55 protein-coding genes, 2 tRNA genes and 1 pseudogene (1 of these 58 running past the window's edge) are annotated in these 57,671 nt (G+C 41.6%); 37 read left to right on the plus strand and 21 right to left on the minus strand.

Going from position 1 to position 57,671, the window contains the following annotated elements:
• A pseudogene (locus tag HCR01_RS24635) lies at positions 1-386 on the plus strand (photosystem II D2 protein (photosystem q(a) protein)); the annotation flags it as partial.
• Positions 370-1,761: a photosystem II reaction center protein CP43 gene (gene psbC, locus HCR01_RS24640; RefSeq protein ID WP_193198717.1), complete on the plus strand. Its 1,392-nt coding sequence runs from the start codon at positions 370-372 to the stop codon at positions 1,759-1,761. The pseudogene HCR01_RS24635 and the gene psbC, both read left to right, overlap by 17 nt.
• 123 nt (positions 1,762-1,884) lie before the next feature.
• On the opposite strand, the gene HCR01_RS24645 is transcribed toward psbC, so the two are convergent.
• Together HCR01_RS24645 and HCR01_RS24650 are read right to left on the minus strand one after the other, a co-directional pair.
• A complete protein-coding gene (locus HCR01_RS24645) occupies positions 1,885-2,739 on the minus strand; it encodes a DUF72 domain-containing protein (protein ID WP_193198718.1) in 855 nt (284 codons plus the stop codon).
• Between the two features lie 187 nt (positions 2,740-2,926).
• Positions 2,927-3,295, minus strand: a complete 369-nt coding sequence (locus HCR01_RS24650; protein WP_193198719.1) for a cyclic nucleotide-binding domain-containing protein — start codon at positions 3,293-3,295, stop codon at positions 2,927-2,929.
• 833 nt (positions 3,296-4,128) lie between these two features.
• On the opposite strand from HCR01_RS24650, the gene HCR01_RS24655 reads away from it, so the two are divergent.
• From HCR01_RS24655 to HCR01_RS24665, 3 genes are read left to right on the plus strand one after another with little or no spacing between them, the layout of a single operon-like run.
• Entirely contained in the window at positions 4,129-4,359 is a 231-nt protein-coding gene (locus HCR01_RS24655) for a hypothetical protein (RefSeq protein WP_193198720.1), read from the plus strand.
• Between the two features lie 2 nt (positions 4,360-4,361).
• On the plus strand, positions 4,362-4,592 hold the full coding sequence (locus HCR01_RS24660) for a hypothetical protein (RefSeq protein WP_193198721.1): 231 nt from the start codon (positions 4,362-4,364) through the stop codon (positions 4,590-4,592).
• A gap of 2 nt (positions 4,593-4,594) precedes the next feature.
• Entirely contained in the window at positions 4,595-4,837 is a 243-nt protein-coding gene (locus HCR01_RS24665) for a hypothetical protein (RefSeq protein ID WP_193198722.1), read from the plus strand.
• Positions 4,838-5,407: 570 nt separating this feature from the next.
• Here HCR01_RS24665 and HCR01_RS24670 read toward each other — a convergent pair.
• Positions 5,408-5,584 carry a hypothetical protein gene (locus tag HCR01_RS24670; RefSeq protein ID WP_193198723.1) on the minus strand — a complete coding sequence of 59 codons (177 nt, stop codon included), beginning with the start codon at positions 5,582-5,584 and terminating at the stop codon, positions 5,408-5,410.
• A gap of 193 nt (positions 5,585-5,777) precedes the next feature.
• Between HCR01_RS24670 and HCR01_RS24675 the strand changes: the two genes are divergently transcribed.
• Both HCR01_RS24675 and HCR01_RS24680 read left to right on the plus strand, forming a co-directional pair.
• The gene (locus HCR01_RS24675; protein WP_193198724.1) at positions 5,778-5,996 is read left to right on the plus strand and encodes a hypothetical protein; all 219 of its coding nucleotides are present in this window, start codon (positions 5,778-5,780) and stop codon (positions 5,994-5,996) included.
• 407 nt (positions 5,997-6,403) lie between these two features.
• Positions 6,404-6,598, plus strand: a complete 195-nt coding sequence (locus HCR01_RS24680; RefSeq protein WP_193198725.1) for a DUF2795 domain-containing protein — start codon at positions 6,404-6,406, stop codon at positions 6,596-6,598.
• Position 6,599: 1 nt separating this feature from the next.
• Here HCR01_RS24680 and moaC read toward each other — a convergent pair whose 3' ends face one another.
• Positions 6,600-7,109, minus strand: coding sequence for a cyclic pyranopterin monophosphate synthase MoaC (gene moaC / locus HCR01_RS24685; RefSeq protein WP_193198726.1), 510 nt, complete (start codon positions 7,107-7,109; stop codon positions 6,600-6,602).
• A gap of 34 nt (positions 7,110-7,143) precedes the next feature.
• Here moaC and HCR01_RS24690 point away from each other — a divergent pair.
• Positions 7,144-7,217, plus strand: a tRNA-Arg gene (locus HCR01_RS24690).
• 46 nt (positions 7,218-7,263) lie between these two features.
• Here HCR01_RS24690 and HCR01_RS24695 read toward each other — a convergent pair.
• From HCR01_RS24695 to HCR01_RS24705, 3 genes are all read right to left on the minus strand, one after another.
• Positions 7,264-8,493 (minus strand): MFS transporter, encoded by a 1,230-nt coding sequence (locus HCR01_RS24695; protein WP_193198727.1) that lies wholly within the window; start codon positions 8,491-8,493, stop codon positions 7,264-7,266.
• A 104-nt stretch (positions 8,494-8,597) separates the two neighbouring features.
• On the minus strand, positions 8,598-9,611 hold the full coding sequence (locus HCR01_RS24700) for a glycosyltransferase family 2 protein (protein WP_193198796.1): 1,014 nt from the start codon (positions 9,609-9,611) through the stop codon (positions 8,598-8,600).
• 115 nt (positions 9,612-9,726) lie between these two features.
• Positions 9,727-10,434: a C40 family peptidase gene (locus tag HCR01_RS24705; protein WP_193198797.1), complete on the minus strand. Its 708-nt coding sequence runs from the start codon at positions 10,432-10,434 to the stop codon at positions 9,727-9,729.
• Between the two features lie 9 nt (positions 10,435-10,443).
• On the opposite strand from HCR01_RS24705, the gene HCR01_RS24710 reads away from it, so the two are divergent.
• Complete coding sequence (locus HCR01_RS24710; protein WP_193198728.1) at positions 10,444-11,385, plus strand: serine hydrolase; 942 nt, start codon at positions 10,444-10,446, stop codon at positions 11,383-11,385.
• A gap of 465 nt (positions 11,386-11,850) precedes the next feature.
• Positions 11,851-12,669, plus strand: coding sequence for a hypothetical protein (locus HCR01_RS24715; RefSeq protein WP_193198729.1), 819 nt, complete (start codon positions 11,851-11,853; stop codon positions 12,667-12,669).
• Between the two features lie 373 nt (positions 12,670-13,042).
• Here HCR01_RS24715 and HCR01_RS39015 read toward each other — a convergent pair whose 3' ends face one another.
• From HCR01_RS39015 to pds, 6 genes are all read right to left on the minus strand, one after another.
• Positions 13,043-13,249, minus strand: coding sequence for a hypothetical protein (locus tag HCR01_RS39015; RefSeq protein ID WP_226889599.1), 207 nt, complete (start codon positions 13,247-13,249; stop codon positions 13,043-13,045).
• Between the two features lie 63 nt (positions 13,250-13,312).
• Positions 13,313-14,122, minus strand: a complete 810-nt coding sequence (locus HCR01_RS24720) for a hypothetical protein (RefSeq protein WP_226889600.1) — start codon at positions 14,120-14,122, stop codon at positions 13,313-13,315.
• Between the two features lie 391 nt (positions 14,123-14,513).
• Positions 14,514-15,842, minus strand: coding sequence for an ABC transporter substrate-binding protein (locus HCR01_RS24725; protein ID WP_193198730.1), 1,329 nt, complete (start codon positions 15,840-15,842; stop codon positions 14,514-14,516).
• Positions 15,843-16,186: 344 nt separating this feature from the next.
• Positions 16,187-16,278 (minus strand) — tRNA-Ser (locus HCR01_RS24730).
• A gap of 201 nt (positions 16,279-16,479) precedes the next feature.
• Entirely contained in the window at positions 16,480-17,412 is a 933-nt protein-coding gene (gene crtB / locus HCR01_RS24735; RefSeq protein WP_193198731.1) for a 15-cis-phytoene synthase CrtB, read from the minus strand.
• Entirely contained in the window at positions 17,396-18,841 is a 1,446-nt protein-coding gene (gene pds / locus HCR01_RS24740) for a 15-cis-phytoene desaturase (RefSeq protein WP_193198732.1), read from the minus strand. The genes crtB and pds overlap by 17 nt, the downstream gene beginning before the upstream one ends.
• A gap of 284 nt (positions 18,842-19,125) precedes the next feature.
• Between pds and nagZ the strand changes: the two genes are divergently transcribed.
• The 14 genes from nagZ (at position 19,126) to HCR01_RS24810 (ending at position 37,438) form a co-directional block, all read left to right on the plus strand.
• Complete coding sequence (nagZ, locus tag HCR01_RS24745) at positions 19,126-20,250, plus strand: beta-N-acetylhexosaminidase (RefSeq protein WP_193198733.1); 1,125 nt, start codon at positions 19,126-19,128, stop codon at positions 20,248-20,250.
• A gap of 942 nt (positions 20,251-21,192) precedes the next feature.
• Positions 21,193-23,214, plus strand: a complete 2,022-nt coding sequence (locus tag HCR01_RS24750) for a polysaccharide biosynthesis protein (RefSeq protein ID WP_193198734.1) — start codon at positions 21,193-21,195, stop codon at positions 23,212-23,214.
• A gap of 64 nt (positions 23,215-23,278) precedes the next feature.
• Positions 23,279-24,274 (plus strand): hypothetical protein, encoded by a 996-nt coding sequence (locus HCR01_RS24755; RefSeq protein ID WP_193198735.1) that lies wholly within the window; start codon positions 23,279-23,281, stop codon positions 24,272-24,274.
• A 4-nt stretch (positions 24,275-24,278) separates the two neighbouring features.
• Positions 24,279-25,547, plus strand: coding sequence for a lipopolysaccharide biosynthesis protein (locus tag HCR01_RS24760; RefSeq protein ID WP_193198736.1), 1,269 nt, complete (start codon positions 24,279-24,281; stop codon positions 25,545-25,547).
• A complete protein-coding gene (locus HCR01_RS24765) occupies positions 25,544-26,734 on the plus strand; it encodes a glycosyltransferase family 1 protein (RefSeq protein WP_193198737.1) in 1,191 nt (396 codons plus the stop codon). Before HCR01_RS24760 ends, HCR01_RS24765 begins: the two co-directional genes overlap by 4 nt.
• Positions 26,735-26,894: 160 nt before the next feature.
• Entirely contained in the window at positions 26,895-28,082 is a 1,188-nt protein-coding gene (locus HCR01_RS24770; RefSeq protein ID WP_193198738.1) for an O-antigen ligase family protein, read from the plus strand.
• Positions 28,083-28,225: 143 nt separating this feature from the next.
• Positions 28,226-29,464 carry a hypothetical protein gene (locus HCR01_RS24775; protein WP_193198739.1) on the plus strand — a complete coding sequence of 413 codons (1,239 nt, stop codon included), beginning with the start codon at positions 28,226-28,228 and terminating at the stop codon, positions 29,462-29,464.
• 52 nt (positions 29,465-29,516) lie between these two features.
• On the plus strand, positions 29,517-30,716 hold the full coding sequence (locus tag HCR01_RS24780) for a glycosyltransferase family 4 protein (RefSeq protein ID WP_193198740.1): 1,200 nt from the start codon (positions 29,517-29,519) through the stop codon (positions 30,714-30,716).
• Between the two features lie 88 nt (positions 30,717-30,804).
• Complete coding sequence (locus HCR01_RS24785) at positions 30,805-31,722, plus strand: hypothetical protein (protein WP_193198741.1); 918 nt, start codon at positions 30,805-30,807, stop codon at positions 31,720-31,722.
• Positions 31,723-31,735: 13 nt separating this feature from the next.
• Positions 31,736-32,932 carry a glycosyltransferase family 4 protein gene (locus tag HCR01_RS24790; RefSeq protein WP_226889601.1) on the plus strand — a complete coding sequence of 399 codons (1,197 nt, stop codon included), beginning with the start codon at positions 31,736-31,738 and terminating at the stop codon, positions 32,930-32,932.
• Positions 32,933-33,066: 134 nt separating this feature from the next.
• The gene (locus HCR01_RS24795) at positions 33,067-34,218 is read left to right on the plus strand and encodes a DegT/DnrJ/EryC1/StrS family aminotransferase (protein ID WP_193198742.1); all 1,152 of its coding nucleotides are present in this window, start codon (positions 33,067-33,069) and stop codon (positions 34,216-34,218) included.
• An 81-nt stretch (positions 34,219-34,299) separates the two neighbouring features.
• Positions 34,300-34,893, plus strand: coding sequence for a sugar transferase (locus tag HCR01_RS24800; protein ID WP_193198743.1), 594 nt, complete (start codon positions 34,300-34,302; stop codon positions 34,891-34,893).
• Between the two features lie 177 nt (positions 34,894-35,070).
• Entirely contained in the window at positions 35,071-37,275 is a 2,205-nt protein-coding gene (locus HCR01_RS24805; protein WP_193198744.1) for a GumC family protein, read from the plus strand.
• Entirely contained in the window at positions 37,262-37,438 is a 177-nt protein-coding gene (locus HCR01_RS24810; RefSeq protein ID WP_193198745.1) for a hypothetical protein, read from the plus strand. Before HCR01_RS24805 ends, HCR01_RS24810 begins: the two co-directional genes overlap by 14 nt.
• Positions 37,439-37,442: 4 nt before the next feature.
• Here the strand turns inward: HCR01_RS24810 and mutL are convergent, their stop codons facing one another.
• Positions 37,443-39,143, minus strand: coding sequence for a DNA mismatch repair endonuclease MutL (gene mutL / locus HCR01_RS24815; protein ID WP_193198746.1), 1,701 nt, complete (start codon positions 39,141-39,143; stop codon positions 37,443-37,445).
• A 211-nt stretch (positions 39,144-39,354) separates the two neighbouring features.
• Between mutL and HCR01_RS24820 the strand changes: the two genes are divergently transcribed.
• Positions 39,355-39,690 (plus strand): rhodanese-like domain-containing protein, encoded by a 336-nt coding sequence (locus HCR01_RS24820; RefSeq protein WP_193198747.1) that lies wholly within the window; start codon positions 39,355-39,357, stop codon positions 39,688-39,690.
• A 209-nt stretch (positions 39,691-39,899) separates the two neighbouring features.
• Here the strand turns inward: HCR01_RS24820 and HCR01_RS24825 are convergent, their stop codons facing one another.
• Positions 39,900-40,949 carry an adenosine deaminase gene (locus HCR01_RS24825; RefSeq protein WP_193198748.1) on the minus strand — a complete coding sequence of 350 codons (1,050 nt, stop codon included), beginning with the start codon at positions 40,947-40,949 and terminating at the stop codon, positions 39,900-39,902.
• Positions 40,950-41,124: 175 nt separating this feature from the next.
• Between HCR01_RS24825 and HCR01_RS24830 the strand changes: the two genes are divergently transcribed.
• The gene (locus HCR01_RS24830; protein WP_193198749.1) at positions 41,125-41,403 is read left to right on the plus strand and encodes a DUF1778 domain-containing protein; all 279 of its coding nucleotides are present in this window, start codon (positions 41,125-41,127) and stop codon (positions 41,401-41,403) included.
• A 4-nt stretch (positions 41,404-41,407) separates the two neighbouring features.
• Entirely contained in the window at positions 41,408-41,914 is a 507-nt protein-coding gene (locus tag HCR01_RS24835) for a GNAT family N-acetyltransferase (RefSeq protein ID WP_193198750.1), read from the plus strand.
• A gap of 60 nt (positions 41,915-41,974) precedes the next feature.
• Here HCR01_RS24835 and HCR01_RS24840 read toward each other — a convergent pair whose 3' ends face one another.
• Positions 41,975-42,643 (minus strand): TetR family transcriptional regulator, encoded by a 669-nt coding sequence (locus HCR01_RS24840; protein WP_193198751.1) that lies wholly within the window; start codon positions 42,641-42,643, stop codon positions 41,975-41,977.
• 256 nt (positions 42,644-42,899) lie between these two features.
• Between HCR01_RS24840 and HCR01_RS24845 the strand changes: the two genes are divergently transcribed.
• Together HCR01_RS24845 and HCR01_RS24850 are read left to right on the plus strand one after the other, a co-directional pair.
• Positions 42,900-43,853 carry a Rieske 2Fe-2S domain-containing protein gene (locus HCR01_RS24845; RefSeq protein WP_193198752.1) on the plus strand — a complete coding sequence of 318 codons (954 nt, stop codon included), beginning with the start codon at positions 42,900-42,902 and terminating at the stop codon, positions 43,851-43,853.
• Positions 43,854-43,890: 37 nt separating this feature from the next.
• Positions 43,891-44,466, plus strand: a complete 576-nt coding sequence (locus tag HCR01_RS24850; RefSeq protein ID WP_193198753.1) for a Uma2 family endonuclease — start codon at positions 43,891-43,893, stop codon at positions 44,464-44,466.
• Positions 44,467-44,532: 66 nt separating this feature from the next.
• Here HCR01_RS24850 and HCR01_RS24855 read toward each other — a convergent pair whose 3' ends face one another.
• The 3 genes from HCR01_RS24855 to HCR01_RS24865 all read right to left on the minus strand — a co-directional run bounded on the left by HCR01_RS24855 (position 44,533) and on the right by HCR01_RS24865 (position 47,636).
• Complete coding sequence (locus HCR01_RS24855; protein ID WP_193198754.1) at positions 44,533-45,765, minus strand: DUF445 domain-containing protein; 1,233 nt, start codon at positions 45,763-45,765, stop codon at positions 44,533-44,535.
• A 109-nt stretch (positions 45,766-45,874) separates the two neighbouring features.
• A complete protein-coding gene (gene ubiE / locus HCR01_RS24860) occupies positions 45,875-46,567 on the minus strand; it encodes a bifunctional demethylmenaquinone methyltransferase/2-methoxy-6-polyprenyl-1,4-benzoquinol methylase UbiE (RefSeq protein WP_193198755.1) in 693 nt (230 codons plus the stop codon).
• Positions 46,568-46,679: 112 nt separating this feature from the next.
• The gene (locus HCR01_RS24865; protein ID WP_193198756.1) at positions 46,680-47,636 is read right to left on the minus strand and encodes a response regulator; all 957 of its coding nucleotides are present in this window, start codon (positions 47,634-47,636) and stop codon (positions 46,680-46,682) included.
• 592 nt (positions 47,637-48,228) lie between these two features.
• Between HCR01_RS24865 and HCR01_RS24870 the strand changes: the two genes are divergently transcribed.
• The 3 genes from HCR01_RS24870 to HCR01_RS24880 all read left to right on the plus strand — a co-directional run bounded on the left by HCR01_RS24870 (position 48,229) and on the right by HCR01_RS24880 (position 51,249).
• Positions 48,229-49,314 carry a RuBisCO accumulation factor 1 gene (locus tag HCR01_RS24870; protein ID WP_193198757.1) on the plus strand — a complete coding sequence of 362 codons (1,086 nt, stop codon included), beginning with the start codon at positions 48,229-48,231 and terminating at the stop codon, positions 49,312-49,314.
• Positions 49,315-49,394: 80 nt separating this feature from the next.
• A complete protein-coding gene (locus HCR01_RS24875; RefSeq protein ID WP_193198758.1) occupies positions 49,395-49,853 on the plus strand; it encodes a MarR family winged helix-turn-helix transcriptional regulator in 459 nt (152 codons plus the stop codon).
• Between the two features lie 55 nt (positions 49,854-49,908).
• Positions 49,909-51,249, plus strand: a complete 1,341-nt coding sequence (locus HCR01_RS24880; protein WP_193198759.1) for an SCP2 sterol-binding domain-containing protein — start codon at positions 49,909-49,911, stop codon at positions 51,247-51,249.
• Here the strand turns inward: HCR01_RS24880 and HCR01_RS24885 are convergent.
• Positions 51,244-52,926 carry a glycosyltransferase family 39 protein gene (locus HCR01_RS24885; RefSeq protein WP_193198760.1) on the minus strand — a complete coding sequence of 561 codons (1,683 nt, stop codon included), beginning with the start codon at positions 52,924-52,926 and terminating at the stop codon, positions 51,244-51,246. The genes HCR01_RS24880 and HCR01_RS24885 overlap by 6 nt on opposite strands.
• A gap of 110 nt (positions 52,927-53,036) precedes the next feature.
• Between HCR01_RS24885 and HCR01_RS24890 the strand changes: the two genes are divergently transcribed.
• A complete protein-coding gene (locus HCR01_RS24890; protein ID WP_193198761.1) occupies positions 53,037-55,520 on the plus strand; it encodes an ATP-dependent helicase in 2,484 nt (827 codons plus the stop codon).
• Between the two features lie 128 nt (positions 55,521-55,648).
• A complete protein-coding gene (locus HCR01_RS24895; protein ID WP_193198762.1) occupies positions 55,649-56,380 on the plus strand; it encodes a hypothetical protein in 732 nt (243 codons plus the stop codon).
• A gap of 4 nt (positions 56,381-56,384) precedes the next feature.
• On the opposite strand, the gene HCR01_RS24900 is transcribed toward HCR01_RS24895, so the two are convergent.
• Positions 56,385-56,570: a GrpB family protein gene (locus HCR01_RS24900; RefSeq protein WP_226889603.1), complete on the minus strand. Its 186-nt coding sequence runs from the start codon at positions 56,568-56,570 to the stop codon at positions 56,385-56,387.
• 189 nt (positions 56,571-56,759) lie between these two features.
• On the opposite strand from HCR01_RS24900, the gene rpmI reads away from it, so the two are divergent.
• The 3 genes in view from rpmI to HCR01_RS24915 are tightly spaced (at most 21 nt apart) and all read left to right on the plus strand, a layout consistent with a single transcriptional unit that may run on beyond the window.
• The gene (rpmI, locus tag HCR01_RS24905) at positions 56,760-56,957 is read left to right on the plus strand and encodes a 50S ribosomal protein L35 (RefSeq protein ID WP_193198763.1); all 198 of its coding nucleotides are present in this window, start codon (positions 56,760-56,762) and stop codon (positions 56,955-56,957) included.
• 21 nt (positions 56,958-56,978) lie between these two features.
• Entirely contained in the window at positions 56,979-57,335 is a 357-nt protein-coding gene (rplT, locus tag HCR01_RS24910) for a 50S ribosomal protein L20 (RefSeq protein WP_193198764.1), read from the plus strand.
• A gap of 12 nt (positions 57,336-57,347) precedes the next feature.
• On the plus strand, positions 57,348-57,671 hold the start of the coding sequence (locus HCR01_RS24915) for a transporter substrate-binding domain-containing protein (protein WP_193198765.1). The gene runs 492 nt beyond the window's last position; only the first 324 of its 816 coding nucleotides appear in the window; the start codon lies at positions 57,348-57,350; the stop codon falls past the right edge of the window.

A 57,671-nucleotide genomic window follows, 5' to 3' on the forward strand; every position in this document is an offset into this window, starting at 1 on the left:
ATGGCGAAGGAGCAAACACCTTCCGCGCCTTCAACCCCACCCAATCAGAAGAAACCTACTCAATGGTGACGGCAAACCGTTTCTGGTCACAGATATTCGGGATTGCCTTCTCTAACAAGCGCTGGTTACACTTCTTCATGCTGTTTGTACCAGTTACAGGCTTGTGGATGAGCGCCGTCGGCATCGTCGGTTTGGCACTCAACCTCCGGGCTTATGACTTCGTTTCCCAAGAATTACGGGCAGCAGAAGACCCAGAGTTTGAAACTTTCTATACCAAAAACATTTTGCTGAATGAGGGCATCCGTGCTTGGATGGCTCCTCAAGATCAACCTCACGAACAATTTGTATTCCCTGAGGAGGTATTACCACGTGGTAACGCTCTCTAATAGACCAAATGTCTTAGGCGGTGCTGGACGCGACCAAGAATCAACTGGGTTTGCCTGGTGGTCTGGTAACGCGCGTTTGATCAACCTATCTGGCAAATTGCTAGGTGCTCACGTTGCTCATGCTGGTTTGATTGTGTTCTGGGCTGGAGCAATGACTTTGTTTGAAGTCGCTCACTTCATCCCTGAAAAGCCTATGTATGAGCAGGGCTTGATTTTGCTACCTCACCTTGCTACCTTAGGTTGGGGTGTTGGCCCTGGTGGTGAAGTCATCGATACCTTTCCCTACTTTGTTGTCGGTGTACTTCACTTGATTTCCTCAGCTGTGCTGGGTTTCGGCGGTATCTATCATGCCGTCCGTGGCCCAGAAACCTTAGAAGAATATTCTTCCTTCTTTGGTTATGACTGGAAAGACAAGAACAAGATGACCAACATCATCGGATTCCACCTGATCATCCTAGGATGCGGTGCGCTGCTGTTGGTGCTGAAAGCAATGTTCTTTGGTGGTGTCTATGACACCTGGGCCCCAGGTGGTGGTGATGTTCGTGTAATTACTAACCCCACACTGAACCCAGCAGTTATCTTTGGTTATCTGATCAAATCTCCCTTCGGTGGCGAAGGCTGGATTGTTAGCGTCGATAACTTAGAAGATGTCATCGGCGGTCACATCTGGGTTGCCTTTATCTGTATTGCTGGCGGTATTTACCACATTCTTACCAAGCCTTTTGCTTGGGCGCGTCGTGCTTTCATCTGGTCTGGTGAGGCTTACTTGTCCTACAGCTTAGGCGCTCTTTCCTTGATGGGCTTTATTGCCTCCATCATGGTTTGGTACAACAACACTGTTTACCCCAGCGAATTCTTTGGCCCTACGGGCCCTGAAGCTTCTCAAGCTCAAGCTCTCACCTTCTTGATTCGTGACCAACGCTTAGGTGCTAACGTTGGTTCTGCACAAGGCCCCACAGGTTTGGGTAAATATCTGATGCGCTCTCCCACTGGTGAAATTATCTTCGGTGGTGAAACCATGCGCTTCTGGGACTTCCGTGGCCCTTGGTTGGAGCCTCTGCGTGGCCCTAACGGTCTTGACCTAGAAAAAATCAAGAACGATATTCAGCCTTGGCAGGCTCGTCGTGCAGCTGAATACATGACCCATGCTCCTCTGGGTTCCTTGAACTCTGTAGGTGGCGTGGCTACCGAAATTAACTCCTTCAACTACGTATCTCCTCGCGCTTGGTTATCGTGTTCACACTTTGTACTGGGATTCTTCTTCTTAGTTGGTCACTTGTGGCACGCTGGTCGGGCTAGAGCAGCAGCCGGTGGTTTCGAGAGAGGTATTAACCGTGAAACTGAGCCAGTAATGTTTATGAACGACCTCGACTAGGTTGTAAACTTTGCTTCATCACTGACAATTAAATAGTTTAGATGCTCTTGTGTCAAAGCAAGAGCTTTTTTTATGACTTATAGGGAGTTGCGGTAATTTTGATTGCTTAGCAGCTAAGTATTATCACCATAAACTTAGCTGATTGGGGGGATGCTCAAGGCGATTCCAAGGCAGAGGTGGAACTGCTACATCGGTCTGTTCTAACAGCTGTTGGAAGTAACGCGCTGTGCTGGGCGATCGCTCCTCTATGGGACAATGAACAAAGAAATAAATTCGCACTCCCGTTTGCAACCACTGTCGAATCTGCGTGACCCATTCTTCCATAAAAGGTTGATTCACTGACAAATTCGGATGAGAAATAAACCGAATTAGGCTGAAAGGTGCTGTCACACTGAATTGTAATGGTAATTTGGGTTTGCGTCTTTCTGATTGTAGCTGGGGGTCATCATCTCCAGTGTAGATAGGGCGCGAGTCTAACAGCACTCGCCCTACCCCAAGCTTTTCCAAAAGCGCCGTCAAATTACTAGCATGGGGTTCATTGAACCAGTCAGGATGTCGAACTTCTAGCGCTAGAGGTGTGTCTGTACGCGGCCAAGCTTCTAGAAAGGTAGTCAAATCGTTGAGCAATCCAGGTGCATAACTAGGTGGTAATTGGGCAAATATCGGCCCAAGATGCTTTCCTAAAGGACGCATCCCCTCTAAAAATTTTAAAGCAGCAGGGATATACGCTTGCAGTAACCCTTGATGGGTAATATCTCGTGGCAATTTCAAGCAAAATTCAAAGCCTGGTGGTGTTTGAGCAGCCCAACGAGTAACAGTTTCTTGGTTAGGAACAGCATAAAAGGTAGTGTTACCCTCCACAGTGGTGAAGCGACGGCTGTAGAGATGCAGAAATTCAGTAGTACGAGTTCCTTGGGGATAGAGTTCACCCACCCAACCTTTATATGCCCAAACAGCACAACCAATAAAAAATTTCACAGCACCCGAAAGCCTTGAGTTTTCATATTCAATTTTACAGGCAGGTTCTAGCAATGGATGAAGCGGGCGATGCCTAACTTTAAAGAGTTCTGTCTATTGAAAAAGTATGAGCTAGAAAACAATGAAGACCAGCGTTGTTCTGGTCTTCATTGTTCTGATTAATCTTGGTTCTGCTGACTGAAGTACTCTAAAGCATATGCTCTACGCGACTCAAGCGTTCTGAGTAGCTTTTCATCACCTTTATAGAAAACACAGGTGTTTCTTGAACGGCAAAGAGAAACCCTTGCTCATCTAAGAAAGCAAGTTTGCAGTCTGTTTTGGCAATAGCTGTATAAGTTCTATTTTTTACTCCAACAAGTACCCCAACACCAAAAACTTCGCCTGTCTCAATTGTCTCTACAACCTTATCATTAACTAATATATCAACTTCTCCTTCCAGGATGCCGTACATGAAATCACCAGGCTGTCCTTCTTCAAAGATGATTTGACCTGCTGAAAATACTTTAGGGTTAGGTTGTTTTTGAAAGATACTGACTGTTACTACAGGGCTTAACATTTGAGCAATCCTAAAATTCTTGGTTTTTAGACGAAATCTTCATATAGGCAATACGAGAGCCGAGAAAAGTATACTACTTTCTGTTGATCAACCCTCATCCGAAAGATTCCTGATTATTGCCCTCAGTCAGTAGCCGCTCTCTAATACCAATTTCTCCAAAGCTAATAGCTAAAGTCTTCTTTATAAGACTAAGACTGAGAGAGGGTTTGAGTTCACGCTTGCATAGAGTTGGGCTATTAGCCTGCGATTTGAATCACTGGCGAGCTGTCGTGTTACAAAAATGTGGCTAATGGCAAAGACTCAAGCCTTGGGCTACTTTAACAAAGCTTGCCAAAGCAGGTTTTTAGTCATGAAGTCTGTTTTGGGAAACTTCATTTTTATAGCCGAGTCAGTATGCTGGTTCGACTTGTTTGCTCCTAGGGAACTCCAACAAATCAATTATCTAATCTTGTGGGATAGGGAGCGTTCGACTGAGCGCTCACGCCGAAGTCTTACCTGCCCAGTTTACAGGACGGGCGAAACGCCCATCCTACAAGAAATATTGGGATATTTTATTACTTGGAAGTCCCTTAGTGTTCCCGCTTTCTTAGTAACTGGCGTGCGACTTCAGTCGTCGGGTACTTTTGTAAAAAATTTATTAAAGTGTATTTTTTAGACAAAAGCTAAGGTAATAATTACTAGAAAAAATATTTTTTATCAAAGACAAAAATCATTTAATTATGTCTATAAAATATGGAATTTCATATGAAAACTTAATATACAAGTTCCTGATATTTTGACTAATAAAGTAGAATTTAAGAGTCAAATTGGCTAATGACTCCGAGAGTAAGGTAATGACTAACATATCAGTTTTTGATTTTAATCTTAGTAATGTAGAGACATTTCTGCATGACCTGGCTCCAGCGCAATCTAAGACTGTATTGGGTGGTTCCTTTGATGCTCGTGTATTGACTATTCATGACGGCATAAATCGTGTAGAGGATCAGATTTTTGGTTTCAACAGTGAGCACGATAACAACTATAGCTCGGTAGACAATTCAGATAAGGTTTCAATTTGGGCATAATCATGGCAAAAATACTAGTTTTTGACTTTCATTTTAGTGATGTAGAAATATTTCTGCATGAGCTGGCTTCAGCGCAAGCTGAGAATATATGGGGTGGTTCCTTTTTTGCTGAGATCATGTCAATTCATGACGGTATAAATCGTAAAGAATCTCAGTATTTTGGTGTAGGCGGCAACCACGACAATAACTATGGCTCGATAGACAATTCAGATCAAGTTTTCATTAAGGCATAATCATGGCAAAAATACTAGTTTTTGACTTTCATTTTAGTGATGTAGAAATATTTCTGCATGAGCTGGCTCCAGCGCAAGCTGAGACTGTATTAGGTGGTTATTTTTCTGCTAAGATCATGACCATTCATGACGGCATAAATCGTGTAGAAACTCAGACTTTTGGTTCATACAGTACCCACGATAATAACTATAACTCGATAGACAATTCCGACCAAGTTTACATTTGGGCTTATCCTTATTGGTAGCCGAAGAAAGGATGAAGGATGAAATACTCTCGACTTAATCGGATACAGAGCAACTGAATTTCTTGGTGTAAGGGTTAATACTAAATCCCAAATCCTAAATCTAAAATTAGTTAACGTGAGAAAACTCTGAGTGTCAGCTTTCGGTGCTTAGAACCTCAAAAACAGATTACCGTCAGACATCGCTTTAATAATTGAGGGCGAAGCAGATAATTTTTTCAGACCACTTGTTGGCAATTGCACTCCACTCAAGTAGCACAACTGTTCATAACCTGACCTAGAAATTAAGACAATGGCTAAAATAGTAATTTCCGACTTACATCATGTTGATGCAAAGCCATTTTTGCATAACAAAATTTCAGTACCAATAAATGCCACATTAGATAGTTGTTTTCCGTATGTGTGGGGTGGTAATTCAGAACTTGAGTTAACCACTGTTCATGATGGAATAAACAACACATCATCTACATCTAATGGGCCTTTTGGTATATATGACAACAATATGTTCACTCTTGACTTTTCCAGATTGACTATCAATTTGATACTCTGGATGGTCTAATTATTTGCCAATTACTAACTGGCTTTTACAGAAATGTGCAAATAGATATAACTATTTGCATATTCTTCTATGGCTGAAGCTAACTGGACTGTTCCTCGAATTACAAGTGATGAAGGAGCGGCTTTACGACCAATACAACGAGGTTGATGATGTCGTAAAACACCAAACACCTGTTCAAGATCATTCACCATATATTCTTTGTGTTCGCTAGTTTACTTGAATATCTGATCTTCTCTAGCAAGCTTTGCCGCTCTAGTTTTTTTTGTAATTCCGAAATTTCTTTCTTCCTCGGTTTCTTATAAGGTGTGGTAATTGTTAAATCTCCTATATAAGCTTTATCCCCAATAAATTTTTCCCACAGACTTTGTTTTAAGGACATGTCTAATGGATAGTTGGGTCAGCTCTCGCCTGAGGCTTAGATTTGAAACTGGACAGGGAAAGTTAGTAATTTACCGTCCAGATGGACAAAGATTTTTGAACTCGTTAGAACTCAATCAACGGGCAGAACGGGCTGAGTTATTGCTAGCACAAGAACGCCAACACGCAGACCAGTTAGCAGCATACTTACGTGGTATTGGCATTGACCCCGACAATCTCCCATAAGCGAATTTAACCCAGCTATTTGAACGTGCGCCTCCGTTGGAGACTCAGGTTGTTTTATGAAAAAAAGCCGGGTTTGTCATAAAAACAGAGGTTAACAATAGTTATATACCTTTTATTAAGTCATAGCTCAACTACAGTTAGCTCATTTAACTGACAGATTATCTGTCATGATAGATGCTTATTTTATGAAAAATTGTCAATTAATTCATGCCTTAGTTTTTCCTGAAAACTATTAACTATCCAGGTTACTCTTGGCAATAGAAAAACTATCAAAGGCAAACAATCGGTTCATCAATCGAGTGGATGACCTTTAATTCTTTATTAGTTAAAAATGATTCATCTTTTTGATAGAGGGAGCAAATACATCTGCTAGTGAATATGGAAAAGACCTTTATAGGTAGATGAACATGGCTAAAGCAAACCCAGTTGCAATACAAAAACACTTGAAAGGTGTTGACTATCCAGCTAATAAGCAAACATTGATTAAACACGCTAAAAAGCAAGGCGCTGATCAGGCAATTCTCTCTCTATTAGAGCAATTGCCAGAAGAAGAATACGAAAGCCCAACTGATCTTAACAAAGCAATAGGTGAGATCGAGTAAGTTATTGTTCTGGCGGGGAATAATCCCCTGATTTCCCGCCACTTTTACTAACCAAGTGAATTGATTCAATTTGAATCGACTTTTCTAAAGCTTTTGCCATATCGTATAGAGTCAGAGCTGCAATAGAAACAGCGGTTAAGGCTTCCATCTCCACACCAGTTTCGGCTTTGGTTTTGACTGTGGCGTAAATTTGATAACCAGGTAGTTGTGGATCGGGTTTAATATCGACTGCAATTTTTTGCAAAGGCAAAGGATGACACAGAGGAATCAAGGTAGCTGTCTGCTTAGCTGCCATAATCCCAGCTATCCTTGCAGTTGCTAACACGTCTCCCTTAGGAATATTTCCGGCTTGAATAGCGGCGAAGGTTGCTGCTAGCATTCGTACCTTGGCCACTGCTACTGCTTGGCGGATAGTAGGTGTTTTGGCAGATACATCAACCATCTGTGCTTGTCCTTGGCGATCTAGATGGGTTAAGCCAGCAGAATTAAACAGAAAACTTTCTTGCGTCATTTGGTTCAAACATGTTAATATAATCTCTTGGTAAGGGCGTGTAGCTCAGTGGACTAGAGCACGTGGCTACGGACCACGGTGTCGGGGGTTCGAATCCCTCCTCGCCCGTTTATTATAAAGATTGTAGAGATCCGTGTAAGCGCGTTTTTACAATCTAAATTTTTTTCAAGGCGTAAACATCTGGAGCGCGACCTAGAGCAAAGCGTAAAGAGTTTCGTAAGTCTTTGCTGGACTGGGTAAGGAAGATGATAAGTGCCAGAAAAGTTAAAACAGCACAGTAGCCAAACATATTGCGGTAGCCGACTTGCTCGGCGATAGAACCTAGAAGAGGCGCTGCGATCGCAATGCCAAGATCAAATCCAGCTATACATATAGCAAAAATTCGTCCCCGTTCTTGTGGTAGTGAGCGGTCTGCCATCATCGTGGTAATCATAGAGAACATTGTTCCACCACCACAGCCCTCAATGATCGCAGCGAATAAGAAAGCGATCGCACTGTTGGCTTGCCACAGTATTAGTGATGATAAACCATAACAAAATATACCAAAAGTAATAAATAAACCACGTCCTAAGCGATCGCTTGCTCGACCGGTAAACAGCCTGAGAATAAAACTAGAAAGCGCCGCAGCTGTAAAAAACAACCCAGCATTCAAATCCACACCAGTTGATTTGATAAACAACGACACAAAGGTATGCACAGCACCAATCACTAAACCAACCAGCAACATCACTACAGCTGGAACTCTCACTCGTGGACTGCCCAAAATTTGCCAAAATTTACTGTTATTGCTCTCAACTTGCCCTTTGTGTATTGGTGGATTGGGAATTTGTAAAGTACACAAAAAAGCGGCAAAACCTAATTCAGCGGAAACTAGAAATAAGGCTGCATAACCAGATGTAGCCTCTAAATACCCTCCCAAGGCAGGCCCAATTGCTAAACCAATGGGAGATGTCAAACTCATATAACTAATAATTTCACCACGACTCTCAGGGGGTGCTAAATCTGCAACCAAAGCACTGTACCCAGTGGTAAAAGCAGCGAGGCTAATACCATGAAAAATTCGCACTAGTATTAACAACGGAATCGATGTGAATGCCAAGTAACCAAAAGGTGCGATCGCAACTACTATCGTGCCAATCAACAAGACAATTTTTCGACTGCGTTCATCCGCTAATCTTCCCAGCATTGAGCGAAATAGCAATAAACCAATGGCAAAACTGCCCATGACAATGCCAATTTGCTGCTTACTTGCGCCTACATCTTGAATATAGAGCGGTAGAGTTGGTAAAAGCGAAGCCAAGCTAGACCAGAATAATAAACCTGCTGTAAATAAAATCAGCAGGTTGCGCCGCAGTTCGGCGTCAAAGGTATTAAATGCTTTCAAGGTAGATGCAATTTAATGAGTTTTTTGTCAAGGGTCAAGAGTCAAGAGTCATTTGTCCTTTTTTAATGCCCAATGCCCCATGCCCAATCATTCCTATTGTTACGTTAGTTAACATTTTTTGCTACCACCTCCCGCACACGATAGATGGGGCGTCCTTGAGACTCATGATAAGTACGCATGAGCAATTCTGCCAAAAGACCGAAGCAAAACAACTGCACTCCAGTTACTAGTAGGAGAACTGCCAAAATCAGCAAAGGGCGATTGCCAATCATCTGGCCTAAAACCAATTTAATGAAAGTCAGGTAAATTCCGATCAGTCCCCCTGAAAGCATTGAAATCAAGCCCAACAGCCCAAAAACGTGCATCGGGCGTGTAAGGAACTTTTTCATAAACAAAATGGTTAACAAATCCATTAACACCCTGAACGTCCGCGACAGTCCATACTTACTGCGACCAAAGCGACGGGCGTGGTGACGCACGGGCATTTCTGTAATTCTTGCCCCTTCAATGTATGCTAAAGCAGGTAAAAATCTGTGCAATTCCCCATAGAGGTGCATATCTGCCACGAGTTCTGCACGATAGGCTTTCAGCGAACAGCCATAGTCATGAATATTGACGCTAGTGGTACGCCGAATTAACCAGTTGGCAATTTTGGAAGGAAGTAACCGATTCACAGCACCATCTTGTCTTTTTTGTCGCCAACCACTCACCAAATCGTAACCCTCGTCTAGCTTTGCTAATAGCATGGGGATATCAGCAGGGTCATTTTGGAGGTCAGCATCCAAAGTGACGATCGCTTTGCCTAGTGCATAGTTAAACCCCGCCGACATAGCCGCAGTTTGACCGTAGTTGCGACGCAAAATTACCGCTTTTAAATCATTGCGTGTTTGCGCTTCCTTTTTGAGAAATTCCCCGGAACCATCTGTAGAACCATCATCCACACAAATGATTTCATAACTTAACTGACTAGCAGATAAGGTAGATGCGATCGCCTCTAACAAAAGCGGCAAACTTTCCACTTCGTCATGAACCGGCACTACCACCGACACATCTAGAGCAATTGCTGGAATCGCCCTATTGTCCTGATTAATCTCTTCAGAAATCAACCCACTTTTCATATTCTCAGCATCCTCAGCGTCTTGACCGAAGTTCTGATCGGACATCGAACTTCTGAGCGCCGGAAGTCGGCGCACCCTGCGAAAAGCAAGCTACAGAGTTCTCGGAAACCATAGATCAGACTTCTTTGTGTGGTTCGTAACTCTCAATAACTCTACCAGCACCTCGCAGCTGACGATAGTATGACTGACTCACCATATCTCCCTGTTCCGAAAGAATATCAATCCCAATTCCATTTCTTCCTTGATCTTTGCCAGAACTATGGATATAGTATCCATCCACCAAATAAAGTCCTACATGAGTTGCTTTTTGGGGAGTTCCAAAAAACACCAGATCACCTGGCTCTAATTGGGCAACAGTAATTGTCTGGGTAAAATCTTCTTGTTGATAGGCATCTCTAGGCAACCAAATACCTACTGAAGCAAACGCCGCCTGCATTAATCCAGAACAGTCGTAATTTGGCCCGACTGTACCACCCCAGAGGTAATAATTTGATTGTTGCATCGCTTTTTGAGTAAAATCGATGACTTCTGTTAGCAGTTTTTTAATCTCAGATTCCGAAAATGTTGCAGCCCGATAAGGTACAGTAACAGGTTGTAATAAACCCAAATCTGAAAAGGATACCCATCCCGGATAGTCATCCTCACTTAAATTCACTTCAACTGCTGAATCCTGTTGATTTGATGTTACCCGTAAATGTCGCCCAGATGCGGCTTGAGTCGCCAAGCGCGTACATTCAGGAGAATCATATAAGTTCAGGTCAGCTAGACACTGATATTCTGCTGATTTGGGATTTGGGATTTGGGATTTTAGATTAAAGGACATCATTCGAGAATGATTTTTTTTAGTAAAGACGAACAACTCGAAAATCTTGGTAATGGCATTTTAGAGGCAACTTGGGCAGCTTTTCCGGCGTTAGCCCGTAATCAAATTGCTCTGACTTGGATTGTTTACGATCCACCAGTATCAGTAAATACTGGTGGCGCTCTAACTCCTAACGCTTTTTGGAATCACTCAGTCCGTGGTTTCACTTATCGTGGTGTTGAGCGGATTTACCCTGCGAGTGTAGTCAAGCTGTTTTACCTAGTGGCGGTAAACGAATGGCTAGAGAAAGGCATGATCCAGCAAACTTCTAAGGAGTTGGAACGAGCCATGCAAGATATGATTGTAGACTCTAGTAATGATGCTACCAGCTTGGTTATAGATATTTTAAGTGGTACCACTTCTGGGCCAGAATTACCAACAGGCCCATTTGAAACTTGGAAATATCAACGTAATATTGTTAACCGCTATTACCAGTCTTTGGGATGGGAAGAAATGCAGACAATTAACGTCTGCCAAAAAACTTGGTGTGATGGGCCTTATGGTCGGGAGAGGGCATTTTATGGGGAGATGCTAGAAAATCGCAATATGGTGACAACAAACGCGATCGCCAGGTTGCTACATAGTATTGTTGGTGGAGTGGCAGTGTCTAGCGGGCGATCGCAAGCGATGATGGCTTTGCTCAAACGTAGTCTCAAACCTGATAATTTGCCCACTGACGTAGAAGAAGATCAGGTGACAGGCTTTTTGGGTGGTGGTCTTCCCCAAAGTGCCCAAATTTGGTCAAAGGCAGGTTGGACAAGTCAAGTTCGCCATGATGCAGCGTATATTGAGTTACTAGATCAACGCCCTTACCTCTTAGTGGTATTTACTGAAGGCAAAGCACACGCTAAGAGCCGCGCTATTTTGCCCTTAGTTTCTCAGCTAGTTACCGAAGCAATAGCTACTTTATGATCCTTTTTGAAATAGGAGTGGGGGCTAGGGGCCCCCTCTGGGGTTGGGCGCTGCGGGGAAAGTAACAACATAGTTATTTTTGTGCCTCTACTCTCCTCTTATGTACTCCAATTCTTAATTAGGTATTAAAAACAAGTCTAGAGATTTTGTAATTGTTGAAGAGTGAGAATATCTACGGCTACCATAATAAATGGTTACAGAATCTCTTGATTACCTTCTCAACAAATAGAGGCTTTGCTCTCAAGTATAAAAAACATGGGTTAATACAGAATAAAGATAGCTTTGTCATCTATCAAATGCAGGATATAGTATTTAATTTTTTGCGAATAAATCTTAAGTAGATAAGTTAAATTTAGGATGTAAAAATCAATTTTTTGGTGTTAAATTTTGAATATTGCCTAAATTTGTTGACTAAAATCAACAAAACCCTTTATTTATTGTGGCAATATTCTTTTAGGAGTGAATGTGAATACTATTCTTCGCAAAGGTGTTTTTTGGTTGCCAAGTTTAGCTGCGATCGCAGTCTTAGGTAATGGCTTATCAGCAGTTGCTCAAACAGTGGACATAACCGAGTCTTCCGCTGTCATGTCTCCCAACCAGTTAGATGCTGAACTAGAGACTAGCAACCAAAACCTCTCTACAGACACAACCAAAAAATCCTCAGTAACTAATTTTACCGAAGTGCAGCAGTTTCCCAATGCTGCCACACACCAAACTGCTAGTAGAATACTTACACCCGTTCCAGGGACAGTAACAGCTACATCTGTGGCGCTGACTTCTGAGTATGTAGAACCTATCTCTGAGCCTACTTCTCAACCATCTGATTCCAGAATGGCGCAATCAGATATTGATATAGGCAGACCTACCCGTGGCGGTAGAAGCTATATAGGTGTTGCTGGCAACATTGGTATCAGCGGTGGTACATCATCTTTGGGAGATGGCAACTTCGCGGTCATCAGCAAAGTTGGTCTGGCAAATGCCATATCAGTGCGACCATCGGCGATTTTTGGGGATAATACTACAGTTCTAATTCCCGTCACCTACGACTTTTCCTTGCAGCAAGCAGATCCATTTAGCGAACCGCTAGCGATCGCGCCTTATGTAGGAGTAGGTGCAGCCATTCAAACTGGCGATAACTCCCAAGTTGCCGTCTTAGTATCTGGTGGTATTGATGTGCCTTTAAACTCTCAATTTACGGCTACGGCTGCTGTGAATGCCGGATTTTTCGATGAAACTGATATTGGCTTGTTGTTAGGAGTTGGTTACAACTTCACTGGCTTCTAATTAAATTAACGTAAGTTCGATAAGCCTCTCCCTATCTTGAACTAAAGTTCAAGTTTGTCCCTGTCCGGTTCGGAAAGGGAAGGTTTTACGTATTCAAACCAGGGAGAGGTTTTTTATGGCTAATTTAGATGGAAACCTTATGACTCAATACTTGTCGGTTAAGGGTAAAAAGGGAAAGAAAAAACCTTTAATCTTTCAATGGCACTAATAAAAGGCAAAACACTTGTGGTTTAAGCCTGGTTGTTGCATAAATGCAAAGCGGCTTGCCGTTCGCGGTAGCGTCTCTGAAAGATAAGGCATCGCACACATTGAGCGATGCAGAACTATCAATAAAGAAAATTCAAAGGTGTTAATAACTAGTAATTTTTTGTCTTCAATACCGCAAAACCAATGCAATTCGCTGATGAATGAATAGTGCTTCATCGTCCACAATGGCAATTTTTCCTCCCTTAGCCAAGACAACTTCTATAATTTCATCAACGGCATCATCCATCACCTCTGTACCACCCGGTTGATCCACTAATTCAAACCTGCCGTCTTCAGTCAAGATTGCTGGGACATGGTAGTTTTTTTCAACCAAAAGCAATTTACCTCGACCTTCATGTGTTAATCGCCACGTTTCTCCAATCGTAGAAACGACACTTTAAGTACCCATCGCGTCATCCAATGCCTGGAGTGCATCAGCTTGTTGTGCCTCCCGAACGGACTGCACGATTGACCACACATGAGGGGTCAATTCATGAATCGTAGCTTTGTCAAAATTGCCGCTCAGGCTGCCTGCAATCGCTTGAGTATCTTGCGAAACCTCCTGGAAGAAAGATACTTGCCGATCAACCCCTCCCACAACCAATGGTAGTGACTCATTTTGATTCTGGTAGAGCGTCAATGCACTGTCTACCTGCTGAAAAAATCTGCGATGCCTGTCGTCTCGATAGCTAGAATCAGCATCAGATGGAAGCGGAGCCGTGGCTCCGGGCCCTGTCATTTGCATTGGGAAGTTTTCATCATGAACTTCCTCAAGGGTTTCTCCTGTTCCAGCTAATAAGCGCGTGGATGCCTGACTTAACAGCAAGACCCAATAACGCTGCGCCCGATGCATTCCATAGACTAAATCTCGTGTTGCGAAGGTTTGATCAATCACAACCCGCGCGGGTACAGGAAAAGGCAGGTAATAAAGCTTGGCAAAGTTATGGCTGATGTATAGCGCTAACCCATCCAGCGTGTGGGGGTAGTCAATTTCGCTCACGAGGGTTTCGAGCCGCTTCAATAATGGTTCTAACTCGCGGCTAGTAAATTCTGTGGCAAGCCGCTTTGTTGCCTCATCTACCAGATTTTTCACCCGAATCGGATCTTGTTTGTTGTCGGGTGATATCCGATGAGTTGGCAACAGGATGGAAAGCGCCGGAACATTGCTCAAAGATTGCAACTGCTTAAGATCCTGACGAGTAATCATGAATATTTCCTATCAATTTTTAGTGGCGACTAAACTGCTTTAAATGTTAAAGACAGAACCACTTGTGATTCCTCTACCTAAAAAAGGAGAGCGATTTTTTTCGGGGTAGATAGAAATTTCAATAACAAAATCTATTCCCTCTTTTGGTATTAAGTTGCACTCTAGCTTACCACCGTGTTTTTCAGTGATGGGTAGTAGTAAATATGTAATACGGAGATTTACTACTACCCTAAAATTTATTGTTCATAAGGCTATTCCAGAACGTCCGGGCAGAAGTGAAGGACGAGTCCTTTTACGTCGTCCAAAAGCTTACCCCTTGATGACTTCTAAAAAAAGCAAAAGAAAACAATTCTTTTGCTTTTTTACTATCTACTTTTAACTTTCTTAACCCCTACTTCTTGGGTGTAACTTTATCAATTGCCTTGATTTTGCCATCATCTCCTACCGTCCAGACATCGTAAACACCGATGACATCTCCGTTAGCATCAACATCTACATTACCGCTGGCTCCCTGGTAATTGATATCTTTACCCTCTCTAAGCAACTTCAGTCCCTCGCAGACATCAGTCACTTCTGTACCAGGGGCGTTGGCTACTTCACGTATTTTGTTAGAGATGCCAACACCTGTATTTTGCTTAGCCGCTTGGGCTGCCAGTACCAACAAAGCCGAGGCGTCCCAGGCTTGGGGAGCAAATTCACCTGGTGAACCACCTCTCTTAGATTGCCAGAGTTTTCTAAAAGCTTCTAAAGCTTTACCATCAGAACCGGGTACTGTGCCGATTACTCCAGTAGCAATATATCTGCCATCATTGCCTTTGCCAACTTGACCAGGAAATTCGTCTGACTTCATGCCGTCTGTCAGCATGACTTGCACTCCTTTACTCAGACCTTGCTGATATGCCGACTTTAGCAACAGGCTACCCGTTTCTACATAAAAAACGCCAAGGACTGCATCTGGTTTACCAGCAAAAGCAGCTGTAGCTTCAGTTTCAAAAGTAGTGGCTTTGGGGTCGTAACGGACAGGATTATTTTTATTAACTACGGTTCCCCCCAATTTTTCAAAAGCTTGGACAAATGCTTTTTCAAACCCCACGCCATAGTCGTTGTTAATGACAACAGTAGATACTCGCTTGTAACCTCTTTTATTGGCGAGTTCGGCTAAAGCTGGCCCTTGGTAGCTATCAGGGGGAACCGTGCGTGCCCAAAAGCCTTTGAAGTCACCTTTTTGCGCCTTTTCGGTAAATACAGGGCTGGTGCTACCAGGTGAAATCAGCATGACTTTATTTTGAGCAGCAATTGAGACAGCAGCGGTGGAAACACTACTAGCAAAAGAGCCAACAACACCTGCAACTTTATCTACAGTTGACAGTTTAGTCATGCCAGCAGCACCAGCTTTAGGGTCTGTTTGGTCGTCTACAGCAACAAGGCTAACAGGTTGGCCATTTACACCACCGCAAGTGTTAACGGTTTCAACTAACAAGGGAACAGAAAGTGACATCTGCTGTCCGATTGATGCCAAATCACCCGTTGTTGGCAGTAAGGAACCAATTTTTAGTCCTTGAGCACCACTGCTTGTGGTGGTTGAGTTTGCAGCTGGGGTGGCATTCCCCCCATTATTGGCTGTGTTATTGGTGTTACTAGGATTATCACAAGCTCCTAGGAAAAACCCAGTTGCTATGGTAGTTAAGCTTAAGGCTAAAGCAGTACTAATTCTTTGCATAAATTACTTTCACTCCTCTGAATAGTCAGGAGCCTGAAAGTAAGACTCAAGCTAGATTTTTAGGTTAGCTTGATCTTAACAGACTCCAAAGGATAAATAATATCATCCCCTTCAGGGAGTAGATATATTTATCCCTAGATTAGGATTTATTGAACAAGAGGCAGGGGAGCAGGGAGCAAGGGAGATAATTCAGATGGGGATTCGACCCTACCTGTTGCGCCAGCTTCTCGTGGGTAGCAACTGGCGTCATTGGTAAATCTTCCCTGTTCTCCATACTCAAAAACCACACCCATAAGGGCATGGTTTTTAATTTGTAATGTTATGGGTGTATTGAGTTTGGAAAACGGAGAGGGAGGGATTCGAACCCTCGGTACGGAGTTGCCTGCCGTACAACAGATTAGCAATCTGCCGCTTTCGACCACTCAGCCACCTCTCCACGGTCACGAATAAAGATGTTATCAGATTTTTATTCGTGAGTCAATAGTCATTTGTCGTCTGCATGTCATTAGTAGCGGGTGACGCTCCAGAGTGTTGTTAACGCTAGTTCATAATGGCAGGACACGCGCCTCCTGATACAGCGCTATGCGAATAGGACTGGAATTACTGGTTGACCTACAAAGGACAAATGACTAATTTTTTAAAGCACTTGCGATCGCAGCCACGCTACGGGCAAGGAACGTAACTTTTGCCACTGGGGTACATAAGCACGTCGAGTAAAAACATTATAATCGTTACGTTCAATTACGTTTAAAATTCCACTGTAATGCATTAGAGCAGCCCATACTGGCCAACGGGCATCAGCAGAGAGATAAGTAATACCCCTTTCTGCTTTAGTATAAAACTGTCTGGCCCGTGCGATTTGAAAACGCATTAGAGAGCGCCAGCGCTCATCCACTACTCCTTTGAACAAATCTTGTTCGGTGTAGTTGAATCGTGCCAAATCTTCTAGAGGAATATAAATTCGTCCACGCCGTGCATCTTCTCCTACATCTCTGAGGATGTTGGTTAGTTGCTTGGCAATTCCCAAGGCAATTTCTTCTTCAGTGGGAATATATGACTGCTGTTGAAAGTTCCACGGAACTGAATTTTTGCTGTTATCCAACCCCATGACTGCTGTTGACATCAAGCCTACAGTGCCAGCGACACGGTAACAGTAAAGGTATAACTCCTCAAACGTCTCATATCGACTGCGATATAAGTCCATACGCTGACCAGCAATCATATCCCGAAAAGGCTGGATATCCATCGGAAAGCGCTGGGTGGTATCTACCAAGGCTACGTCAAAATTATCCAATGGGCATCCAGCAAAAATTGATTCTAGCTGCTGCTCCCATAAGTCTAGGGTTTCTGGTGTAGTAATAGCAGATGCAGGTCCATCCACCAGTTCATCTAAACGGCGACACCAAGCGTAAATTGCCCAAATAGCGGGACGCTTTTCTTCGCTCAGCAGCAAAGTACTGAGGTAAAAAGTCGTCGAATACTTGGCTATGAGGTGACGACAAAGTTTGTAGGACTCGTCTACAGAGACCAGCGTTTTCATGCGCGCTTTGGAATCAGGCAGTTGCAGCATTCGTTGCAGGCGGTCGGGTTAGCGTTTGCAGGCTGGAAGAATTTGCCGCTGGGTTGGCTTCAGCTTCAGCGATCGCCTGCGCTGTCAGCTTACCAGAAAGTACGGCACCTTCCATACTTCCTAAGTAGCGTTGCATGGTGTAACTCCCTGCCAGATAGAAGTTGGCAATGGGCGTAATTTGTACAGGACGGTATTGTTGACGACCGGGGGTAGCTTTGTAAACTGAACGCGGTGTCTTCACCACATGATATTTCAGCAATTTTGCTGGATGATCTCCCCCAAAATGGTCTGGGAAAAGTTTTTCCAGTTCGGCAATTGTTGCGGCAATAATTTCTTCATCAGATTTGCTAATCCAATCTTTGGCTGGAGCTAAAACTAGTTCCAACATTGAGCGATGGGGGTTAGCGTACTCGCGGCAAGTATTGCTCATATCAGCATAAACGCTGAGGAGGGGCGATCGCGAAAACAGCAATTGGTCAATCTCTGTAAGTTTACGGTCAAACCACAGATGCAAGTTGATCACTGGCACCCCTTCTAAGCCATCCAGCTTTTGGAAATACTCCATCTGTTTCCAAGGCTTTGGTAACAACGTTTTCAGGATATCTACTGACATTGCCGAAACGTACAAGTCGGCAGTCTCAATGTAGTCTTGGCCGCCGTTTAATCCCCGGATTACAAAGTGCTTCACTCTCCCATCGTCATTCAGTACGATTTCTTTGAGAGGCGCATTCAGGCGAACTTCGCCACCACGTTCTGTGATGTAATCTACGATAGGGCTGCATAGCCGTTCGGTAGGAGAACCATCCAAAAATGCAATTTTGGAACCATATCGTTCTTGCAAAAAGCGATTTAGTGCAGTTAATAGAATTGTTGCAGAAACTTCATCAGGATTGATAAAGGTAAGCGCCTTACATGCCGCGATAAAAACGTCACTAGTTACCCGTTCGCCAACACCTTGCCTTTCCAACCACTCCAAGAAGCTGTACTTGTCCATATCCTCGACATACTTCTGACCTCGAACCACTGCTGGAAGTAGGCCAATGGCAAACCGAATCTTCTGCTCCCAACTCAACATGTCTTTGTTGCGAAGAATCGATGCAATCACGTTGAAAGGAGATGGAATATCTGGAACATCAAAACGTGAGAGTGTCCCTGGCTTCTCCGGTTGATTGAAAATCAGTGTATGCTCTTTCCACTGGAGTCGATCTTCAATGTTCAACTCCTTGAGCAACTGGAGCATATTGGGATATGCCCCAAAAAAGGCGTGTAACCCAGTTTCGTACCAGTCGCCGTCAGAGTCTTTCCACGCCGCAACAAGGCCGCCCAATACGTCCCGGCTTTCCAAGACAATGGGGGTGTGACCTGCGTCCGTGAGATATTTCGCGCAGGAAAGTCCTGCTAGTCCCGCTCCCGCGATCGCTACTCGCATTTAAACCTAATTTCTACATCGTTTTGCCGTTCTCATTATACGTTGCAATCCGTTACATCTAGTAGGTTTTGTGCGATCTCTTCCCCAAAAAACTTTCGCTAAAGGGAATTTTACCTACATGCACCTGCCAAAGCAAATTGCCAATACTATTGTTGGCAATAGGTTTGCAGCGCAGTGTGCTTCTTCTCATACAGATTCCCCATTCCCCATAAGGGTGTAGGATAAGGGCTAAGCTTTTCTAGGTTAAAAATCCCAGTTGTTTGTGACACAACAGGTAAAGAATTATGGCAGTATCGCAGACGTTCCAGCGCTTTGGACATCATCTAATTGTTGGTATTTCTGGTACTACATTAAGTGATGAGGATAAACGCGCACTCAGTGAATTGAAACCAGTTGGGGTGATTTTTTTTGGTAAGAACTTTTTGGATGCTACTCCCTACGAGGTTTGGCTAGAAAGTTTCAAGGAACTGAATAATCAAATACGACAATATACTGAACGCGACTCTATGTTGATGACCCTTGATCATGAAGGGGGTCGAGTTGTGCGTACACCACTACCAATCACACGATTTCCTCATGCCTTTATGTTGCGAACTTACAAGTCAGCGCTTGCGCTATCGCATTCGCGTGAAGTAGCAAAAGCAACAGCAGTTGAGTTAAAGTCACTGGGAATCAATTTATCCTTTGCGCCTGTAGCAGATATTTTTTCCCATCCCCAAAATCCTATTATTGGCCCTCGCGCCTTTGGGAATACTCCTGAAACTGCGGCTCAAGGTGCTTGTGACTACTTCCTCGGACTTCAAGAATCAGGAGTTTTGGGATGCGCCAAGCACTTTCCTGGACATGGAGACACTAGCAAAGATTCTCACATTGAGCTACCGATACTCAATTTGACTAGAGAAGACCTACGAATTCGAGAACTTATACCCTTCAAAGCACTCATCGAAGCGCAGGTTCCTTTGATTATGACAGCTCATATTTTATTCCCTAAGATAGATGCTGATGTGCCAGCAACACTCTCTCAACCGATCCTCAAGAGCATACTCCGAGAAGAACTTGGTTTTCAGGGAGTTATAGTATCTGATGACTTGGATATGAAAGCTGTTTCAGATATGTTTGCCAAGAGTGGTACTGTAGCGCAAGCATTTAGTGCTGGCTGCGACTTATTTATTGTTTCCCGTAATATAAATTCATCATCTATTGAACGTACTTATAAAATAGCTGAAGATTTTGCCAACTCCCTCAGTAATGGTAGCCTTGATCAATCAATAGTAGAGGCAGCTAAGGAAAGAATTGACAAACTACTGGCGGTAACACCGCAATATGTTGTTCATACTCTGGATAAAGATATATTAATTCAACATGCAAAGTTGGCGATCGCTTGTTGCTTCCAAAACGTTAGTTTGTAAATTATGCCTGGTGACTGGAATCGCAGCTAAAGAAACAAAGACCGCCTAGGCTTTTCTGGGAGATTTAGATCTTCTGATTTATTAGACCTCTTGCAAAAGCCCGAAAATTATTAGTGTCATTCTGACCAGAATGTAGTGGAGGAAGGAATCTCACTCATAATTTTCGCTCCGCTCAACATGACAATTTAAGCATTTATACAAGAGGTCTATTTTTTTTATAAGTCAGGTCTACTGTTGTGAGTTATTCACTTGATTGCTAAAACCTTTAAATTTACTATTGTTTTTCCACACCTTGCTCACCTATTTATGTTCTGCTGACCAGCTTTTGCTCAGATCAGTAAGAATAAACATAGCTTAATGAAACTGTTGCTACAGAAGTTTTTCTCAGCTCAGAGAAAAATAATGCCAATTTGGCGTGACATATGCAACGACAAACTGATATTTCTTTTACATAGCGGTTGCGTATAGCTTTAACCAAATTATTGGCTGAGCGCCAAATAATTTTAGGCATGGGTAACTTTTGATTCTTTATTATCAACTATGCCTATTAATAGACTAGGCAACTGTAGTATTTAGGTAATTTACAGCGGTTTCTAGAGTTACTTAAACAAAATATCTACATAAATCCTCTAGAAAGTGAGCACTCAATAGAATCCAGGCATCCCAACATCATTATTTAGGTTAATTGATGATATTAGACTTCTTGGAAAAATCCAAAAATCAGGAATGTCATCCTGTTCGCCTTGGTTCCCGCATGGTACGGAACGCAGTGAAGAGTACCTACGCCTTGGTTCCGCAGAAAAGAATCTCACTCCTATGTTTCGCTCCGCTCAACATGACAACTTAAGCATTTATGCAAGATGTCTATTGAACATCTTCTGAGTTAGATATTTATACACAAAGAAGATGATTTTGTAAATTGCTCTGGAGGTTTTTGCAAGTATGAATTTATTATTCAGAATCTTCCACCAGTTAATTAACAGTTCATTAAACAATTTGCTGAAGCTGAGAAATACGCACTTATTAATTTTCGATATCATTGTTTTTTCAATTACTCCCTTGTTAGCTCTGCTTTTGCGTTTAGACGGCTATTTAGATAAAGCACATATATCAGAACTGGGAATTGCAACAATACTGTTTTTAGCAGTCAAATTAACTGTATTTTGGAGTTTTGGTTTTTATAGACGTTACTGGCGCTATGCCAGTATTGAGGAACTGACATATATAACCATGTTGATGGTGGGTGCAGTAATTGTCCAAACAATGTCATTTGATATTCTTCATGACACACAGCCTTTTATTATAAATAATCTGCCGCGATCGCTGCCATTTATTGATGGGTTATTGTCGTGTATTTTCATTGGAGCATTGCGTTTTAGTGTTCGGATTGTGGAAAGATTTAGTCAACGACAAACAGTATTTAACCCACGAGAGCGGGTACTGATTATTGGTGCTGGTAGTGCCGGAGTTTCCCTTGTACAAGATATGCAACGCAATCCCCAACTGGGTTTTCAGGCTATTGCCTTCATTGACGATGATCCTCGAAAGTTAAATGCACATATTAGCGGCATTCCAGTAGTTGGCGATCGCCATCAAATTTCTGATACTTTGAAATCTCTCCAAATCCATAAAGTTATCATTGCCATGCCTACTGTTGCTGGAAAAGTCATTCGGGAAATTGTAGATATTTGCAAAGCTACTGGAATCCAGACTAGTACCTTACCTGGAATACATGAAATCCTCAATGAGCGTGTGCGAGTAGATAGTATTCGGGATGTCAGGATTGAGGATTTACTCAGACGAGAACCCGTACAGACAGATATTGAGCGAGTGTCTAAATTTATCAAGGGTAAGACAGTATTAATCACAGGCTCAGGTGGATCAATTGGTAGTGAACTTTGCCGACAAATTTTCAAATGCCAGCCTAGCAGAATGATACTTATTGGACATGGAGAAAATTCTGTATTCAACATCCAACAAGAATTAGACCAACTTATTCAAGTACTTAAAAATGATGGCAAATCGCCAATAAATACCCCTCATATTTACACTTTTATTGCTGATCTTCGATTTCGATATCGATTAGAACATGCTTTTGAGCGATTCCAACCTGATGTAATTTTCCACGCTGCGGCTCACAAGCATGTCCCCTTGATGGAATTAAATCCGCCAGAAGCAATTACTAACAATGTAATCGGGACAAAAAATTTACTAGAAGTGGCGCTGAAATATGATGTGAAACATTTTGTGATGATCTCCACAGATAAAGCAGTTAATCCCACAAATGTTATGGGAGCTAGTAAAAGAGTTGCTGAAATGTTGGTACTGCAAGCTGCAAGGGAAAGTGGAAAGCATTATGTTACCGTGCGTTTTGGCAATGTTTTGGGTAGTCGTGGTAGTGTAGTTCCCACTTTTAAAAAACAAATTGCTACAGGTGGCCCAGTAACCGTTACCCATCCCGATATCTGTCGTTATTTCATGACCATTCCAGAAGCAGTTCAACTTGTTTTACAGGCTGGGGTACTTGGTCGTGGTGGTGAAGTTTTAATGCTGAATATGGGTGAACCTGTCAAAATTGTTGATTTAGCTAAGGAACTGATTCGCCTTTCAGGGTATGAGGTAAACAAAGACATTGACATTGTGTTTACAGGATTACGACCAGGGGAAAAGTTATTTGAAGAACTATTTATTAAAGGAGAGGAATATGAACCAACTCAGCACAAGAAACTATTTGTTGTTAAAAATGCCAGTCGGATTATTCCCAAAAATCTAAATTTAGGTGTGGAAAGATTGTGTATAGCAGCAGCTAAAAATGATGTTAATTCTATCCTGTTTTTGCTTGAGCAATTGATATCAGGATACAAACCAAAATACTTGGAAAATAATCTATCAATAGGCAATTCAAGAAATAGTGCTCTATTCAAAAACTCCAATGGAAATACGCTGACGAAAGCAGAACCATGAGGTACTGGATCAACTAGAGAATTTGAGCTTTGTCTTGATGTAGTGTTCATCCAACAACTCCAATATGAAAGTAATTCATAATCGTCACAGCTTAGTACATGGCTTAGATAGCAGATCTGTTGTAAATTCAAGCTACTTTTCTTCTTTGAAAAAAATGGCAAGAACTTTTGTCAGAAGAAGATGTGAATGGTCAATTGGAATTTACACAGGCAAATCACTTTTTGATTTCAGTTCAACAGAAAATATCAAAAATCCAGTTTTGACTGCAAAAGATGTAACAGATGTAACAGCCGACTTTGTTGCCGACCCGTTTATGGTTCGTCATAACGACATTTGGTATATGTTTTTTGAAGTACTGAATAGTCTTAATGATAGAGGAGAAATAGGACTAGCAACTAGCAATGATGGATTCAATTGGGATTACAAAAAAATAGTAATTAAAGAACCGTTCCACTTGTCTTATCCTTATGTGTTCAAATTCCAAAATGAATATTACATAATTCCAGAAAGTTATGAAGCTAATTCTATTCGCTTATACAAAGCAGTTGACTTTCCTACTAAATGGACATTTGTAAAAACTTTAATAGATGGTAGAGATTATGTAGATAGTTCTATTTTTAATTTCAATGACAGGTGGTGGATATTTACATCGTCGTCACAAAGCAATATTCTCCGTCTCTATTATGCTGATGACCTGATGGGGCATTGGATTGAACATCCTCAAAGCCCTATTATCGAAGACAATCTAAACATAGCAAGACCAGGAGGAAGAGTAGTAGTATATGATGGTCAAATTTTCCGATATACCCAGGATGATGAGCATTTGTATGGTAATCAAGTGCGAGCGTTTGAAATAACCCATCTAACAACAACAACTTATGAAGAAAAAGAAGTTAGAGAAAATCCTATTTTAAAACCTAGCGGCTTTGGTTGGAATAAAAGCGGTATGCATAATATCGATCCTCACCAGATTACAAAAGATAAATGGATAGCCTGTGTGGATGGATATCATATAGTTTTTGTGTTTGGTGTAGATCTGCAAAAGTTAATATCACTTTGACCAGATGCAACAAAAAAAGATACTAACACTACGCCACAATTTCTCCTGGACTTTCACTGGCAATTTTGTTTATGCAGTTTGCCAGTGGGGAATATTGGTAATGTTAGCTAAACTCGGTAATCCAGAGATAGTAGGTCAGTTTACTTTGGGACTGGCAGTCACAGCACCCGTAATTATGTTGACAAATCTCCAACTACGAATTGTTCAAGCAACAGACGCTAAAAAACAATATCGTTTTAGCGATTACTTGGGGCTGAGGCTGATTTCGACAATGTTGGCACTTCTGGTCATTGCAGTCATTAGTCTGTCAGGAGGATATCGCTGGGAAATATCCTTAGTTATCTTTTTGATTGGTCTGGCAAAAGCATTTGAGTCTATTAGCGATGTATTTTATGGGCTAATTCAGCAGCATGAGCGCATGGATCGGATTGCGACATCATTGATGATTAAAGGGCCTCTAGCACTGCTATTACTGGGCATTGGAGTACATATATCCGGCCGTATTTTGTGGGGTGTAGTTGGGTTAATTTTTGCTTGGGCTGTGGTGTTGTTTGGCTACGACATTCGTAGTGGAATCTTAATGCTAAAGCAGAGGTCACAATTGCAACCTCGTTGGCGTTGGAAAACTTTAGCGCATCTGATATGGCTCTGTTTGCCTTTAGGGCTTGTGATGATGTTAATTTCACTTAATAGCAATATTCCTCGCTATTTTATTGAGCGATATTTAGGTGAGCGAGAACTGGGTATTTTTGCAGCCATAGCCTATCTAATGGTGGCAGGAGGCATGGTAGTAAATGCCCTAGGGGAGTCAGCTATTCCTCGCTTGGCCAAATATTATGCAGAGGGCGATCGCATAGCTTTCCGCACGCTCCTACTCAAGCTGGTAGGAATTGCTACTCTATTGGGCGGAGCAGGTGTTTTAGTGGCTGTGGTGGCTGGGCGGCAGATTCTAACTATCCTGTATCGGCCTGAATATGCCGAGCACACAAATTTGTTTATCTGGCTAATGGTTGCGGCTGGGATTAACTACGTATCGTCCTTCCTCGGCTATGGAATGACGGCAGCCCGGTACTTCCGCATTCAAATGCCTTTGTCCGCCGTTGTGGCAAGTATCTCAGCCATAGCTTGTTTATGGTTCCTGCCCAAGTGGGGATTGTTAGGAGCTGCGATCGCGCTATTGATTGCGGCAATTATCCAAGCAGGTTTAAGTTTGGCAGTTATTCTCCATGCACTGCATAAGCCACACAGATATATAGAAGGAGTAAAATCATGACGTTATGTAACAAGCCTTCTATCCGCATTCTGCAAGTTGTTGGTGGGATGAACCGGGCTGGAACAGAAACTTGGCTAATGCATATCCTTCGCCAGATTAATCGCGATCGCTTCCAGATAGATTTTCTAGTTCATACAACTGAACCCTGCCATTACGATCACGAAATTCGTACTCTTGGTAGCAAGATTATTGTCTGTCCTCATCCACACTCCCAACCTTGGAAGTATGGCCACAACTTTAAACAGATTCTAAAAAAGCATAAACCTTATGACGTTATTCACAGTCATGGCCATCACTTTAGTGGTTACGTTCTCCGTTTGGCCCATCAGATAGGTGTTCCCGTCCGTATTGCCCACAGTCATTTTGATAGCTCCTCGGTTGAAGCTAAAACTAGTTTGAAGCGTAAATTGTATCTGGGTTTGATGAAAAGATGGATTTCCCAGTATGCCACTGTTGGGTTGGGATGTAGTCGAAATGCAGCAGCAGATTTATTTGGGATGAAGTGGGAAAACGATTCCCGGTGGCAATTACTTTATTGTGGTATTGACCTAGCTCCATTCCGAAATACATTTGACTCTGACGCTGTGCGTGCTGAATTGGGTATACCTGCGGATGCCTTTGTTCTGGGTCATGTAGGTAGATTTGATGCGGCAAAGAATCATTTGTTTCTTCTGGACATAGCATCAGAAATTGCCAAGCGAGAACCGAAAATGCGCCTCTTGTTGGTTGGTGACGGCAAGCTACGCCCAGAGATCGAGCAAAAAGTTGTTCAGATAGGCTTGGCCGACCATGTAATTTTCGCAGGTGTCCGTTCTGATGTTCCCCGATTGATGCTAGGTGCTATGGATTTATTGATTTTCCCATCTCTTTATGAAGGATTGGGCTTAGTGTTAGTTGAAGCACAAGCCGCGGGACTATCTTGTATTCTTTCTAATGTTATTCCTCAAGAAGCAGATGTAGTAAAACCTTTGATGCATCGGATATCGTTATTGAAACCAGCTTCTACTTGGGCCGATGCAGTTATGGAAACTAAGCAAGATACAGCAAAAATCAACCAATTAGAAGCGTTTAAAACTGTAGAAAATAGTCTATTTAATATTCAAAGAGGAGCTAGAGAATTGGAACTTTTATATATGGAGCAACTAAATTACCTTTCTGTTCTACAGAAAAGTCTAATAGTCACTTGATAAAGTAAATAATTAATAGACTTAAGCTATTGCACTATAGACTTGAAAACCTTATTGATTTTAGTAAAATTTGTCTTAGAACTTAGATATTACAAAGCATAAAAACGTTGTAAATTTTCATTCAAATAATCAAATCTAAGTTATTAGTATGCAAAATTCCATGAAACTTGAATTTAAAAAGCAACAAATTCTTACATTAATAATTCTAGCCGTCTTATTCGGCTCATCATCTATTACTAACTTAGGGAGTTCTGAAATTCCCCTAGATTCAGCCATCGAAAAACTGCGCTATGTTCTAATTCTTACAGCATTAATGACTCTTCTACTATTATCCCGCTTTGATATATGGGGGTTCCCGAAGAAACAACTGCCTCTAATTATAGTCTGGATTTTACTAGGTTTTATATCAGTAATATCTGGAGTTGTTAACGATGATTTAGTCTCTGTTAGAGATGGACTCTGGTTTATGATTATAAGCCCAATGATTTTCTTTTATAGCTTACCTAAGTTGATGAAACAATATGCAAATTTTCTGCTTGCTACGTCACTTTTTTTGGGTCTTCTTCCTTATATAGTTATGTCTTTATTGCTACATCCAATCAATCAATTTCAAGGTCATTCAGATGCAAGTTATGCAGGCGTCTTTCCTAATCCCAATGATTTAGGATTTACAAGTGTGACAATGGCATCTGGACTTTTTATTATTTTGATTGGTAGTTTGTCTGCTAAAAAGAGATTATGGTATATTTTACCGATTATTTTATGTTTAATTTTTCTCTTTGTAATTATTATTTTAGCTAATGCACGTACATCCTTAATTGCCTTTTTTGGTATGTTATCTATATTTATGTGGAGGTTATTTCAAAAATCTGGATTTTTGATTAAATTTGTTAATAGTATTGCCCTAAGCATCAGCGCCATCTTATTATTAGCAGATGAACAGTTTTATTTATTCTTCTTGAATAACCTTAATCAATTACAAGATAAAGATGGTTTGAGTGGTAGAGAATATATTTGGAATAAGACATTTGAAGATGTAAAGTTATTGGGTAATGGTGCAGACTACTTTGAATTAAATTTTGGTTTAGGAGGCCATAATACGATTATCAATACCCTTGGAACAATCGGTATTATTGCGGCATTTTTGATGTTATTTCTAGCATCTCTTAGTATCTTCTATGCTTATTTATATTTCAAAACTCATTCAAAGACAGACCACTATGCTATTGCACCTCTAGTAATTACAATATGTTTCTGGATTACATCTATGGGTGAGGGTATGTTTAGTGCTTTAGGTACAGCAATGACTGTTGCTTATTTTCTGTGTATTGGAATTATTGTGGCATAACTAAATCCAAAAAAAGAAATAGAAAAATATTATACTCATGCCATAATTTCATTTATTAATAAAAAGTAAGACACCTAATTTTGCTCACTTTTAGATATTAAAAGGCTAGAAAGCAAGTAAATCAATTTTTGTTAAGGAGAGAAATGCTTAAAGAATATATTTTTAAATGGAGACGAACAATATTATTATTTATATTACCCATGTTACTTATTCTCTGTTTCTCTGCTTACGGTAACAAAATTTATCAACTTCACAACTTGGTTGATAATCAAGTGACTAGTACAATTGCTAATAGCACTATTAAAAATAACAGTAACAGCACGATTAGAATTAAAGGCAAGCCATTCTTCCCGTTTGGTTTCTACCATGAATCATATAATTTGACTTTTCAACAGTTAATACAAGCAGTTCGTGATCTTGCTGCTGCGGGATTTAACACCATTTTTGCCTCTTGTGACAACCTTGATAATTATGGTGTATTTCTTGATGAAGCCGAGCGAGTTGGTGTTTTTGTTATCACAAGCTTTAATGTTGATGACCCTCTTGCAGTTGTCAAGAAATTCAAGGATAAACCAGCTGTTCTGGGCTGGGGAATTGCCGATGATGTTGGTGATCACGAAACCCGAAATGAAATATTAGCTTTTCACAAACAAATTAAAGCTATTGATCCTAAACATTTTACCTACATTAGTATCAGTGGTTGGTCGAGAAAATGGTTAGGCCATTCTAATATTGCGGATTTAATTGGCGGTCAATCTTACCCTATTAGCTATCCTTTCAACAACAAACCTAAAGGTTTAGCAAATGATTTAAGTACAGTACATCATGTCTTCAATATTGGTCGCTTTGAAGCAAATAAATATAATCGTCCAGTCATTGCAAACTTGCAGACTTTCCGTTGGGAAGAAGGACGCTGGCCAACTGCTAATGAAGTGTATAACATGACATATCAGGCACTTTTAGCTGGTGTTAAAGGTATTCTTTTCTACACTTATGAAGGCTATAAGGATAACAGCATAAGACAAAAACCGGATGTATGGAGTCGTGTAAAGTCTATAGTGCCCGAAATAAACAGGCTCACCCCAGTATTGTTAGAAGGCACTTTGACGAAGCTCGATACTAAATTTGATGATGTGCTTGCCGGACAGTGGATATACGGCAACAGTGTTTATTTAGTTGTTTTGAATACATCACAAACAGAAACAAGACAAGTTGTGATCACAATCCCGACTCCAGCAAAAGGTTCAGCGCAACCACTATTCTCAGGGCGTCCATCAGGGATGCGTTTTCAAGATGGTAAATTAAGAGGTTTTATAAAGCCTGAAGATGTTCATATCTATCAATTATCTCAGTCAAGAGTTCTGAGTACAACGAAGGAATGATATAGATGATCTGATTTTCTCAACAAATGCTTAACTAGGTTAAACCAAACAAATGAACGTATTAGTTACAAACTCTGCTCACTTTGTGATCACTAGCGATGGCACTCTATGGACTGCGGATGCTGCAACTCGTTATAGTATCTGGACTAGATATTTAGATGTATTCAATGAAGTTCATTTGTTGGTGCGTGTTAAATTCTGTGGCGAACCTCCTAAAGCATGGGTTAAGGCTTCAGGTTATGGAGTCAAACCTATTCCAATACCCGACTTTGTAGGGCCATCATGGGAGTATGTGAAAAACTACGTGAGTATAAAAAGAGCTATAAGCAAGGCAATAGCAAATGCTGAGGCTATACAGTTGCACGTACCATGCATAATTGCTGGCGAAGCCTGGAACTCTATGCCATCACGAAGACCATACTTTGTTGAAGTGATTGCTGACCCCTACGATGATTATGCTCCAGGATCTATCAAGCATCCCTTGCAACCCTTGTTTCGTTGGTGGTTTACCCGCCAATTACAACGGCAGTGCCAGCAAGCTTCTGCGGCTCTTTATGTCACAAAACAAGCACTACAACGACGTTATCCTTGCCCAAAATACTCTGTAGGCGTATCTGATGTAGAGCTTCTAGAAGGTACGTTAGTATCCAAACCCCGCCCGATTCAACAAGAAAAACGCACATTTAAGCTAATCATAGTAGGTTCACTGGCTCAACTCTACAAAGCGCCAGATGTATTGATTGAAGCTGTTTCTATCTGCGTCAAAGAAGGATTAGATCTGAAGTTAATTTTTGTCGGAGATGGTCGGTATCGAGCAGAGTTAGAGGCAAAATCTGTGGCACTGGGCTTAGGCGATCGCGTCTTGTTTCGTGGACAGTTACCAACCAGCGAAGCTGTGCGTGAGCAATTAGATCAGTGCGACCTTTTCCTTTTGCCTTCTCGCATGGAAGGCTTGCCCAGAGCGATGGTTGAGGCAATGGCGCGATCGCTACCTTGTATTGGCTCAACAGTGGGCGGTATCCCCGAATTGCTACCTGCTGAAGATATGGTGACAGCAGGAGATGCAGTTGCTTTAGCACATAAGATTCGAGAAGTTGTCACCAACCCAGAACGCATGGCTTTAATGTCTGCTCGTAATCTAAATAAGGCAAAAGAGTACAAAAGAGAAGTTCTCAAAGAGCAGCAGGTTGCTTTTTATCGCTATGCGCGAGAAAACACCCAAGAGTGGTTAAAGGCAGCGAAGTTATTTTAATTTATCAAGTAGCAATTTAAGTTGCTACTTCACTCTTGAATTAGCATTGGCGTATTATCTGTACTAAAAAATCAGAAGCGAATTCAATATGCTAAATATCAATCTATTTCCTGTTATTAAGAATCAAATTAAAAAGATTATTGGAAAAAAGAATGATTGGGCAATTGGAATTTATCAAGGAAATTCTTTGGTTGACTGGGAAGCTCTTAACAATATTTGCAATCCGGTTTTGACTGTTAAGGATGTCAGTGATGTGTCAGCAGAGTTTATTGCCGATCCTTTTATGATTTTGGCGAATGGTACTTGGTATATGTTTTTTGAAGTACTGAATAAGGCTAATGGGCTAGGTGAAATTGGTTTAGCAACTAGCCAAGATGTGCTCAATTGGAATTATCAAAAAATCATCTTGCGGGAAGATTTTCACTTGTCTTACCCTTATGTATTTTATTGGCTCAACGATTATTACATGATTCCAGAAAGCTCACAAGCAAATGCTATTCGCTTATATAAAGCAGTTGATTTCCCCAGGCAATGGTGTTTTGTGAAAAATCTAATTGAGGGTAGAGATTATGTAGATACTTCTATTTTTTACTTTGATAATAAGTGGTGGCTATTTACATCATCAACAGCAAGTAATATTCTGCGACTCTATTATGCTGATGAAATCATGAGTTATTGGGTTGAGCATCCTCAAAGTCCTGTAATTGAGGACGATGCAAAAATAGCCAGACCAGGAGGGAGAGTTATCGTAAATAATGGCACGGTTTTTAGATATGCCCAAGATGACCAGTACTTATACGGTACAAAAGTTCGGGCATTTGAAATCATTGTGCTGACAACAACAGCTTATAAAGAAAAACCAATTGCAGAAAATCCCATTCTTCAAGCAAGTGGCTCCGGCTGGAATAAAACAGGAATGCATCATATTGATGCTCACAAGATTGATGAAAATAAATGGATAGCCTGTGTGGATGGATATCAAATGTCATTAGGAGCTTGGACATAGGAAGTGTATTGACATGACTCAATATCCGAAAATGACGCTAGTGCATATCTCAACCGTGGCTGAAACATTAGAATTTATCAACGGTCAGTCTAGTTACATGAAGGAACGAGGTTTTGAAATTCACGCGATCGCTTCTCCTAGTGAGTTGCTGACTCAATTTGGCGATCGCGAGCAAATTACCGTTCATTCTGTCAATATGCCCAGACAGATTACTCCATTAAAGGATCTGTATGCCTTATTTCACCTCTGGCGGCATTTACGCCAAATTCGTCCCGACATTATTCATGCTTATAGTCCTAAAGGAGGACTCTTAGGTATGATCAGTGCTTGGCTAGCAGGAGTTCCTGTCCGCGTATATCACATATATGGTTTACCATTAATGACCGCCGTTGGCTACAAACGCTTGTTGCTTTGTTTGAGTGAAAAGGTTTCCTGTTTGCTTGCCAACCAAGTATTGTGTGTCAGCCATTCAATTCGCAAAGTAGCAATTTCTGAAAATCTTTGCCCAGAAGCGAAGGTCAAAGTGCTGCTTAAAGGTGGGGTTACGGGTGTGGATGCTGCCAATCAGTTCAATAAAGCAAATTTGGCTGCAAATGTCCGCCTAAAAACGCGCAAACAATTTAATATTCCTACCGATGCTTTAGTAATAGGCTTTGTGGGGCGGATCGTTCGTGATAAGGGTTTAGCAGAACTGGTATCAGCGTGGAAAATTTTGTCCTCTGAGTTTCCCAATTTGCATTTGCTTGTTGTCGGCCCTTTTGAACCACAAGATCCAGTATCAGAAGATGTGGAATATACGCTCAGAAATGATGCCCGCATCCATTTGACAGGAAGGCGATCGCACATATCCCCCTTATATGCGGCAATGGATATTTTGGCTCTGCCATCTTATCGGGAGGGTTTGAGTACTGTAATTTTAGAAGCGGCAGCAATGCAATTGCCAGTAGTAGCTACGCGCATTCCGGGTTGCATAGACGCAATCCAAGAAGGTGTCACAGGCATATTGGTGTCACCGTATAATGCACAGGCATTAACAGATGCAATTCGCACATATTTGCAGGATTCAAAATTGCGTCACAGTCACGGGCAGGCAGGGCGCGAGCTAATTTTACAAGACTTTATTCCAGAAGCAATGTGCAAAGCGATATATCAAGAATATGTTCGGCTGCTAACAGAAAAAAGATTATTATCTCCTAATCATTTGGGCTAGGTGAATAGAAAGTAGTACTTGATTGTGTAGTGATCAAACACGTAGGAAAAAATTACACACTCCTAGAGTCTTATTAAAGTAGCTAATAAATAGGTTGACTGTTTAAGTTCTTAGTTGTTTATAGGTATATCATTATGGAAAACTTTCTGCCTTTTGCCTTGCCCGATATTGGAGAGGAAGAAATTGCTGAAGTAGTCCATTCTCTGAGGTCTGGTTGGCTAACTACCGGAGCAAAAACGAAGCGATTTGAACAGGATTTTGCCGAATTTATTGGGCATGGTGTAGAAGCGATCGCAGTGAATTCTGCCACATCAGGGTTACATCTAGCTCTGGAGGCTTTAGGGATTAGCCCTGGCGATGAGGTCATTACTACAGTTCACACGTTCACTGCTACGGCGGAAGTGATTCGCTATTTAGGGGCAAATCCAGTCTTTGTCGATATTGATCCACTCACTCTGAACATCGACCCGACAAAAATAGAGGCAGCAATTACCCCTCGAACGAAAGCTATCATGCCCGTCCATTTTGGAGGACTGGCCTGTGATATGGAACCAATTCTGGCGATCGCTCAAAAGTATGGCTTGAAAGTTGTAGAAGATGCTGCCCATGCTATCCCAACAACCTATCAGAGTAAGTTGATTGGTAGTCTGGATAGTGATGTGACAGTCTATAGTTTTTATGCAACTAAGACTATTGCAACTGGCGAAGGTGGGATGCTCGTTACCCGCAATCCTGAAGTTGCTAAGCGGTGTCGGATCATGCGGTTACATGGTATCAGTCAAGATGCTTTTGATCGTTACACTTCAACTAAACCTTCTTGGCACTATCAGGTAGTTGCACCAGGCTTCAAATACAACATGACCGATCTGGCGGCTTCTTTAGGAATTCATCAATTGAAGAAAGCTTGGATATTCCAGAAAAAACGGGCAGCGATCGCCAATCTATATGATGCAGAGCTAGCAAACTTACCTTTACATCTACCAGCAAAACCTGCTGAGGGTGATATTCACTCTTGGCATCTTTATGTAATTCGCTTAGACGACTCTGTAGAAGTGAGCCGCAACACCTTCATTGAACAACTAACTGCAAAAGGAATTGGTTGTAGCGTCCACTATATTCCTCTACACTTGCATCCCTACTGGCGCGATACTTATAACCTTTGCTCAGAGGATTTTCCCTGTGCATCCTATGCTTACAAACGCATAGTGAGCCTACCAATTTACACAAAAATGACCGAAGCTGATCAAACTCGCGTTATTCAAGTTGTGAAAAAAACTTTAACTTGATCCTCTTTTTCTTGCCATCAGTAAACATTTAATTGCTTTAGAGATTACCTAATTGGATTTTTCACGGACTATTACCTGATTATGACTAAACGAATGTTTGACTTATTTTTTGCCCTAATTGGTATTGCAATCCTACTGCCTCTATTTTTCATTATTGCAATATGGATTAAGCTGGATTCTCCAGGCCCCGTGTTTTTTCGGCAAATTCGGATTGGACGCTACGGGCGTGAATTTAGTATCTACAAGTTCCGCACTATGGTGACTAAAGCCGAGAGTATAGGAAGACAAATTACAGTTGCTAACGATATACGGATTACGCGAAGTGGTCGCTTCTTGAGGAAGTATAAGCTAGACGAATTACCCCAATTATTCAATGTTGTAAAAGGGGAAATGAGTTTTGTTGGCCCTCGTCCTGAAGTACCAAAGTATGTTGCACTTTATACACCAGAACAGCGTCGAGTATTAGAAGTACTTCCGGGCATAACTGATCTAGCTTCAATCAAATTCCGAAATGAAAGTGAGCTTTTAAAACAGACTGCAAATCCAGAAAATGTTTATGTTAGAGAAATAATGCCTCAAAAATTAGAGTTAAATATGCAATATATTGCTCAAATCAGCTTACGCTTCGATATACTCATTATTGTTAGAACACTGCTGCGAGTGATAGCAACATAAAACTTAAATCATCAGTTTGATAGGCTAGGTCTGATATTTTAGATCATTCTCAACAAGCTCAGATAAACCGGGTTTTAAAATGATAAATCTTTAATATTCTCAACAAAGTCTGTTTGTGACTTTGATAAAATCATTCTCTGCATTTAATTACAAAATATAAAGTTTAAAAAGTTATTTATGGAATATCCTGAATCATCTCCAAAGATTGGCAAATATTGGCAAATAATGAACCGTCGTTGGCTGCCTGCTATATGTGTTTTTGCCCCAGTTTTTTTGACTTTGTTATTGACTTTATCTTTTTTGAAAAAACCTACTTATTTAGCAGAAGCAAAGCTAAAGTTTCAAAGGATAAATACCACTTCAACTCTAACGGGTGTAGGAACAGAAATAAGTAAATTGGAACCATTAGTGCAGGATCAGAAAACTAATCCTCTCTATACAGAGGCAGAAGTGATCCGTTCTATGCCAATTGTCAGAACAACTATAAATCGACTGAATCTGAAAAACAAGAAAGGTAATTTACTCACAACTAAGGAGTTTCTCAAAAATCTAATTATAAAAGATGTTAAGGGATCTGATATCCTGCAAATTTCTTACAAAGATACCAATCGAGAAACATCTGCAAAAGTTGTTAATACTCTTGTAGAAATTTATTTAGTACAAAATGTATCTTTTCTCAGAAATGAAGCATCTGCTGCCCGCAAGTTTATCGAAAAACAACTTCCAGATGCGGAATTAATTGTTCGAAAAGCAGAAGCAGAACTAGCAAGGTTTAAAGAAAAGTACCAAGTTGTTTCTTTACAAGAAGAAGTAACTAAGGCTGTGGAAATCATTGCAGAATTGCAAAAACAACTTGGCGAAACTCAATCTAGACTTGCTGATGTCAATGCACAGTCTAAAGAAATCCGTGAGTTATTAGGTATGAACTCCCAGCAGGCGTTGATGATGACTTCCCTCAGTCAGATTTCAGGAGTGCAAGATATTGTTAAAGAAACCCAACAGATAGAATCGCAATTGGCAGCTAGGCGTACTGTTTTGCAGGACAACCATCCGCAAATTAGAAACTTAGAGGACAAATTAAATTCTTTAAATATGCTGTTGCAACAACGCATTGCAATGGTTGCAGGAACAAATAAACCACAACTAAACAAAAACTTTCAACTAGGACAGTTGCAACAGCAGCTCTCTACAAGACTTGTGGAATTAGAGTCAAACCGTTTGGGTTTTGAAAACCAGGCTGCTACCTTATCTAGGTTACAAATTTCTTATAAGCAACGCTTGAACAATCTGCCGAGATTGGAACAACAACAGCGCCAGTTAGAACGTAAAGTCCAGGGTGCTCAATCTACCTACTCACTTCTGCTACAAAAGCTGCAAGAAAGCCGGATTGCTGAGAATCAAAGTGTAGGTAATGCAAGTATTATATCCGAAGCTGAAGTTCCCCAAGAACCTAGTTCTTCTCCCATGATTTCGTATTTGGGTGCAGGCATATTGGCTAGTATGGCTACTTTGGCAGCTGTGTATTTTTTGGAAGTAAGAGATAAATCTATTAAGACCGTTGATGAGGCAAAATCATTACTGGGATTGACTTTATTAGGAGTAATTCCTTTCACTAGTAAGTCGAAAAAAATCATTCGTGGGCATGAAGAACCGGAGTCGTATAGTCAAAGAATTGTTGTTAGAGATACTCCTCGCTCCCCAATGAGTGAAGCTTACCGAATGCTCAAGGCGAATCTGAAGTTTATAAGTGCCGATAAAGAACTAAAAGTTATTGTTGTCACCAGTTCTGTACCCTCAGAAGGTAAATCAACGGTAGCTGCCAATTTAGCTGTAGCAATGGCTCAGAGTGAGCGTAAAGTCTTACTAATAGATGGAGATTTGCACCGTCCAGTTCAGCATAAAATCTGGGAACTGACTAATAATGAAGGTCTAAGCAATTTGATTGTTGAGCAGGCTGAAATCAGAATAGCTATTAAAAAAGTTATGGATAACTTGGATGTCCTGACTTCTGGAGTAGTACCTCCTAGTCCAGCATCCCTGCTCGACTCCAAACGAATGGCTACATTGATGAAAACTCTTGCTGCCAAATACGACTTTGTGATTATTGATGCTCCCTCATTAAACGTTGCTGCTGATGCTGCTACTTTGGGGCAAATGGCTGATGGTGTTTTATTTGTAGTTCGGCCAGGGGTAGTTGATTCGGTGAATGCAGTTTTTGCTAAAGAACTTTTGGAAAAATCTGGTCAGAATGTGCTGGGACAGGTAGTAAATGGTGTGATTCCTAAAAATGAACCCCATAGCTACTATTACTTTAGTGAGGATGCCGATCTAAAAGTAACCCAGGAATCCTCAAAAATTTTCAGCAATAATGCAGTACGCTAAACATCGAATCCAAGTTGACAAAGATACAGGTAAATATTCTCAAGTGTTGGTAGAAGCAAAGCAGCTAGAACTTGATTATCGCTGTTTAATAGACAAGCTATATTTACTAAAAATCAGCGATCGCAAGTTGCAAATTAGCTTAAGCAAACATCTCTCGATTTGAAATATCATACCCCATGACTTTTACCAATTACCCAATTACGCCGGAAAAAACGGGCTAAAGCCGACTCTTCGAGCGATAAATAAATAGGGCGTCCGTGGGGACAGGTGCGGGGGTTGCGAGTGCTTTGCCATTCATCTAAAAGTGTCTGCATTTCTTGCAAGTTCATGGGTGTACCATTACGAATCGCACTGCGACAAGCAACAGCTACTTGGGCGGTTTGTAAGTCGCCTCCCCAACTGAGTTCTAAAATTGCTTCTGCACAATCTTCTCGCTGCTGCAAAAGTGTGGGTAAGGTGCGGACTGCCCAAAGTTGTTCGCCAAATGGTTCAATATCTAAACCGATGCGTTGTAGTTGTGAGACTTGTGCTGGCGACAATTGATAAAGAATAATTGGCGGTTCTGTAGGAACAAGTTGCCAATTATCGCATAATTGCTCATACAAAACTCGCTCATGGGCGATGTGTTGTTCCACTAACCACATACCACCAGAATGTTCCGCCACAATATAGGTGTTGCTAACTTGAGCGACGGCTTTTAAAGAGTGCTGAGTATCATTGCCTTCGTTTGGGTTTTTAGGATTGAAATTGTAACCGCCTTTTGCTTCTGCGGCTTTGAGTAATTTACCAACTCGTGTTGTGTGAACAGCTTCTCTGAGATTTGCAGAACTAATGCGGAGTGCTTGGTTAATTGCTTGAGTAATTTGCTCTTGCCAATAACTCAGTTCGTTGAGGTAAATTTCGGTTTTTGCTGGATTGCGGTTCCAGTTGATTTGCTCAGGAGAAATGGCAAGATGCAGAAAACAGATGGGATAGCGATCGCGTGGTAATGTTCTGTGAAAGGCCGATAAAATCGTTTGCTCTAGTTCCGGCGATTTTACCATCCGTCCGTTGATAGCTACTCGTACCCAATCTGGACGATGGCGATGGCAGCGGTCTGGTAATCCTACCACCAATGAGAGTGCTGAGTGCTGAGTGCTGAGTTCTGAGTTCTGAGTCTGGAGTGCTGAGTTGGGAGTGTTGGGAACTTCGAGTTTCACCTCTTGCAAATCACCCTGTCGGACTTGGGGTAAAATCTGCGGTAGTAGTTTTCCTGTTGTGGTCGCGGGACAAATAGTGAACCATTGACGGTCATTTTGACAAACTTGCCAAGTAACGTGAGGATGGCACAGAGCGATTTGGTGAATTGTTGCTTGCACAGCTTTCATTTGCTGTGCTGCTGATGGCAATCCCTGACGACGAGATGAGCTACCGAAGAGATTAGAAACTATAACAACTGTACCAGGAGCGATCGCAGTTGCTTCTACTTGAACAACTTTCCCGCTATCGCTGTAGATAACCCGCCATCCTAAGTTACCACCTGTGGGACGACTTAAAATCTCTAAATCTGCTAGCGTTGTCAAACTATGCAACGCCTCACCTCGAAATCCTAAACTGTTAATTTTCCACAAATCTGCACTAGAGCGAATTTTGCTGGTGCTGTGAGCTGTGGCTGCTTGTTGCAAGTCATCTAGGTTCATTCCACAACCATTATCTGCGACGTGGATTCGCCACTGTTGTGGCCATAGAGAAACCACAATTCGCGTTGCACCTGCATCAAGGGAATTTTCTACCAATTCCCTCACCACAGAAGCGAAAGAGTCGATTACCTCTCCAGCTGTAATGAGATATACGACTTCTGTTGGTAAAGCCTGAATAGTAGATGCCATAAATAATAGTTTATAGCTTCTGGGGGCAGAGGCAGTGGGGAAGTATTTTTGAATTCTATCTCCCTGTCCTCCCAATAGGTTTCGGTTAAGGCAAAAGGGAAAGGCTGAAATTTATCCCTTACCTTGAGAAATTTTTATTAATTGTAAAGAAAACTCGATTAAAAGTGGATGTTTGATAAATTGCTTGTGAGGTTATAAGCGGGAAAAGCTTATGAGTAATAATTTAGTAGCTGATGTTCATGATCTCAAGACCCGTTTGGAATGGGGTCAACCAGGTTTTACAATTGTTGATGTGCGCGATCGCCACACCTACAATCACGGTCATATCACTGGGGCAATTCCTATCCCATTAGATGACTTGGCATCCAGAGCAAAATCTTCTTTGCATACAAAACGCCATATCTACATTTATGGCGAAAATGATGAGCAATCAGCCAAAGCTGCACAAGTATTAAGAGCATCTGGGTTTGTTGAAGTAGCTGAAATTCAAGGTGGTCTTTCTGCTTGGAAGACTGCTGGTGGTGCTACAGAAGGCGTTGGCGCATAAACTCAAGCCAGAGATATCAATCCAAATCTATTTGTTCCATAATTAATGGTTTTGTGTACTGCACACTGTGCAGTACAATTTTTTCTTGAGCATCACAGAAAGCCACTTACTGCAACATTAATTAACATTAAATCATTTACTTTTTAACCGAACTCAGCACTTTTTATTAAACTAAGTACGTTAAATAGTAAAAGTCTTTAAAGTAGTCGTCAATTAATATCGCCCATGACCAAAACTTTAGAAATTTCAGGTTTTAGCAACCCACTTAACATCGATGCGGGACGTTGACTGTAAGGCCAAGCAAAAGCATGACGAAAAGCTGCATCTTGACAAGCTTGCAGCTGTTCAAAGTTAATAATGTCGTAAGTCAAGAGATTTTCATACTCAAATGGCAAACGCACATTGTGCAAACCGGCGTTATCTGTACAAATAGCGATGTCTACCCCAGCATCAAAACAACGGTCAAAAACTAATTTGAGTTGACGTATATCTTGCAAAGTACCAGTTTTAATGTAAGTTGTAGGACAAACTTCTAAACACTGTCCGCGTCTAGCTACATCCTTAAGTAACTCTGGATATAGTAAGGGAATTTGGATACCGTGACCAATCCGCATCAGATAGGGTAATAGTTGTGGGTAACAGCCAGCGCTAGTTTCATAGAGGTGTCCGGTGGTGTTAATGCCCTGCGATCGCGCATAATTATATAGACTAATCCATTCTTCTAGGCGATCGGCGTAGTAGCTATCACCACCCGCTACATCTACCGCACAAACATACTGTTTGTTTTGCACTGCTAAATCAACAATCGCCTTATTCACTTCATAAGGTAGGCGCGAGTGCATACAAAGAATTTGGCTAGTGACAATCGGATATTCTGGCGGATGACTAGCTTTCCCTACTACTTCCACAATTTCTGCCATTTTGTCAATTCTTTCCGATTGACTCAGATGCTCAGGTGTCCGTAAATATGGGGTGTAGCGTAGTTCCAGATAAGCCAAATTCTCAAAAATATAAGCACCCCGCACCAAGCGATAGATAAAGTAAGGCAAAGTTTCCACAGTTTGCACACTTTCTACTAGGGTGTGCAATTCCAGGTATTCATCTAGAGTATTGCGTGGTCGTGTGTAAAAATCTTCAAATTCTGAATAGTCAGCAAAGCGAGAAATCAACTCAGAAGAATGTCGCTCGAAATATCGCCATAAAACACGGGGTACAACCGAACCACCCAAGTGTCGATGTAATTCAGCATATAAAGCCATAGTGTTATTTTTAGGGAAAAATATCAATAATTGTAACAAAAGCACAAAGGAAAAAAATTTATGTCTAAAGAAAGATTGTGTAAAAATACGGCTTATTACACCTGTTGACCTACTTATTGTCAGGACAATGTGTGTATGCTAACTTTGGTTTAGAGAGAATAGCCTAATTAAAAGTATGAGTCACCTAACCGAATCCAGGACTGAACGAATTGATATCCGTACTAGCTCTAGCGTTAAAAAGCTTTTACAGCAAGCAGCAGCAGCAAGTCATAAAAATGTTAGTGAATTTCTGCTTGAACATGGCTTGCAAGCTGCACAAGACACTTTAACAAATCGAAAGCTTTTTGCGCTAAACGATGAGCAATGGCAAGCTTTTCAAGACGCTCTTGATGCTCCATGTGTTGAAAAACCACGTTTACGTCGTTTGTTAACTGAGCCTAGCGTATTTGAGTAGTCTTGTGGCATCTAACAATTTATATATCACTAAATTATCAAAATCCCACGATCTAAAAAACTTTGATTGTGGGAATTCCGATTTAAACAATCATTTAAACAAATATGCTTTAAAAAATCAGCAATCTGATAGTTCAACAACCTATGTCGCTTGCTTAGGAAGTGATGTAATTGGTTATTACACTATCATCGTAGCGTCTGTTATTCATGAGAATGCACCGCCTCGTATATCTAAAGGTTTACCAAAATATCCTATCCCTGTAGCTTTATTAGCTCGGTTAGCGGTAAGCAAAGAATTTCAAAACAAAGGTATAGGGAGAGGCTTACTAAAAAACTGCTTAATTCGCATAAACCAAGCAGCTGATCTGATTGGTATTCGTGCATTATTAGTTCACGCGAAAGATGAGAAAGCGCGTGGCTGGTATCAACAATTTGATTTTGAACCTAGCCCAACAGATCCATTACATTTATTTCTGATGCTAAAAGATATTCGCGCTATGCTAGAAAGTTAAAAAGATTAACATTTTGTCTATATACCGATAGGAACATTGCACAAAAAATTATAGTTATCCTCATTCCTCACTTTTAACTTTGATTGCTTGCACGCCAGCCAAAATAAAATTAACCGCTTCGTGGGTATGCTGCTCAATCATTTCTGGACTCAGTAGTTGTAAATCGGGTCTAGTATGCTTGATGTTTTCGTAAGCATTGAAGTATAAGTTACAAACTCCAACAATATGCAGGGTGGTAATAAATGGATCGATTTGACGGAAACAACCCTCTGTCATCCCCCGTTCTAAAATCCTGATGAGATACCCGAAATTTTCTTGCCAATTACCCTGTTTGAAATACTTTCCCTGATTTTGGTTTGCTTCTTGGAACCACAGCATCCCTCTGTGTGGGTGAGCAGCTTCGTAAGCGATCGCTTCTTTGACAACCACCTTCAAGGCTTCCTCTGGTGGTAACTGATCCAGATTTAGCTGCTGGAACCCTTCATGCATTTCCACAGCAGGACGTTGCAAAACAGCTTTATATAGCCCTTCCTTGCTCTCGAAGTAGTAATAAATCATCGCTGTGGTTACACCTGCACTTTTGGCGATCGCTTCTGTCCGCGCCCCACTAAGTCCATATCTGGCGAACTCTGATTCCGCTGCATCGAGAATTTGCTTTTTCGTCGCCTCTGCATCGCGCACCTGACGCGGTTTTTTAGATGAGATTTTTGATTGCGTTGAACGACCCACGTTTTTCTATCATACTAACGAAAACATCTTAACTAAAAAATTGGTTAGTAGTTGACATAAAGCATGAGATTGATTAAATTAATAACTAACTAAAAGATTAGTTAAATAGCTTTTACATAAATCAATAATGCAATGTCTAAAGTCAGCCGAGCCGGAGCTAGGTAGCTTTGCTTATTCGATCTATATGAAATATGAAACCTATCCTCAACTTTGAGATATCTCATAAATCAAATAATTTAGACCCCTTGGAGGAAAAATGGAACCAATTTTACCTGGTGCACCTTGGTTAATTGCTCACAAGTCGATGCTAGGAGTTAATAAACCTAATAAAATCACTTTAAATGGACAAGATTATGTCATTTGGCAAAACCAAAAAGGCGAAGTGTTTGCCCTTGATAACATCTGTCCGCACATGCAAGCCCCTTTATCGAACGGCTGGGTTTGTCAAGAGAAAGATACAATTACTTGCCCTTTTCATGCTCTAGAGTTTGACGGACAAGGCAGATTATACCAAGGTGATAAAAAAGATACCCAGCCAATTGCTAAGCCATTAGAGCTAATTGTTAACAATGATTGCATCTGGACTTATGCTGAGTTTGAGCCAAGATTACCCATCCCAGATTTGCATCAGAAAATTGTAGATGAATATGAATTCATCGGAGTAGCTGGAGAAAAAAGTATTCAAGGTGACTTCTTGAGTAACCTAATGGTTAACTATGACTATAACCACCAAAATGGAACTCATAAAGAACTATTTAAAATCACATCTTGTAATGTCAGTTCTTTTGAAGAAAAAGGATACTACGCTAAAGTAAAACAAGAGCTTACGAGATCTGATAATACGCTAGGAGAAATTGTCAAAAATCCTATTTTAGGAATCTTCCCCAAAATACTCAGTAATACACTCGAATACGCTTTTCCTTCAACTACAGCCTTCTTTGCTAAGACACCTATTGGTGATATTGCTCAGATTCACATTCTCTACCCTGAAACAGAAAAACGAACTAAAACGTTTATTTTGATGTATGCCAAAAACATCAATTATTTAATGAAATTCCTGTTTAAAAACTCAGTTTTACAAGCAGCAGCTACAGTTATTGAGCAGGATACAGGTGCAGTTGAAAGCTTGTATTCTCGGCAAAAACCAAAAATTAGACTACCAAATGAAGAGATTATGTTTTATGCAGAAAAACTCTACCGTGATTGGTAAGTGCTAGGCTACATTTAGCGATATTCACCAGGCAACAATGACTGCACTTATCCTCAACTTAAGTCCTGCCATTGAGTTAACAGATGAACAGTTCTTCCAACTCTGTCAGAATAATCGAGATTTGCGACTTGAGCGCACAGCAGAGGGAGAATTAATTATCATGCCACCAACTGGATGGGGAAGCGGAAATCGGAATAGTAGACTGACACAGCGTTTAGGCAATTGGGCTGATGCTGATGGTACAGGGCTAGCTTTTGACTCCTCAACGGGCTTCAAACTCCCCAATGATGCAAATCGATCGCCTGATGCATCTTGGGTGAGCCGGGAGCGATTAGAAGCCCTAAATCCAGACCCTACTAGATTCCTACCGATGGCTCCCGATTTTGCGGTAGAATTGCGCTCTGCTTTAGACAGCTTAAAGACTGTGCAACAAAAAATGCAGGAGTACATTGATAATGGTGTGCGTCTAGGCTGGCTAATTGACCCTCAGAACCAAAGGGTAGAAATTTACCGCCTAGGACAGGATGTTGAGGTTCTAGAATCCCCTACCTGCTTGTTAGGAGAGGATGTATTGCCTGGGTTTGTGCTGGATTTAGCACAGATTTTGAATTAGGCGATCGCTCAATTTCACTTATTTAAATATATGTGCAATTTGCAACTATAATTGGCATAAAAATTACTATTGACTAAATAACAGAAATGCTGCTTGAAATGACCCTATAACAAAACCTAAAACACCGCCTAAAGTCACAATAGCCTGCAATTCATTTTTCACAATTCCCTCAATTGCAGCTTCTAAATCAGCGGGTGACGTTGATTTCACACGGTCAACAATCACTTGATCTATCGACAAAATCGGAATTGCCTGCGCCATAATCGCTTCTAAATCTTTTTCTAAATACCTATCTAAAATGATAGCCAACTCTTGACTTACGACCTCTAAAGAAGCACTCACAACAGGTGAACTACTAAGACGATTCAGCAACAATACAGCAATATTTTCCCAGTCAACAGAATCAGTTAATCCTTGCAGAAAATCGCTACCACTAGTTTGTAGGTAATGACGGACACTTTCGCGTGTGGTCTTTCGCAGTTGGCGCACCGTTCCCATTGGCAAGTTTTGCAAAGATAAATTTTGCAGCAACTTCTTAAGGCGATCGCGCATTTGCAACTCTTGAATCAACTCCTGCAAACGATCATTGGTAGCTTCTTTCTCATCTAAGCAAAATGTTCGTAGCCTCGTGAGAGTATTGCGTAAGCCAAACAGATTTGCCACAACCCAATACGTACCGCTGGTTTTTTCCCGAAAGCCTTCATCAATAATTTGAATCGTGCGATCTGTTAAAAAATCAACTATTACCTGTCGCAGCACATCTGGTGGCAAAACAACCTGCAAAAGCCAATCAGCAAGTCGCGTGGATTGTTCTTCACTCAGTTGAAATTCCAGTAATATCTGGTCAAAAATTTGATTGATCTGCGCTTCCAAAAAGTCTTCGCGTCGCGCCAAAACTTTGAGTAAACGTGGCAAGGATTCTCCCAACAAATCCCGCAAAATACCTGCCACAATTTTGGCACTCTTCTCGTTCTTATCCGTTTTTATCTGTTCAATTGCCAGCCGCAACAACCACAGAATTGCTGCTTGTACGCGTTCTGTTTGTAACAGACGCCGCGCCAAATTTTGTAATTCCTCTGGCGTTAGCAGCGACCCCATGATTGTATTGGAAATGTTTAGAGCCAGACGTTCCTGGTTGCGGGGAATCAACCCAGGCGTAAACGGTACTCTTCGTCCACCAATATAAATTGCTCTGTAGGGACGAAATAACATTTTGATGGCTATATCGTTTGTGAAATAGCCGATAACTCCACCAAGTATGGGGGGAGACACATAAAGCCAAAGATGAGACCAATCCACAGGATTTTGGATTTCGGGTTTGGGACTTCAGATTTTAGATGAAATGTTGATTTGTGGATTCAAGAGTCTTTGGTTGTTTACCATTAGACCCCAATCCCAAATCTAAAATCTAAAATTTGCTTACTACCAGCACTCCCATCATACCGTTCACAATGGGGTAGTGTGTGGCAACTGCAAAACCAACTTGACGAGCTAACTCTACTTGCTCTGTTCCAATGGGAAAGCGGTCTAAGCTGGGACTGATGTAAGCATATTCTTCCTTTAAACCTAAATGATTGGCCACTGGCACGACAAAACCGTCCAGATACCACTGCTGAAAAGTGCGTAACTGAGGGTTGCTCGGTCGGTGAAAATCTAAAATCGCAGCTTTAGCTCCTGGTTTCAAGACACGATATAACTCTTTGAGACTGCGAGAAATATCTGTAACATTTCTTAAACCATACCCCATTGTCGCAGCGTCAAATTGGTTATCGTCAAAGGGTAAATCTAAGACATCGGCTTCTACCCAGGTGATAGCAGGTTGGGGATAATGACTTTGGGAGCGTTCTTTGGCAGTTTCCAACAAGTTTGGGGAAAAGTCTACTCCGTACACATGTCCCATTGCTCCCACACGCCGCGCCAAGCGCAAGGCTAAATCCCCACTACCGCAACACAAATCAAGGCAAGTATCTCCTGGTTTAGCTGCGCTCCATTTAACTGCCATTTCCTTCCATATTCGGTGTTGTCCCAGACTCAACCAATCGTTCAACTGGTCATAAACTGGAGCAATACGGTTAAAAATGGCACGAATTTCGTTAGTCATTGGTCAAGAGTCAAGGGTCAAGAGTAGAGACGCGATTAACCGCGTCTTTACAAGAGTCAAGGGTCAAGGGTCAAATGCTATTGACTTTGGACTCCGGACTTTTGACTCTTGCCTAAATTTTGGTTTTATGAAAGCGACTACTAGTAAGAGCGATCGCCACTAGTTGCGCTGATAAATCAATTAGCTTTAATTCATCTTCTCGCAAAGTGCAGGGTTGTTTCCACTGTAGTGATAATACTCCCAATAGTTCATTTCGATAGCTAATTGGAATAACTAAATGTGCTTGCACTCCCGTGTTTTGGTAGTGGGTAATACTATTTAATTTTGTGTCTTTAAGTACATTTAAGGATATTTGCATTTGCCCAGTGGCGATCGCTTCGCTAGTCAGTGGGTCTTGTGCTAGCCAATTTTCTACTGTACCTGTATCGCTGTAACTCCCTTGAGTTGCAACTAGAGTATTGCCCTCTGTTAGTTGCAAAATGCAGCCATCCGCTGCAAAAGTCTCATTAACAGCCCTAGCAATTGGTGTGAGAGTCTCCTCTAAGCTAGAAGCGGCTTGAGTTACTTGCACCAAAACAGTCAGCAGCGCCATTTGGGCATGAGCACGGCGCAATTCTTCTGTGCGTTGTTTGAGCAAGTCGTAGGTTTCTGCTGCTCTTTGCACCACCGCCTTCAGTTCCCCTGGATCCCAAGGCTTGGTGATATATTTGTAGACTTGCCCAGCATTAATTGCTTCTACCAAGTCTTCAATATCAGTAAATCCGGTGAGAATTATCCTTACCGTATCAGGAAACTGAGGTACAGTCTTACTGAGAAACTCAGTTCCTTTCATTTCTGGCATTCGTTGATCGGAGATGATTACCGCAACTTCCCCTTCTGCTGCCAATACTTGGAGAGCGTTCATCCCACTATCGGCTTTGAGGACATTAAAGTCGCGCCGAAAAGTACGATAAAGCAGATCGAGATTATCTGGCTCATCGTCAACTACCAAGATTTTGAGTTTTTTTGGTCGTTCCAGAGTCATCAATTGATGATGGACTTTATCAAGTTCGAGACTGGGATTATCCATAAAATGATTCCTTTAAAATATTCACTGTTTTGTTATATTCCATACCAAGCGTAGTTGAGAAAAATTGATAAGCCTTGCGGGTATTTGCGGATATAAGTCAAGGCTGGTTAAATCCTCTGTTCTTAAATGCTACAGATGAAATTTGCCTGTTCAAACTATCTTTGCTAGAAGAAATTTAGGCAACTATAACCAATAGAACCAAATAACTGGGTGTAAATAAACATAATTATGCAATTTGACAATGAATAAATGTCCGCTTTTAGTATTGATTAAAACAGACAATTGGCAGTTATAACTAGCTGTTACGTTTATTCATGCCCACTTAAGTAATAGTATCATTTGTAACTTGCAATTAAATTTGATCTACATTCCTTGATGGTAAAAGCCCCCAGATTTATCTGTGGGATAAATCCAAAATTTAAAATCCGTCTTGGAAAGTTGCGTGGGCAGCTCTGCCGACTTGAGCAAACTTTCCGCAAAATCTAAAATTGAATGACGGTATGGTAGTTTCGTGTAGACAGTTAAAGATTAAAATAAGACTTGCTGATGAGGTGATGAATTATCCTCTCAAGTTAAAGCTCGCACTGTGATTATGACTGATCTGCCACCCAACACTCAAAATCCTGATGATGCTACTAATGATGTAGCACAAGAATTTTTGCGAAAGCTGAGGCAAAAGCAAGGCAGCTGGGTGGAATGGGGAGTAGCGATCGCCTACTTGCAAAAAAACGGTTACAATCCCCAAGAAATCTTTGAGGCCACGGGATTTGAGCCGATTCAACAAAATCAGGTAGTCGTTGGTTCCCAAGTTTACAATTCTTTAGAAAAGTTCGGGGCATCGGAAGCGACGCGATCGCACTACACTGCACGCGGTAGTGATATTTTGTACGAACTGCGTTTGCTTAATCAAGAAGAACGCGCCGGCGCCGCCGAACTTGCCTTCATCCACAAAATTGACGCCGATGAAGCGCGAGAAGTGGCAAAATCAATCAAAGAGTTCTCCTATTTCCGCACTTTGCCAGAAGGGTTTTCTACCCATCCGGGAGATGCCGTTGCTTACCAAGCTTGGAAACTAGCACGCCAAAATACAGATTTACAACAGCGATCGCGCCTAATTGCTAAAGGCTTACGTTTCGCTCATACACCAACAGCAAGGCAACAAATCGAACAACTATTGACTGATTTTAGTGTTGTTCCCAAGCGTCCAGCACCAATTTTGCCGTTTTATCGTCTGGAATCAGAAGAAGAATTACCCCGGATCGTCCCTGTGGTGGGCGAGTTACCGTTGACAAAACAAGAGTTGCAAGCTGTACCTTTGGTGACAGAAATTGAACCATTTCGGATGGTCAAGTTTTCTGGAGAGCAAGCTTGGGTTCCATTACCGGGTTGGCAAGTGTTATTGAGGGCAGAAGATCCAATAGTGATTTTAGCAAATAGCGATCGCTTACCCAACCAGACACAAAGCGAGCCAAAACCAGTGCTGGTAGTTATAGATCGCGCCCAACGCCAATGGGATGAATCCAGCTACTTTGTTGTTGAGAACTCTGGCGAATTAGATTTTCAGTGGTTTGAAACTGAGCCAGAAATTCCTCTGTTGGGGAAAATCATCATCATTGTACGTGCTAAGAGAATCCTCGATGAAGAACTAACCAAAGATTCTTGGCAGATTGACGAATAGCGCTCAACAGTATTTTTAGCTGCCGTTATGTGGAAGCCAAATTTCTTGACACAGCAATTGAGTGCATATACACTTATTTTATGGAAGACCAAGTTACTCAATTAGCCCAACTCAAAAAAGTTGGGACTACCTGTACCTGCTTTAATCTACGTAAAGCATCTCGTGTAATCACACACCTATTTGATGAGGTATTGCAACCAAGCGGGTTATTAGTGAATCAGTTTACCCTTATGGTTGCAATTAGCCTAGTTGGCTCGATGACGATCACGCACCTAGCCCAAGAATTAGTCCTGGATCGAACCACGCTGACACGCAACCTGAAGCCACTAGAAAGACAGGGGTTTATTCAAATTCAATCAGGACAGGATCAACGGATGCGGGTTGTAAGTTTAACACCTCAAGGACAGGAAGCTTTAGCGAAAGCATTGCCGCTATGGGACTTAGCACAGACTCGAATTGTTGAGCAATTAGGTCAAGAGCGGTGGAATACGTTGTTATCTGGTTTATCTGACACCGTGTCCTTATTCCGCGACAGTTAAATTTTTTTGAGTAAAAAGTGTATATACACATATTTAATTAATTAGGAGAGGTTGTATGTCTAAATTCGATAACCACCAGACTGTGAAAAAGTTTCGGGAGCAGAACCCACTTGATAATTCCACGCCAGTTTCTCCTTTAGATGCAGATTGGCTTCGTCGTTTGTGTTTAGAGATGGGGGCGGATGATGTTGGCTTTGTTGAGATTGATCGCCAAGAGATTGCCGATCAACGCCAAGACATCCTTGTTGCTTTCCCGCCGACAAAAACACTAGTTAGTTTTGTGTGCCGGATGAACCGCGAAAATGTCCGTAGTCCAGCGCGATCGGTAGCCAACGTGGAATTTCATACTACAGGCGATGAAGTCAACCAAATTGGACGTGAGATTGTCGCTACCCTTGAGCAAAAGGGCATTCGAGCCTTAAACCCAGCAATGGGTTTTCCGATGGAAATGGATCGCTTCCCTGGCAAAATTTGGGTTGTTTCCCACAAACCCGTAGCGGTTGCAGCCGGTTTAGGACACATGGGAATTCACCGCAACGTCATTCATCCCAAATTTGGCAACTTCATTTTACTGGGGACAATTTTAATAGATGCTGAAGTGACAGCATATAACAGACCAATTGACTACAATCCTTGCTTGGAATGCAAATTATGCGTAGTAGCCTGTCCAGTGGGAGCCATTGGTATGGATGGTCACTTTAATTTCTCAGCTTGTTACACTCACAATTATCGAGAGTTTATGGGAGGATTCACAGACTGGGTTGAAGATATTGCTGAGAGTAAAAATGCCCGTGACTACCGCCAAAAAGTGAATGATTCAGAATCAGCATCCATGTGGCAAAGTCTTAGTTTTAAGCCTAATTACAAAGCAGCTTATTGTGTGGCTGCTTGTCCAGCAGGGGAAGATGTGATTGGTCAATTCTTGAGGAATAAAAAAGAGTTTGTTCAAGAAGTAGTTAAACCTTTGCAGGATAAAGAAGAAACTATCTATGTCGTTCCCGGTTCTGACGCAGAAGCTTTTGTAGAGCGCCGATTTCCTCACAAGAAAGTTAAGCAAGTTAGTAATGGTATTCACCCTAATTCTATTCGCGGGTTTCTATTCGGGTTGCCTCTTTTATTCCAACGTAATCAATCAAAAGGTTTGGATGTCACCTACCATTTTACATTTACTGGTGCAGAAGAATGCCAGGCAACAGTGATTATTAAAAATAAGACAATTCAAGTGCTAGATAATCATGTTGGAACAGCCAATATTCATGTTACTGCCGATACCGAAACTTGGTTGCGTTTTCTAGCTAAGGAAAAGAATATTGTTTGGGCGTTAGTGCAAAGAAAAATTCGGATTAAGGGGTCACTACAATTACTTCAGGCTTTTGGAAAATGTTTTCCTTCATAAATTACTGCACCGATAAAGCTGATAAGGAACACCTATGCGGTAGTGCTGCGCGGCATCTATGATGCAAGTTTGTCCAGAAAGTTCTAGACGCTGCGGATAATCCCGTTTTCTGATTCCAGGCCCAACAACCCATAAATTTAGCTTAGATGTTGCTGGTATAGGCAGTTGGGAAAGGTTTTGCCAAACAGCAGATAAGTCAGGGGATTTCTGTAAAAATGCAAAACTATCAGAGTCAATATATGAATTCAAAACTTTGGTATCCGTTGAAGTTTGACTTCTAAGTTGTTCTAATGCTGTAGCAAAACTTAATCCCAGCGCCACATCCTGATAATTGCTATATCCCACTACTAGCATGATTGGTACAGAAGGTTCCAGGTTCATATTTTGGGCAACTTGCTCAGGCTGGAAGGGCTTTTGAAAAACTAAATTAGAAACAACAAAAATACAACTAATTAAACCAACAAGTAAAAATATAAATACAGAATTGAGGTTATTTTTAATTCCAAAACTGGCTGCTATGAGGGCGCAAAAGCTAGGATAGTAAACAAAGTTGTAGCGTGGGACAACGGTAATATCTTTACCTAAAAAATAAACAATAATCAAGAACTGTAATAAGACGAAAATAGTAAAACTTAAAAGTGTGAAAGTTGCTAAATAAGTTGTACTTTGTAACCACAGCAGTTTTAAACCTTTGAAAACTTGTCTTCCTACCCAAATAGCAAATATCACCATTAAAAAGCCATAAATAACTGTAATTGGCAAAGGCTGATTTTCTACAGGTAGAGCAATCATCATTAACACCCAGCTAATAAGAGTTTGATATAAAGGTGCAATGTGAGTAGGAGACGGTAGCCAACTGGTTTCAGAACGCCGAACATGGCTCAATATCATTAGCAGCCAGGGAATGAAGCTAATTACAATACCACTAGTAGAAAAAATCAGGGCTAGCCAAACTTGGTGTTTGTTAATTATTTTTGCCTTACCCCAGTACATCAGCACAATTAGTGTTGCAATTTCAGCGATGAAAGCTAGAGCAAAAAAGTAGTGAACATAAAGACCAATGCTATTAATAATTGCCCATAACAGCCAAACCCAAAATCTAATACGAGCTCGCTCAAACATATCCTGCTGAATTTGGACTAACCCTAATAACGCTAAAGTTATAAGCAGCATGGGCATGGTATAATGACGTGCTTCTTGGGAAAGGTAAACAGCAAAGGGAGAAACAGCCATGATTGCTGCTGCCATGATTGCAGATGTTTTGGAAAAGGCAATACGATTGACAGCATAAATTGCCGCGCTCGCACCTACACCAAATAAAGCTGGTAGCGATCGCAATTTTTCCACCCACTCTGATCCTAAAGGAGTCATCCACCCTAACCAGCTATACATACTGCAAAAAAATAGCGGTGGATGCGTAGACTGGGTAGTAACATTTTCGGCAATTTGAGAACAACTCACCCCAGGTTGGAAAGTAAAAATCTCCTGCACGCGCTCCAGAGGAAACACAACATCCAAAGGTAAGTCATTGTAATTTTTTCCCAAGCTGAAAATGGCAGTAATTATCTCATCCATCCATAAAGGTTTTAAACCTAAATGCCAAAAGCGCAAGATCGTACCAATTACAATCACCCCAGCCAAACCCAGATAATGTAGATAAAGTCTGTGATTTGTCATTATTTAGTTATTAGGAATCTATAAAAACAGTAAACAGTTATCAGTGAACAATGACAATTGATAACTGATAACTGTGGTTTGGAAATTACATTCAAAATCTAAAATTTTATATGTCAGACGCTAATTTTACCGCCACTGCGCCTCAAGAATCTCTCCACTCACAATTATCTCAGCCATCGCCTATTACTTTGCTGCGGGAGAAAACTTTAGCAATCCGCAACAGTCTGCGTCCCGGACAACAACAAATGGCTGACTGGAAATCTGGGCCACTGGCTATTTCCGCCGTTCCTGGTGCTGGTAAATCCACGGGTATGGCGGCGGCGGCGGCGATCGCGATCGCACGTCAGTACGAAAGTTCTGCTACTTCACGCTCATTTTCCCGTCGTCAGTTGGTGGTTGTGACTTTTACTCGCTCCGCCGCCGCCAATATTAAAGCGAAGATCCGTAAATATTTACGAGATGAATTATCTTTACCTCAGACGGGTTTTGCTGTCTATACCTTGCATGGTTTGGCATTAAATATTGCCAGCCGTCATTCTGACTTATCAGGTTTACAGCTAGAAAATGTCACATTAATCACCCCAAGCCAAAGTCATCGCTTCATCCGAACTGCTGTAGAACAGTGGATTGCTAATAATCCAGGACGTTATTCTCGATTACTGGAAGGTCATCAATTTGATGGTGAAGAGACAGAAAGATTGCGTCGCCAGTCGGTACTGCGGACAGAAGTATTGCCGGAATTGGCGATTACGGTAATTCATGAAGCAAAAAGTTCGGGTATATCGCCAGAGAAGCTGCGGGAGTGGAGTCAACAAACCACAGATGAATATACAATTTTGCGAGTTGCATCTGGTTTGTACGAGCAGTATCAAAATTTAATGCGATCGCGTGACTTCATCGACTATGACGATATGATTTTAGCCGCGCTGCGCGTTTTGGAAAACGACAGCGCCCGTCGCATTGAGCAAAATCAAGTTTTCGCCGTCTTTGAAGACGAAGCCCAAGATTCTAGTCCCTTACAGACGCAGCTTTTAGAAATTTTGGCGAGTGACTCTTTGGAAGAGGGGGAGCAGGCGGACAATAATAACTCAGCACGGGCTAAACGCCCCGCTACCGCTAACAGCACTCAGCACTCAGGACTAAATTTAGTGCGAGTTGGTGATCCCAACCAAGCGATTAACTCTACATTTACCCCAGCTGATCCGATTTATTTCCGGCAATTTTGCGAAGAGTGCGATCGCGCCGAACGATTAGCAACAATGGATCAAGCTGGTCGCAGTACTAGAATTATCATTGAAGCTGCTAACTTTGCTCTCAAATGGGTGAATAGTTTTTATGGAGTCAAGGGTCAAGAGTTAGGAGACAGTAGTTATTATTCTCCCCCTGCTTCCCCTGCTCCTCATCCCCCACTCCCTTTTCGTCCTCAAGCAATTCACCCTGTTAACCTTGGCGACCCTCAACTTAATGCCAACCCAGCACCAGTAGGAAGAGGATTAGAACTGTATACTCCCCGTGACATTCATCACACAAGTGAATTGCTGTCCCAGAGGGTGATCGAGTTATTTGCCCAAGACCCAACACAAGTCAGTGCAGCGGTTTTAGTGCGAGAAAATCGTCAAGGACGTTGGCTAGCAGAGGCTCTAACACCTGTGTGTAAGGAGCATAAAATTACACTTTATGATGTGGGAGAACGCGATCGCCGCTCTCATGTCCCGCAAGAAATTTTGGCATTACTCCAATTTTGCGATCGCCCCCACTCTCCTGATTACCTCAAAGCAGCTTTAGAAGCCTTGGTGCAGCGCCAGTTAATTCCTACCCAAGACCTCAACGCCCTTGCTAGTCTCCCAGAAGAATTTTTATATCCTGGCCCTCTGGCTCCACCTCAACCAGAAGCAGTACAAAAAGCCTCACACTTGTGCCGCAGTTTACTCCGCGCTCGCTTAGAACTGCCTCTGTACCAACTAATTTCCTTCCTCGCCTTAACATTAAACTACGACCAAGCAGAACTGGCGACTGCTGACAAACTTGCAGAAAGGGTAAATCAGCAAATAGCCGGCAATAGTTCGATGAGCGCGATGCTCTCAACCTTAAGTGAAATCGTTAGTTCAGAACGGTTTGAACCTGTGGAAACTGATGATTCGGAAGCACGTTACACCCGTACTGGCCAGCTGACGATTATTACCATGCATAAAGCCAAAGGGTTGGACTGGGACTATGTGTTTCTTCCCTTTCTGCACGAAAACTTGATTCCTGGTAGGTTTTGGGTTCCGCCTCAAAGCCAGTTTTTAGGCGACTTTACTCTGTCAGAAGTGGCTCGCGCCCAAATTCGCGCCGCTCTCCACGGAGAATCTGATATACCGGATGTGGTACAAGCGTGGGAACAAGCAAAACACCTGAAAACTGCTGAGGAGTATCGTTTGCTCTACGTTGCAATGACACGGACAAAGCGCCTGTTATGGATGTCAGCAGCCCAGAAAGCGCCCTTTACTTGGAGTAAACCAGAGAATTTACAAGAACAAGCTGCTTGTCCTGTGTTTGGAGCATTAAAACGCCAGTTTCCCGAATGTGTAATGAATCTAATGGCATCTAAGTAAGCTGTTAGGTATTTAATTTGCTAGTACGCCCTTGAAATAATTGAACGGAAACTGCATTTAGAGTATGGCGTCAAAAGAACTATTGCCCACAGTAGCTATATTTCCTGTTCAATTTTCAAGGTATCTTTATGAAATCTATTGTCAAGCTATGTTCTCTTACTAACAACACCAGCAATTTTTCTAAAAATTTTGTATTGACTCTCACGTTAACGAGTTTGCTCTCTTGTGGATTCGGACTTAGTGCTAATTATGCGGCTGAGGCTATTCCTCATGCAGAACAGATACAATCACAAAGCCCACATAGATCAAATAGATTACCAAGAGCCGTTGCCAGAGCAGTGTTACGCGATGCTTCCAAGCGTTCTGGGCAAGCAATTGCTAATTTAAAAATCACTCAATTCAAATCACAGACCTTTGGAAATCCCTGTATTTTCAACTTTGGTGAAATTTGTACTAGAGAATATAACCCGATCAAGGGCTGGCAAGTAATTGTACGAGTTCAACAGCAATTTTGGACTTATCATGTGAATCAATCTGGCTCACAAATCGTTTTAGATCCGAAAGCCAATGTATCGGGTGCCACTCAATTGCCAAAAGCGATCGCAGATGCAATTTTAGGCGATGCATCAAAGCGTTCTGGGGTAGCAACGACTGATTTAAAAATTACTCAAGCGACACCAAAAACCTTTGGAAATCCCTGTCAATTCAACTTTGGTGAAATCTGCACCCAGCAGTTTGACCCTGTTGAAGGCTGGGAAGTGATTGTCAGGATTAAGAAGCAATCTTGGACTTATCATGTGAATCAATCTGGCTCACAAATCGTTTTAGATCCGCAAGTCAGAGCCACTAGTAAAAGTTAAATTATTACTGAGTTTTGTTAATATCCTCACACTGTGCTTTTGCCATCACAGCACGGATACAATCATTTTTACCATTGGTATAAGCCTCGCGATCGCTCCGAAAACTTGCCGCCAAGCGGCGCTTTGGTTTAGCAGCCATTCCTGGTATTGCAGTACTACCTATATCTACAACTAAATCATTGCCCAACACTTGCTAAATACGCGCAGCTTCTTGTTCAAACAAGGTCTGCTAACGCGGGTCATATTCGACTATATTTATTTCATCCATAAGTGAAGGTAATGTTATCTGCACTTAAAGTAGTTAAATCCTTTACTTAATTGCTATTCAAGTAATTTTAATAGTATATAATTATGGATCGTGTCGAATTAAAGCCAGCCCATGCCTAAACTAAAGACTCGTAAAGCAGCGGCAAAGCGATTCCGTGCCACCGGCACAGGTAAAATCGTCCGTCGGAAAGCCTTTAAAAACCACCTTCTAGAGCATAAAAGTTCCAATAAGAAGCGTAACCTGTCCAAGACTGCACTTGTACATGAACGCGATGAAGATAATGTACGCTTGATGCTCCCATATTTGTAAGTCCTTCAGGAATATTAAGTTATGACACGGGTAAAACGCGGTAATGTCGCTCGTAAACGCCGCAATAAAATTCTCAAACTAGCTAAAGGTTTTCGCGGTTCTCACTCAACTCTGTTTAGAACCGCCAACCAACAAGTGATGAAGGCACTACGGAGTGCCTACCGCGATCGCAAAAACAAAAAACGCGATTTTCGCCGCCTCTGGATCACCCGCATCAACGCTGCTGCTAGGCTACACGGCATGAGTTACAGTCAGTTAATCGGCAACCTGAAAAAAGCCGATATCCAACTAAATCGCAAGATGTTGGCACAATTGGCAGTTCTCGATCCAGCAAGCTTCGGCAAAGTTGCTGAGTTGGCCAGTCAAGCTAAAGGATAAAGGTGGTAACGGATGAATAACCGATGTAACAGATGGCTAACAATTAATCGGTTACATCTGGTATTATCCGCTACCATAGTCTGTATTCTCTGCTATTCCATTTTGGCGACGGGATTCATCGCATCTGCTGCCCAAATGCCAGAAATTCAGCAGCGGGGCTATTTAACTATTGCCGTCAAAGATAACTTGCGTCCCTTGGGATTTAGAGACGCCAGCGGCAATTTGCAAGGCTTAGAAATTGATTTGGCGAAGCGTTTAGCAGATGACTTGCTAGGCAAACCAGATGCTATCAAGTTACAACCAGTAGCAAATCGCGATCGCCTAACTGTAGTCTTA

This window comes from Nostoc sp. MG11 (assembly GCF_014904695.1).
In the GTDB taxonomy this organism is placed as follows: Bacteria; Cyanobacteriota; Cyanobacteriia; order Cyanobacteriales; family Nostocaceae; genus Komarekiella.

Excerpts from the sequence above, each read along its gene's own strand:
- HCR01_RS24650 (WP_193198719.1), bottom strand. The coding sequence starts at position 3,295 with ATGTTAAGCCCTGTAGTAACAGTCAGTATCTTTCAAAAACAACCTAAC.
- HCR01_RS24655 (WP_193198720.1), top strand. The coding sequence starts at position 4,129 with ATGACTAACATATCAGTTTTTGATTTTAATCTTAGTAATGTAGAGACA.
- HCR01_RS24660 (WP_193198721.1), top strand. The coding sequence starts at position 4,362 with ATGGCAAAAATACTAGTTTTTGACTTTCATTTTAGTGATGTAGAAATA.
- HCR01_RS24665 (WP_193198722.1), top strand. The coding sequence starts at position 4,595 with ATGGCAAAAATACTAGTTTTTGACTTTCATTTTAGTGATGTAGAAATA.
- HCR01_RS24670 (WP_193198723.1), bottom strand. The coding sequence starts at position 5,584 with ATGGTGAATGATCTTGAACAGGTGTTTGGTGTTTTACGACATCATCAA.
- HCR01_RS24675 (WP_193198724.1), top strand. The coding sequence starts at position 5,778 with ATGGATAGTTGGGTCAGCTCTCGCCTGAGGCTTAGATTTGAAACTGGA.
- HCR01_RS24680 (WP_193198725.1), top strand. The coding sequence starts at position 6,404 with ATGGCTAAAGCAAACCCAGTTGCAATACAAAAACACTTGAAAGGTGTT.
- moaC (WP_193198726.1), bottom strand. The coding sequence starts at position 7,109 with ATGACGCAAGAAAGTTTTCTGTTTAATTCTGCTGGCTTAACCCATCTA.
- HCR01_RS24700 (WP_193198796.1), bottom strand. The coding sequence starts at position 9,611 with ATGAAAAGTGGGTTGATTTCTGAAGAGATTAATCAGGACAATAGGGCG.
- HCR01_RS24705 (WP_193198797.1), bottom strand. The coding sequence starts at position 10,434 with ATGTCCTTTAATCTAAAATCCCAAATCCCAAATCCCAAATCAGCAGAA.
- HCR01_RS24710 (WP_193198728.1), top strand. The coding sequence starts at position 10,444 with ATGATTTTTTTTAGTAAAGACGAACAACTCGAAAATCTTGGTAATGGC.
- HCR01_RS24720 (WP_226889600.1), bottom strand. The coding sequence starts at position 14,122 with ATGATTACTCGTCAGGATCTTAAGCAGTTGCAATCTTTGAGCAATGTT.
- HCR01_RS24725 (WP_193198730.1), bottom strand. The coding sequence starts at position 15,842 with ATGCAAAGAATTAGTACTGCTTTAGCCTTAAGCTTAACTACCATAGCA.
- crtB (WP_193198731.1), bottom strand. The coding sequence starts at position 17,412 with ATGCTGCAACTGCCTGATTCCAAAGCGCGCATGAAAACGCTGGTCTCT.
- pds (WP_193198732.1), bottom strand. The coding sequence starts at position 18,841 with ATGCGAGTAGCGATCGCGGGAGCGGGACTAGCAGGACTTTCCTGCGCG.
- nagZ (WP_193198733.1), top strand. The coding sequence starts at position 19,126 with ATGGCAGTATCGCAGACGTTCCAGCGCTTTGGACATCATCTAATTGTT.
- HCR01_RS24750 (WP_193198734.1), top strand. The coding sequence starts at position 21,193 with ATGAATTTATTATTCAGAATCTTCCACCAGTTAATTAACAGTTCATTA.
- HCR01_RS24755 (WP_193198735.1), top strand. The coding sequence starts at position 23,279 with ATGAAAGTAATTCATAATCGTCACAGCTTAGTACATGGCTTAGATAGC.
- HCR01_RS24760 (WP_193198736.1), top strand. The coding sequence starts at position 24,279 with ATGCAACAAAAAAAGATACTAACACTACGCCACAATTTCTCCTGGACT.
- HCR01_RS24765 (WP_193198737.1), top strand. The coding sequence starts at position 25,544 with ATGACGTTATGTAACAAGCCTTCTATCCGCATTCTGCAAGTTGTTGGT.
- HCR01_RS24770 (WP_193198738.1), top strand. The coding sequence starts at position 26,895 with ATGAAACTTGAATTTAAAAAGCAACAAATTCTTACATTAATAATTCTA.
- HCR01_RS24775 (WP_193198739.1), top strand. The coding sequence starts at position 28,226 with ATGCTTAAAGAATATATTTTTAAATGGAGACGAACAATATTATTATTT.
- HCR01_RS24780 (WP_193198740.1), top strand. The coding sequence starts at position 29,517 with ATGAACGTATTAGTTACAAACTCTGCTCACTTTGTGATCACTAGCGAT.
- HCR01_RS24785 (WP_193198741.1), top strand. The coding sequence starts at position 30,805 with ATGCTAAATATCAATCTATTTCCTGTTATTAAGAATCAAATTAAAAAG.
- HCR01_RS24790 (WP_226889601.1), top strand. The coding sequence starts at position 31,736 with ATGACTCAATATCCGAAAATGACGCTAGTGCATATCTCAACCGTGGCT.
- HCR01_RS24795 (WP_193198742.1), top strand. The coding sequence starts at position 33,067 with ATGGAAAACTTTCTGCCTTTTGCCTTGCCCGATATTGGAGAGGAAGAA.
- HCR01_RS24800 (WP_193198743.1), top strand. The coding sequence starts at position 34,300 with ATGACTAAACGAATGTTTGACTTATTTTTTGCCCTAATTGGTATTGCA.
- HCR01_RS24805 (WP_193198744.1), top strand. The coding sequence starts at position 35,071 with ATGGAATATCCTGAATCATCTCCAAAGATTGGCAAATATTGGCAAATA.
- HCR01_RS24810 (WP_193198745.1), top strand. The coding sequence starts at position 37,262 with ATGCAGTACGCTAAACATCGAATCCAAGTTGACAAAGATACAGGTAAA.
- mutL (WP_193198746.1), bottom strand. The coding sequence starts at position 39,143 with ATGGCATCTACTATTCAGGCTTTACCAACAGAAGTCGTATATCTCATT.
- HCR01_RS24820 (WP_193198747.1), top strand. The coding sequence starts at position 39,355 with ATGAGTAATAATTTAGTAGCTGATGTTCATGATCTCAAGACCCGTTTG.
- HCR01_RS24825 (WP_193198748.1), bottom strand. The coding sequence starts at position 40,949 with ATGGCTTTATATGCTGAATTACATCGACACTTGGGTGGTTCGGTTGTA.
- HCR01_RS24830 (WP_193198749.1), top strand. The coding sequence starts at position 41,125 with ATGAGTCACCTAACCGAATCCAGGACTGAACGAATTGATATCCGTACT.
- HCR01_RS24845 (WP_193198752.1), top strand. The coding sequence starts at position 42,900 with ATGGAACCAATTTTACCTGGTGCACCTTGGTTAATTGCTCACAAGTCG.
- HCR01_RS24850 (WP_193198753.1), top strand. The coding sequence starts at position 43,891 with ATGACTGCACTTATCCTCAACTTAAGTCCTGCCATTGAGTTAACAGAT.
- ubiE (WP_193198755.1), bottom strand. The coding sequence starts at position 46,567 with ATGACTAACGAAATTCGTGCCATTTTTAACCGTATTGCTCCAGTTTAT.
- HCR01_RS24865 (WP_193198756.1), bottom strand. The coding sequence starts at position 47,636 with ATGGATAATCCCAGTCTCGAACTTGATAAAGTCCATCATCAATTGATG.
- HCR01_RS24870 (WP_193198757.1), top strand. The coding sequence starts at position 48,229 with ATGACTGATCTGCCACCCAACACTCAAAATCCTGATGATGCTACTAAT.
- HCR01_RS24875 (WP_193198758.1), top strand. The coding sequence starts at position 49,395 with ATGGAAGACCAAGTTACTCAATTAGCCCAACTCAAAAAAGTTGGGACT.
- HCR01_RS24880 (WP_193198759.1), top strand. The coding sequence starts at position 49,909 with ATGTCTAAATTCGATAACCACCAGACTGTGAAAAAGTTTCGGGAGCAG.
- HCR01_RS24885 (WP_193198760.1), bottom strand. The coding sequence starts at position 52,926 with ATGACAAATCACAGACTTTATCTACATTATCTGGGTTTGGCTGGGGTG.
- HCR01_RS24890 (WP_193198761.1), top strand. The coding sequence starts at position 53,037 with ATGTCAGACGCTAATTTTACCGCCACTGCGCCTCAAGAATCTCTCCAC.
- HCR01_RS24895 (WP_193198762.1), top strand. The coding sequence starts at position 55,649 with ATGAAATCTATTGTCAAGCTATGTTCTCTTACTAACAACACCAGCAAT.
- rpmI (WP_193198763.1), top strand. The coding sequence starts at position 56,760 with ATGCCTAAACTAAAGACTCGTAAAGCAGCGGCAAAGCGATTCCGTGCC.
- rplT (WP_193198764.1), top strand. The coding sequence starts at position 56,979 with ATGACACGGGTAAAACGCGGTAATGTCGCTCGTAAACGCCGCAATAAA.